The sequence below is a fragment of the Bradyrhizobium iriomotense genome (assembly GCF_018129405.1).
GTDB lineage: Bacteria > Pseudomonadota > Alphaproteobacteria > Rhizobiales > Xanthobacteraceae > Bradyrhizobium > Bradyrhizobium iriomotense_B.
Window position 1 is genome coordinate 173015 of sequence record NZ_JAFCLP010000001.1, and the last position, 57671, is coordinate 230685.

The 57671-nt window shown below is 66.2% G+C and carries 46 protein-coding genes and 3 riboswitches (1 of these 49 cut by a window edge); of the genes, 18 read left to right on the top strand and 28 right to left on the bottom strand.

Features of this window, described 5'->3' with window-relative positions; genetic code table 11:
• Nucleotides 1-8 precede the first annotated feature (8 nt).
• Entirely contained in the window at nt 9-677 is a 669-nt protein-coding gene (locus JQ592_RS00675) for a siderophore-interacting protein (RefSeq protein WP_246820074.1), read from the top strand.
• A gap of 201 nt (nt 678-878) precedes the next feature.
• A complete protein-coding gene (locus JQ592_RS00680; RefSeq protein ID WP_211401006.1) occupies nt 879-1919 on the top strand; it encodes a Bug family tripartite tricarboxylate transporter substrate binding protein in 1041 nt (346 codons plus the stop codon).
• Between the two features lie 27 nt (nt 1920-1946).
• Here JQ592_RS00680 and hydA read toward each other — a convergent pair whose 3' ends face one another.
• From hydA to JQ592_RS00705, 5 genes are read right to left on the bottom strand one after another with little or no spacing between them, the layout of a single operon-like run.
• The gene (hydA, locus tag JQ592_RS00685; RefSeq protein WP_211401007.1) at nt 1947-3407 is read right to left on the bottom strand and encodes a dihydropyrimidinase; all 1461 of its coding nucleotides are present in this window, start codon (nt 3405-3407) and stop codon (nt 1947-1949) included.
• On the bottom strand, nt 3368-4096 hold the full coding sequence (locus JQ592_RS00690) for a maleate cis-trans isomerase family protein (protein ID WP_211401008.1): 729 nt from the start codon (nt 4094-4096) through the stop codon (nt 3368-3370). The genes hydA and JQ592_RS00690 overlap by 40 nt, the downstream gene beginning before the upstream one ends.
• 9 nt (nt 4097-4105) lie before the next feature.
• Nucleotides 4106-4882 (bottom strand): ABC transporter ATP-binding protein, encoded by a 777-nt coding sequence (locus JQ592_RS00695; protein ID WP_211401009.1) that lies wholly within the window; start codon nt 4880-4882, stop codon nt 4106-4108.
• The gene (locus JQ592_RS00700; RefSeq protein WP_211401010.1) at nt 4882-5733 is read right to left on the bottom strand and encodes an ABC transporter permease; all 852 of its coding nucleotides are present in this window, start codon (nt 5731-5733) and stop codon (nt 4882-4884) included. Before JQ592_RS00700 ends, JQ592_RS00695 begins: the two co-directional genes overlap by 1 nt.
• Nucleotides 5717-6721, bottom strand: coding sequence for an ABC transporter substrate-binding protein (locus JQ592_RS00705; protein ID WP_211401011.1), 1005 nt, complete (start codon nt 6719-6721; stop codon nt 5717-5719). Before JQ592_RS00705 ends, JQ592_RS00700 begins: the two co-directional genes overlap by 17 nt.
• 198 nt (nt 6722-6919) lie before the next feature.
• On the opposite strand from JQ592_RS00705, the gene JQ592_RS00710 reads away from it, so the two are divergent.
• On the top strand, nt 6920-7630 hold the full coding sequence (locus JQ592_RS00710) for a GntR family transcriptional regulator (RefSeq protein WP_211401012.1): 711 nt from the start codon (nt 6920-6922) through the stop codon (nt 7628-7630).
• A gap of 2 nt (nt 7631-7632) precedes the next feature.
• Complete coding sequence (locus JQ592_RS00715; protein ID WP_211401013.1) at nt 7633-8382, top strand: aspartate/glutamate racemase family protein; 750 nt, start codon at nt 7633-7635, stop codon at nt 8380-8382.
• Here the strand turns inward: JQ592_RS00715 and JQ592_RS00720 are convergent.
• Complete coding sequence (locus JQ592_RS00720; RefSeq protein WP_211401014.1) at nt 8379-9770, bottom strand: amidase; 1392 nt, start codon at nt 9768-9770, stop codon at nt 8379-8381. The two genes, JQ592_RS00715 and JQ592_RS00720, sit on opposite strands and share 4 nt — an antisense overlap.
• An 88-nt stretch (nt 9771-9858) precedes the next feature.
• Here JQ592_RS00720 and JQ592_RS00725 point away from each other — a divergent pair, with 88 nt between their 5' ends.
• The 4 genes from JQ592_RS00725 to JQ592_RS00740 are packed head-to-tail and all read left to right on the top strand — an operon-like array spanning nt 9859 to nt 13722.
• Nucleotides 9859-10953 (top strand): ABC transporter ATP-binding protein, encoded by a 1095-nt coding sequence (locus JQ592_RS00725; RefSeq protein ID WP_211401015.1) that lies wholly within the window; start codon nt 9859-9861, stop codon nt 10951-10953.
• 24 nt (nt 10954-10977) lie between these two features.
• Nucleotides 10978-12024 (top strand): ABC transporter substrate-binding protein, encoded by a 1047-nt coding sequence (locus JQ592_RS00730; RefSeq protein ID WP_211401016.1) that lies wholly within the window; start codon nt 10978-10980, stop codon nt 12022-12024.
• Between the two features lie 19 nt (nt 12025-12043).
• Nucleotides 12044-12907: an ABC transporter permease gene (locus JQ592_RS00735; RefSeq protein WP_211401017.1), complete on the top strand. Its 864-nt coding sequence runs from the start codon at nt 12044-12046 to the stop codon at nt 12905-12907.
• Nucleotides 12907-13722: an ABC transporter permease gene (locus JQ592_RS00740; protein ID WP_211401018.1), complete on the top strand. Its 816-nt coding sequence runs from the start codon at nt 12907-12909 to the stop codon at nt 13720-13722. Before JQ592_RS00735 ends, JQ592_RS00740 begins: the two co-directional genes overlap by 1 nt.
• A gap of 217 nt (nt 13723-13939) precedes the next feature.
• On the opposite strand, the gene JQ592_RS00745 is transcribed toward JQ592_RS00740, so the two are convergent.
• Complete coding sequence (locus tag JQ592_RS00745) at nt 13940-14275, bottom strand: hydroxyisourate hydrolase (protein WP_211401019.1); 336 nt, start codon at nt 14273-14275, stop codon at nt 13940-13942.
• Nucleotides 14276-14301: 26 nt separating this feature from the next.
• Between JQ592_RS00745 and JQ592_RS00750 the strand changes: the two genes are divergently transcribed.
• From JQ592_RS00750 to JQ592_RS00760, 3 genes are all read left to right on the top strand, one after another.
• Nucleotides 14302-15498, top strand: coding sequence for an MFS transporter (locus JQ592_RS00750; protein WP_211401020.1), 1197 nt, complete (start codon nt 14302-14304; stop codon nt 15496-15498).
• On the top strand, nt 15479-16843 hold the full coding sequence (locus tag JQ592_RS00755; RefSeq protein ID WP_211401021.1) for an amidase: 1365 nt from the start codon (nt 15479-15481) through the stop codon (nt 16841-16843). The genes JQ592_RS00750 and JQ592_RS00755 overlap by 20 nt, the downstream gene beginning before the upstream one ends.
• A 290-nt stretch (nt 16844-17133) precedes the next feature.
• Complete coding sequence (locus tag JQ592_RS00760; RefSeq protein WP_211401022.1) at nt 17134-19158, top strand: GAF domain-containing sensor histidine kinase; 2025 nt, start codon at nt 17134-17136, stop codon at nt 19156-19158.
• A 271-nt stretch (nt 19159-19429) separates the two neighbouring features.
• Here JQ592_RS00760 and JQ592_RS00765 read toward each other — a convergent pair whose 3' ends face one another.
• Nucleotides 19430-20848, bottom strand: a complete 1419-nt coding sequence (locus tag JQ592_RS00765; protein ID WP_211401023.1) for a PepSY domain-containing protein — start codon at nt 20846-20848, stop codon at nt 19430-19432.
• A gap of 12 nt (nt 20849-20860) precedes the next feature.
• Entirely contained in the window at nt 20861-23218 is a 2358-nt protein-coding gene (locus JQ592_RS00770) for a TonB-dependent receptor (protein ID WP_211401024.1), read from the bottom strand.
• 115 nt (nt 23219-23333) lie between these two features.
• A riboswitch (cobalamin riboswitch) is annotated at nt 23334-23535 on the bottom strand.
• Nucleotides 23536-23607: 72 nt separating this feature from the next.
• On the opposite strand from JQ592_RS00770, the gene JQ592_RS00775 reads away from it, so the two are divergent.
• Nucleotides 23608-24180 carry a histidine phosphatase family protein gene (locus JQ592_RS00775; protein ID WP_211401025.1) on the top strand — a complete coding sequence of 191 codons (573 nt, stop codon included), beginning with the start codon at nt 23608-23610 and terminating at the stop codon, nt 24178-24180.
• Here JQ592_RS00775 and cobT read toward each other — a convergent pair.
• From cobT to cbiT, 8 genes are all read right to left on the bottom strand, one after another.
• Nucleotides 24173-25225, bottom strand: coding sequence for a nicotinate-nucleotide--dimethylbenzimidazole phosphoribosyltransferase (cobT, locus tag JQ592_RS00780; protein ID WP_211401026.1), 1053 nt, complete (start codon nt 25223-25225; stop codon nt 24173-24175). The genes JQ592_RS00775 and cobT overlap by 8 nt on opposite strands.
• A 10-nt stretch (nt 25226-25235) precedes the next feature.
• Complete coding sequence (gene cobF / locus JQ592_RS00785; protein WP_211401027.1) at nt 25236-25985, bottom strand: precorrin-6A synthase (deacetylating); 750 nt, start codon at nt 25983-25985, stop codon at nt 25236-25238.
• 39 nt (nt 25986-26024) lie between these two features.
• Complete coding sequence (locus tag JQ592_RS00790; RefSeq protein ID WP_211401028.1) at nt 26025-26702, bottom strand: energy-coupling factor ABC transporter permease; 678 nt, start codon at nt 26700-26702, stop codon at nt 26025-26027.
• A 37-nt stretch (nt 26703-26739) separates the two neighbouring features.
• Nucleotides 26740-26959, bottom strand: a riboswitch (cobalamin riboswitch).
• A gap of 45 nt (nt 26960-27004) precedes the next feature.
• Complete coding sequence (cobA, locus tag JQ592_RS00795) at nt 27005-27736, bottom strand: uroporphyrinogen-III C-methyltransferase (protein ID WP_211401029.1); 732 nt, start codon at nt 27734-27736, stop codon at nt 27005-27007.
• Entirely contained in the window at nt 27733-29043 is a 1311-nt protein-coding gene (locus tag JQ592_RS00800; RefSeq protein ID WP_211401030.1) for a cobyrinate a,c-diamide synthase, read from the bottom strand. Before JQ592_RS00800 ends, cobA begins: the two co-directional genes overlap by 4 nt.
• Nucleotides 29043-29825 (bottom strand): precorrin-4 C(11)-methyltransferase, encoded by a 783-nt coding sequence (cobM, locus tag JQ592_RS00805; protein WP_211401031.1) that lies wholly within the window; start codon nt 29823-29825, stop codon nt 29043-29045. The genes JQ592_RS00800 and cobM overlap by 1 nt, the downstream gene beginning before the upstream one ends.
• Entirely contained in the window at nt 29822-30190 is a 369-nt protein-coding gene (locus JQ592_RS00810; RefSeq protein ID WP_211401032.1) for a cobalamin biosynthesis protein, read from the bottom strand. Before JQ592_RS00810 ends, cobM begins: the two co-directional genes overlap by 4 nt.
• On the bottom strand, nt 30187-31368 hold the full coding sequence (cbiT, locus tag JQ592_RS00815; RefSeq protein WP_211401730.1) for a precorrin-6Y C5,15-methyltransferase (decarboxylating) subunit CbiT: 1182 nt from the start codon (nt 31366-31368) through the stop codon (nt 30187-30189). The genes JQ592_RS00810 and cbiT overlap by 4 nt, the downstream gene beginning before the upstream one ends.
• Nucleotides 31369-31378: 10 nt before the next feature.
• Here cbiT and JQ592_RS00820 point away from each other — a divergent pair, with 10 nt between their 5' ends.
• The gene (locus JQ592_RS00820) at nt 31379-32125 is read left to right on the top strand and encodes a cobalt-precorrin-6A reductase (protein WP_211401033.1); all 747 of its coding nucleotides are present in this window, start codon (nt 31379-31381) and stop codon (nt 32123-32125) included.
• Here JQ592_RS00820 and cobJ read toward each other — a convergent pair.
• The 7 genes from cobJ to JQ592_RS00855 are packed head-to-tail and all read right to left on the bottom strand — an operon-like array spanning nt 32101 to nt 40008.
• The gene (gene cobJ, locus JQ592_RS00825) at nt 32101-32835 is read right to left on the bottom strand and encodes a precorrin-3B C(17)-methyltransferase (protein ID WP_211401034.1); all 735 of its coding nucleotides are present in this window, start codon (nt 32833-32835) and stop codon (nt 32101-32103) included. The genes JQ592_RS00820 and cobJ overlap by 25 nt on opposite strands.
• Nucleotides 32832-33563, bottom strand: a complete 732-nt coding sequence (locus JQ592_RS00830; RefSeq protein WP_211401035.1) for a precorrin-2 C(20)-methyltransferase — start codon at nt 33561-33563, stop codon at nt 32832-32834. The genes cobJ and JQ592_RS00830 overlap by 4 nt, the downstream gene beginning before the upstream one ends.
• A gap of 2 nt (nt 33564-33565) precedes the next feature.
• Nucleotides 33566-34195 carry a precorrin-8X methylmutase gene (locus JQ592_RS00835; RefSeq protein ID WP_211401036.1) on the bottom strand — a complete coding sequence of 210 codons (630 nt, stop codon included), beginning with the start codon at nt 34193-34195 and terminating at the stop codon, nt 33566-33568.
• Complete coding sequence (gene cobG, locus JQ592_RS00840) at nt 34195-35358, bottom strand: precorrin-3B synthase (RefSeq protein WP_211401037.1); 1164 nt, start codon at nt 35356-35358, stop codon at nt 34195-34197. The genes JQ592_RS00835 and cobG overlap by 1 nt, the downstream gene beginning before the upstream one ends.
• Entirely contained in the window at nt 35355-38603 is a 3249-nt protein-coding gene (gene cobN, locus JQ592_RS00845; protein WP_211401038.1) for a cobaltochelatase subunit CobN, read from the bottom strand. Before cobN ends, cobG begins: the two co-directional genes overlap by 4 nt.
• Complete coding sequence (gene cobW, locus JQ592_RS00850; protein ID WP_211401039.1) at nt 38603-39637, bottom strand: cobalamin biosynthesis protein CobW; 1035 nt, start codon at nt 39635-39637, stop codon at nt 38603-38605. Before cobW ends, cobN begins: the two co-directional genes overlap by 1 nt.
• Nucleotides 39634-40008, bottom strand: a complete 375-nt coding sequence (locus tag JQ592_RS00855; RefSeq protein ID WP_211401040.1) for a DUF1636 family protein — start codon at nt 40006-40008, stop codon at nt 39634-39636. Before JQ592_RS00855 ends, cobW begins: the two co-directional genes overlap by 4 nt.
• A 96-nt stretch (nt 40009-40104) precedes the next feature.
• A riboswitch (cobalamin riboswitch) is annotated at nt 40105-40323 on the bottom strand.
• A gap of 39 nt (nt 40324-40362) precedes the next feature.
• Between JQ592_RS00855 and cobO the strand changes: the two genes are divergently transcribed.
• Both cobO and JQ592_RS00865 read left to right on the top strand, forming a co-directional pair.
• Nucleotides 40363-40998: a cob(I)yrinic acid a,c-diamide adenosyltransferase gene (cobO, locus tag JQ592_RS00860; RefSeq protein WP_211401041.1), complete on the top strand. Its 636-nt coding sequence runs from the start codon at nt 40363-40365 to the stop codon at nt 40996-40998.
• Between the two features lie 5 nt (nt 40999-41003).
• Nucleotides 41004-42452 (top strand): cobyric acid synthase, encoded by a 1449-nt coding sequence (locus JQ592_RS00865; protein ID WP_211401042.1) that lies wholly within the window; start codon nt 41004-41006, stop codon nt 42450-42452.
• On the opposite strand, the gene cobD is transcribed toward JQ592_RS00865, so the two are convergent.
• A complete protein-coding gene (gene cobD, locus JQ592_RS00870; protein ID WP_211401043.1) occupies nt 42441-43406 on the bottom strand; it encodes a threonine-phosphate decarboxylase CobD in 966 nt (321 codons plus the stop codon). The two genes, JQ592_RS00865 and cobD, sit on opposite strands and share 12 nt — an antisense overlap.
• A gap of 11 nt (nt 43407-43417) precedes the next feature.
• Nucleotides 43418-44359 carry an adenosylcobinamide-phosphate synthase CbiB gene (cbiB, locus tag JQ592_RS00875; protein ID WP_349630432.1) on the bottom strand — a complete coding sequence of 314 codons (942 nt, stop codon included), beginning with the start codon at nt 44357-44359 and terminating at the stop codon, nt 43418-43420.
• Between the two features lie 121 nt (nt 44360-44480).
• On the opposite strand from cbiB, the gene cobU reads away from it, so the two are divergent.
• Genes cobU through bluB form a run of 3 tightly spaced genes read left to right on the top strand, consistent with a single transcriptional unit; the run spans nt 44481 to nt 46400 of the window.
• Nucleotides 44481-44984 (top strand): bifunctional adenosylcobinamide kinase/adenosylcobinamide-phosphate guanylyltransferase, encoded by a 504-nt coding sequence (cobU, locus tag JQ592_RS00880; RefSeq protein WP_211401044.1) that lies wholly within the window; start codon nt 44481-44483, stop codon nt 44982-44984.
• A complete protein-coding gene (gene cobS, locus JQ592_RS00885; protein ID WP_211401045.1) occupies nt 44981-45763 on the top strand; it encodes an adenosylcobinamide-GDP ribazoletransferase in 783 nt (260 codons plus the stop codon). Before cobU ends, cobS begins: the two co-directional genes overlap by 4 nt.
• A gap of 4 nt (nt 45764-45767) precedes the next feature.
• The gene (gene bluB / locus JQ592_RS00890) at nt 45768-46400 is read left to right on the top strand and encodes a 5,6-dimethylbenzimidazole synthase (RefSeq protein WP_211401046.1); all 633 of its coding nucleotides are present in this window, start codon (nt 45768-45770) and stop codon (nt 46398-46400) included.
• 17 nt (nt 46401-46417) lie between these two features.
• Here the strand turns inward: bluB and JQ592_RS00895 are convergent, their stop codons facing one another.
• Nucleotides 46418-48103, bottom strand: a complete 1686-nt coding sequence (locus JQ592_RS00895) for a ShlB/FhaC/HecB family hemolysin secretion/activation protein (protein ID WP_211401047.1) — start codon at nt 48101-48103, stop codon at nt 46418-46420.
• A gap of 4 nt (nt 48104-48107) precedes the next feature.
• On the bottom strand, nt 48108-57671 hold the 3' portion of the coding sequence (locus JQ592_RS00900) for a leukotoxin LktA family filamentous adhesin (RefSeq protein WP_246820077.1). The gene runs 7791 nt beyond the window's last position; the window shows 9564 of its 17355 coding nt (coding positions 7792-17355); its start codon lies off the right edge, out of view; it ends in the stop codon at nt 48108-48110.

Sequence of the window (57671 nt, forward strand, 5' to 3'; positions counted from 1 at the left end):
GATGGCTGATGCGCCCTGCGCACGTCGTGAGCGTCGAGACGCTGTCCCCGCACTTTCGGCTCGTCGAGCTCGAGGGCGAGGCCCTCAGGGACGTCGCCTGGACCGCCGGGCAGAAAATCCAGGTCGCGATGGGCGCCGGCCTAAGTGCGCGCACCTATACGCCGATGTCGTGGGACACAGGCCGCGGTAGGACACGGCTCCTTGCTTTTGCGCATGGCGAGGGTCCCGGCGCCCGATGGGCGAGCGGCTTGCGCCAAGGCGATACCTGCCAGTTCTTCGGGCCGCGCCGCTCGCTCGATCTCGCCGACCTTGAGGCGCCTGTTGTGCTGTTCGGCGACGAGACCTCGTTTGGCCTGGCGTCGGCGCTGCGCGACAATCTGCAGGCCGGTGGTGCACTCCACATGTTCGAGGTCACTGATGTCTTGGAATCGCAGCAGGTGCTGGAGGCCATCAGCCTCGGCCAGGCGCGATCGATCGCGCGCAGCGCCGGCGAGGAGCATCTCGCAACCGTCGAGGCGGAAATGCTGCGCCTCGCTGCAAACGGAGCGCAGTTCGTCCTGACCGGCAAGGCATCCTCGATCCAGCGCATCAGCCGCGCTCTGAAAGCTGCGGGTGTCGCGTCGTCGCGGATCAAGGTCAAAGCGTACTGGGCACCTGATAAGACCGGGCTGGATTAAGCCTCGTCTCACTCGGACAAGATGTCGCGCCCGCCGCAGAATGAGACGGGTTGGTAAGTTTTGAGACGAGCAGGCATGACGGCCGCGGCGGCCGGCTAGCTACGTTCCAGGCGCAGAAAACGCGGCCTGGCTTCATCCCGACTCCCGTCCCGGACGATCCCAGGGCTCGCATAAAGAGACAGTCGGGAGATTCAGTCCGAGATGGCACGGTTCGGTCGCAGCAAGATCACGGACATCGTTCAGCAGCAAAGCGAGAGCTTCCAACCCGATCGCCGGACGTTGCTGTCGTTCGGCGCAGGCGCGGCGCTCGCCGCCGCAGGTCTGCGTCCTGCACACGCACAGAACTATCCCGCCCGGCCAGTCCAGGTGCTCGTGCCCTTTGCCGGCGGCAGCGCCAGCGATGTCATCACACGCATCCTGCTCAACCGCATGTCCACCTCACTCGGGCAGGCCTTCGTCGTCGACAACCGTCCCGGCGCCGGCGGCAATATCGGCACCGCGGCCGCGGCGCATGCGGCTCCCGACGGCTACACGCTGCTGATGAGCACCTCCGGCCCACTGGCTGCGAACAAATCGCTCTACAAGGAGCTTCCTTACGATCCGCTCAGGGATCTCGCCCCGATCGGCCTGTTCGCGACGCTGCCCAATGTCATCGTCATCAATTCGAAGCTGCCGCCGAAATCGCTGGCCGAGCTGATCGATTACGCCAAGGGGCATCCGCGCGAGCTGAACTACGGCACGGTCGGCGTCGGCTCCTCGCAGCATTTGTCGGCCGCCTATTTCGAGCAACTCACGGGCACCGAGCTCACGCACGTTCCCTACCGCAACATCGCCGCCTACACGCCGGATTTCATCGCAGGCCAGGTGCCGCTCGGCTTCCAGCTGTTGCCGAACGTCCTCGGCCTGATCAGAAGCGGCGATGCGCGCCCACTCGCGGTGGCCAGCGACAAGCGCATGACGGCGCTGCCGGATGTGCCGACCGCGGCCGAGGCCGGCCTGAAGAACTACGAGAGCGCGGCCTGGCTCGCGCTGCTTGCGCCGGCAAATACCGACAAGGCCGTCATCGAAAAGCTCTACAAGGCGATGGTCGAGGCCGTGAATGATCCGAAGGTGCGCGCCCTCTTCGTCGAGCAGGGCGCCGAGCCGCTGGTGATGGACCCCAAAGGCCTGACGGATTACATGACCACGGAGACCACGAAATGGGCCGGGATCATCAAGAAGATCGGCATCGAGCCGATGTAGTCAGTCACATCGCGCTGATGTGACCTATCACACCAGGCTCGACTTGCCGCGGCTCAGCACCTCGCCCGCGCCCTTGTCGCCGACGATCTTGCCGCGTTCGTAGACGACGCGGCCGCGCGCGATCGTAGTGACGGGCCAGCCGTTGACATCAAAGCCTTCCCAGGGCGTGTAGTCCGCGCCGTGGTGCAGATCGGCCTGCTGAATCTTCTTCTTCAGCTTCGGATCCCACAGCACGACATCGGCATCGAAGCCGACGCCGATCGAGCCCTTGCGCGGATAGAGGCCGTAGATGCGGGCGTGGTTGGTCGCGGTCAGCTCGACGAACTTTTGTAAGCTGATGCGCCCCTTCGAGACGCCTTCGGAGAACAGGATCGGCAGCCGCGTCTCGACGCCGGGAATGCCGTTCGGCACCCAGCGAAACGAGGTGCGGGCGTTCGGCGTCAGCTTGCCCTTGGGATCGTCGTAGCGGAACGGGCAGTGATCGGACGAGAAAGTCTGGAACACGCCCGTCGTGATACCTTCCCAGATCGCCTGCTGGCTCTCGGCATCGCGCGGCGGCGGCGAACAGACATACTTCGCGCCCGTGATGTCCATGTTCAGGCCCTTCATGTCGTCGGCCGTCAGCGTGATGTATTGCGGGCAGGTCTCGGCATGAACAGGCAGGCCGCGCTGCTGGGCCCAGCGCACCTGCTCCATCGCCTCGCGGCCGGAGACGTGCACGATCATGATGGGAACGCCGATCACCTCGGCATGGCTGATGGCGCGATGCGTGGCCTCGCGCTCGACGGCCTGCGGCCGCGAGGTGCCGTGATAATAGGGCGCGATATGGCCCTCGCGCTCCAGCTTGCTGGTGAGGAAGCGAATGGCGTCGTAGCCCTCGCAATGGACCATCACCAGTGCTTCCTCGCGGCGCGCGACTTCGAACACCTCGAGCAGCTGCTTGTCGCTCAGCACGAGGTCGTCGTAGGTCATGAACACCTTGAACGAGGTGTAACCGTCCTTGACGAGGGCCGGCAGCTCCTGCCCGAGCACGACCGCGGTCGGATCGGAGATGATGAGGTGGAACGCAGCGTCGATATAGCACTCGCCCTCGGCGAGCTTGCGGTAGTTCTCGACGCAGGTCCGCAGGGACGTGCCCTTCTCCTGCAGCGCGAAGGGCAGCACCATGGTGTTGCCGCCGGCAGCCGCCGCGCGCGTCGCCGAGGCGAAGTCGTCGGCCATCACGACGTCGGGGCCAGAGGCTTGCGAGATGTGGACGTGGCTGTCGATCCCGCCCGGCAGCGCCAGCAGGCCCGTCGCGTCGATCTCGCGCGCCGCGCCCTCGATGCGCTCGGCGATGCTGACGATGCGGCCGTCGCGAATGCCGATATCGGCGCGAAACTCGTCGCTGGCCGTCACGATGGTGCCGCCGCGAATGGCAAGATCGAGCTGCGTCACTGATGTCTCCGTCACTTGATGACCGCTGATGTCTGGAAGATCCGGCCCCATTGCGCAAGGGCCCTGATGTCGCCGCCGGCAAGGCCCAGGGATCGCCACAGCGTGACCGCGACCGAATCGAGCACGGCGATGTCCAATTCGCGTTCGAGCGTGGCCGCAAGCGCCGCACCATCGAGATTGGTGCAGAGGATCACGACGGCGTCCGCGCCCTCCGCTGCCACATCGCGGATCATGTCCGCAATCGTCGCAGGCGCGACCTCGCCGAAGGAGAAATTGTCGCGCAAGCCGAGGTGCCGCTCGGCGTGCGGGGCAACGCCCTCCTCGGCCCAGACGTCGGCGATGCGCCGCTGCACATCGTCCGTATAGGGCGAGACCAGGCCGACACGCTTGGCGCCGAGCGCGCTGGCGGCATCGATGCAAGCGAGCGTGGACGTCGTCGCCGGCACGCCGGTGCGCGCCGTGATCGCCTCGCACAGGCTCCGGTCGCGACTGATGCCGAGCCAGCTTGCCGAGGTGCCATTCCAGGCGATCGCGTCGACCTTGGCATCGGCCAGCAGATCCGCGGCCGGAAGCATCGCTGATGCATCGAACTGGCTCAAGGCGGCGGCGTCGAGCGCGATCTCGGTGACGCGGAAGCGCGAGAAATGCGCGGTGACGCCGGCTCCGGCCAGCATCGCGCTGGTGACGGGCTCGAGCACCGAGTTGGAGGACGGCGTGATCATGCCGAGACGCTTGCGCATGGCGATACCTTACGACGCCTGCGCAAGGCGCGTCGACTCCTCCCGGATCAAAGCCAGGATGTGACGCTTGGCATCGTTGAACTCCGGGCTGGTGATGTCGCGCGGGCGCGGCAGGTCGAAATTGACGGCCTCGCGGATCCGTCCCGGCCGCCTCGTCATCACCACGATCTTGTTGCCGAGCACCAGCGCCTCGTCGACGCTGTGAGTGACGAACACGATCGTGCAGCGGCGTTTCTGCCAGATCGCGACCAGCTCCTCCTGCATTTCGAGCTTGGTCTGGGCGTCCAGCGCCGCGAACGGCTCGTCCATCAGGATCACGCTCGGGTTCATCAGCAGCGCGCGGGCGATCCCGACGCGCTGGTTCATGCCGCCGGACATCTCGGAGGGATGGTGATGCTCGAAACCGCGCAGGCCGACGAGATCGATGAACTCCATCGCCTTGTCGTAGCGCTCGGCCTTCGCCACGCCCTTGAGCTTGAGATGGAAGGCGATGTTGTCGATCGCCGTCAGCCACGGCATCAGCGTCGGCTGCTGGAACACGACGCCGCGGTCCGAGCCGGGCCGCTCCACCTGCTTGCCGTCGACCAGCGTGCGGCCGGAGGTTGCCTGCTCGAAGCCGGCGATGATGTTCAGGAGTGTCGACTTGCCGCAGCCGGACGGGCCGAGCAGGCAGACGAAGTCGTTGGCCTCGATGTCGAGGTTGATGTTGTCCAGCGTCAGGAGGTCACGCCCGCGCCGCTTGTCGGAGAACACCTTGACGATGTTGCGAAGCTCGATTGCCGCCATCAGCCCGCCCTGCCCTGCACGGTGGTCGTCTGCTGCCAGCGCAGCGTGCGCGCCATGATCGCCTTGAGGCCGAGGTCGGAGAGATAACCGAGCAGCCCGATCGAGATCATCGCCGCCAGCACGATGTCGTAGCGCAGGAAGTAGTAGGAATCCCACAAGACGTAACCGAGGCCGCTCTTCACCGCGACCATCTCGGCCGTGACCGTCAGCATCCAGGCCGATCCGACCGCGATGCGAAGCCCTGCGAAGATCGAGGGCAGCGCCGCCGGCAGCACGATGTCGGTCAGCATCTGCCGGCCGTTCGCCCCCATCATCGCGCCGGCGCGGACGAGATTGTGGTCCACGGTTTTCACGCCGTGAATGCTGTTCATCAGCACGGGAAAGAAGGCGCCGAGGAAGACGAGGAAAATCGCCGGCTTGTCGGCGATGCCGAACCAGATGATCGCGAGCGGAATCCAGGACACCGGCGGGATCGGCCGCAGCATCTGCAGCGTCGGCTCCAGCGTCTTCTCGAACAGGCGCGACCAGCCGATCGCGACCCCCGCGAGGATGCCGAGCAGGCTTGCCAGCGCAAAGCCGCCGAAGACGCGAAGCGCGCTGGCGAGCGCGTCGCGCAGCCAGTGCCCGGAATAGGTCTGCGTGGTCTCGTCGAAGCCGAACACCCAGTCGCCGAGCGCATGCAGCACCGCGCTCGGCGCCGGAAGCAGCGCGGGTGGAAGCATGCCGCTGCGGGCAAAGGCCTCCCAGCCCGCGATCAGCAGCGCGGGCACGACGAGGCGTTCGAGCCCGTGGAACGCCCGCGTCAGCCGAAACGCACCCCTTGCGGGCGAGACGTCAGTAACCGAGGTCATTCTTGGCCTTTCCGGTGGCCTGCTCCAGGAACGAATAGTCCATGTTCTTCTCCGCTTCCGCGGAGACGTCCTTCGAGATGTATTTGAGGTCGCGCATCATCGCGGCGATCGCCAGCGTCTGCGACCGGTGGATCGCAGGATCCGGCGAGGCATTCTTCAGCGCCTCGGTCGCGACCGTCTTGTCGAGGCCGGTGAGCTTGTTGATGACCTCGATCCACGGGCCCTTGTCGGCGATCAGCTTGTTGTCGAGCTCGACCACGGCGCTGACGACGCCCTGGACGCCGGCGCGCTGGCTCGCGATCACGTCGGAACGCGTGACGATCAGATTGGTCAGATTGCCCGCGGCCTGCTCATACGGCAGCACAAAATGCTTGCCGGCGCCGGCGAGGCGGATCTGCGAGGCAAACGGCTCGACCGAGCAGATCATGTCGACCTCGCCGCGCTGCAGCGCTGCGAGATGGTCGGATGGATTGGGAATGTTGATGAACTGGATGTCCTTGTTGGGGTCGACACCCTGCTTGAGGAACGCGCCGCGCATGTGGATGTCCTGCGCATTGCCGCGAGACGCCGCGACCTTGAGCGGCTGACCGTCGCTCTTCGCCTTCGCAACGGTCGTCTTGAATGTGGCCCAGTCCTCAGGGGGAAGGCTCAGCTTCGCGGAGGAGAGACATTCCGACCCGCCGTTGATCTGTCCGGACACGGCGACGACGTCAAAACCTTTGTCGAGCGCGGTGATGTAGTGGAGATAGGTGACCTGCGCGACGTCGATGCTCTTCGACACCAGCGCAGTGAGCACGTCATTGCCCGAGTTGAAGCCGGTGGCCTCGACCTCGACGTTCTTGGCCAACCCGGGGACCAGCGACATCGGCAGGCAGTGCGCGCATTTGGCGTAGCCGAGCTTGATCTTCGGGACTTGCGCCGAGGCGATCCCGCTTCCGCCAAGCACCGCCGCCATCACCACGAGGCCCAGTCGCAAACTCGTCCGCATCGCTTACTCCGTTTCGAAGGCGCAGGATCTCGCGCGTCGGACACGATCATCCGCCGCCCTTCAGCGCAGCGCAATCCGGTTTTTGCATGCTGCATACAATTTGATCGCTATGCCATTGTTTTCAGCGAGATACGTCGGTATTTTGGGCAGGCCAAAGGGCCGGAAACGGCTAAGATCAAGGTCAGAAGTGAGGCACGCGTGCAGCCAAAATCGGAAGCGCCGAAGGGACGAAAGTCGCCCAAACTCAAGCGGATGGGCCTGCATGAGCGTGCGGCTGCGCGGATGCGGACGATGATCATTCGCGGCGAGCTGCCGCCGGGATCGCAGACCCAGGAAACAAAACTGTCGAAGGAGCTCGGCGTGTCGCGCACCCCCTTGCGCGAAGCGATGAAGGTGCTCGCGGCGGAAGGGTTGATCGAGCTTCGCCCCAACCGCAGCCCGCGCATTGCCGATATCGCGGTCGAGGGCATCTCTGAGCTGTTCGAGGCCCTCGCCGGCATCGAGCGGCTCGCCGCAGAGCTTGCCGCAGAGCGCGCCACCGAGCGCGATCTCGCGCGCCTGCGCACGCTTCAGACCCGGATGGAAGGTCATCACCGCAACGGCAAGCTCGACGATTATTTCGCCATCAACGGCGAGATCCACAACACCATCGTCCGCATGGCCCGCAACACACCGCTGCGCGAGGCCCACGAGACGCTGATCTCCCGCGCCGAACGCGCGCGCTATCTCGCGCTCGGCGCAGACAAGCGCTGGAGCAATTCGGTCGACGAGCACGCCGATATTCTGGCTGCCCTCGAAGCGCGCAACGGCGAAGCGGCCGGCCGCCTGCTCGGCGCCCATGTCGCGCGCACCGGCACGGCGCTGCTCGAAGTCCTCGCCACCTCTCAAGCCAAGCGGACGGCGGCGTAATCATGAAGCTGCTGCTGCTCAACCCGAACACCAGCAAAGAGGTCACGCAGCTGATGCTGGGTGTCGGGCGGCGCGCGGCCTCATCAGGCACCGAGTTGATCCCCTGCACTGCGACCCGCGGCGTGCCCTATATCGCGACGCGCACCGAGGCGCAGATCGGCGGCGCCATCGCCCTGGAGATGCTGGCCGAGCAGCACAAAAAGGTCGACGCCGCGATCATCGCGGCCTTCGGCGATCCCGGCCTGTTCGCCGCGCGCGAGACCTTCGACATTCCCGTGGTCGGCATGGCGGAAGCCGCGATGCTGACCGCCTGCATGGCTGGACGCCGCTTTGCCATCGTCACCTTCGCTCAAGCCTTGGGCCCCTGGTACGAGGAGTGCGTCCGCGCCCATGGACTGTGGGAGCGCTGCGCCGGCATCCGCATGCTCGATACGCCGTTTCAGGCGATCTCCGAGGTCGGCACCGAGAAGGAGGACGTGCTGGTCGAGCTCGCGCAGCGCGCCATCGTCGAGGACGAGGCCGATGTGCTGATTTTTGCCGGCGCCCCGCTCTCCGGCCTTGCCGAGCGTGTTGCCGACCGGATCCCCGTCCCCGTGGTCGATCAGGTCATAGCTTCGGTGAAGCAAGCCGAGGCGCTTCATGCCCTGCGCCTGCGCAAGGCAACGGCAGGCACGTTCCGCCGGCCCGCTGCGAAACCGACCACCGGTCTTGCCGAGGCGCTTGCCGCCCGGCTCGAGCATCGCGACAGCTAGGGGAGCTGCGGCCGGCGATGCGAAAACCCCAGTTCGTTCTCGAGGATGCGGCCGAAGGCAAACAAGCGGGATTCGCACCCCGGCGGCGCGATGATCTGGATGCCGAAGGGCAGCTCATTCTCCCCTCGCGGCACCGGCAAAGTCAGGACCGGAAAACCGACCAGCGACACGATGAAGGTGACGGCGAGATAATCGATCGGCGTCTCCAGCGCGGCCTCATCGATGGCGGTGACGTCGCTGATCTCGTTCGGCCAGGGGAACACCGATGCAGCCGGCGCGACCAGGAAATCGGCACGGCTGAACAGCTCGCGAAAGCTGCGGTAGATGGCGGTGCGGCGCCGTTCGGCGTTCAAATAGTCCTGTGCGGAGAGGTTGGCGCCGGCCTCGATATTCCAGATCACTGTCGGGGTGAGCTCGGCGCGGCGCGTCCGCAGCAGCTCGCCATAGCTGCTCGCGATGTGCGCGGCGCGCAGCGTGCGAAAAGTTTCGATCGCTCCGCCGCAATCGGGCGAGGACGGCACGACATCGGCAACGCGCGCGAGCGCCTCGTAAGCCGCACCGAATCGCGCACGAACCTCGCGCGCAACCGGCGCCACGCCGAAATCGGGCGTGACAGCAATCCGGGGACGTTCGGCGATGGATCGGTCATCACCGGCGCTGCCGAGCGAGAGCGGATCGTTCGCCTCGCCTCCGGCGCAAACCGACAACGCGAGTTCGAGATCATCGACACCGCGAGCGAGAAAGCCGTGCGTCGCCAGCATGTCCCAGCCGAGCGGCCGGCGCGGCGATGGAATGCGGCCGGGCGTCGGCCGGATCGAAGCGACATCGCAGAAGCTCGCGGGTGTGCGCACCGAGCCGCCGAAATCGGTGCCGTGCGCCAGGGGCACCATGCCGGCCGCGACCGCGACGGCAGAGCCGCCGGACGATCCGCCGGAGGTCAGCGCGCGATCGAACGGGTTGCGGGTCGGCCCACGCAATCTGTTGGTGCAGACCGCACCGAAGCCGAACTCCGGCGTGTTGGTCTTGCCGAGAATGATCGCGCCGGCGCGCCGCAGCCGCGCCACGACGAGATCATCCTCGTGCGGGACATGATCGCGGAACAGCACCGAGCCGTAAGTCGTCGCAAGTCCCGCAGTGTCGGTGAGATCCTTGATCCCAATGGGCACGCCATGCAGCGGGCCGATCGGCGCAGAGGCCGCATCGCAAATCTGCGCGGCGCGGCGGGCGCCGTCCGCATCGACCGTGACGAATGCCGCCAATTGGGTGTCGTGGTCTGCAATCCGCGCCAGATGCGCTTCAACGGCCTCACGGGAGGATACTTCGCCCCGCGCAATGGCGCGCGCAAGCCCCATAGCCGTGAGGTCGCATATCGATCGATCCGATGTCATCGGGCCACCATGCCTGAGCACGCACCGAAAAGCGACAGGCGCGGGCACGAGACTTGCTTTCTCCTCTGGGGCAACGGGAGGCAATACCATGGCTGAAACGCAAGGCGGCCGATCGCTCGTCGTCGACGCGGTCACCCACCGGTATCCGAGTGGCGCGCTTGCGGTCGAGAACATCAATCTCGACATCAAGGGCGGCGAGATCATCGCTCTGCTCGGCCCGTCCGGCTGCGGCAAGACAACACTGTTGCGCATCATCGCCGGCTTCATCGCGCAGACGCAAGGGCGGATCATCATCGGCGACGACATCGTCGATGCGCTGCCGCCGAACAAGCGCGCTGTCGGCATCGTGTTCCAGAACTACGCGCTGTTTCCGCATCTTTCGATCAGCGAGAACGTCGCCTACGGCCTCGCCGCCCGCGGCATCGACAAGGCCGCGCGCCAGCGCGAGGCGCAGCGCCTCCTGGAGCTGGTGCAGCTGCCGACCATGGCCGAACGGCTGCCGCGGCAGCTTTCCGGCGGCCAGCAGCAGCGCGTGGCGCTCGCCCGCGCGCTGGCGATCAAGCCGTCGATCCTGCTGCTCGACGAGCCCTTCGCCGCGCTCGACAAGAATTTGCGGCTGGACATGCAGATCGAGGTCAAGCGGCTGCAGCGCGTCTCCGGCATCACCACGCTGATCGTGACGCACGACCAGGAAGAAGCGCTGTCGATGGCCGATCGTGTCGCCGTGCTGAGCCATGGCAAGCTCGAGCAGTTCGGCTCGCCGTCCGACGTCTACGACCGCCCGCAGACGCTGTTCGTCAACACTTTCGTCGGCTCCACCAACCGCATGTCCGGTGTCGTGGTTTCGGCGGATCGCACGGCGGCAAAGGTGCGCCTCGATGCCGGCGCCGAGATCATCGCACGTCCCGCGGGCGGTACGCTCAGCGAAGGCGGCCGCGTCACGGTCTGCATCCGTCCCGAGCACCTGCAATTCGTCGGCGACGAGACCGGCTTTGCCGGCGTCGTCGGCATGTCGCTGCCGCTGGGAGCCACCGTCGTCCACGAGGTCACCACCGCCGATGGCTCCGGCGTCAAGGTCTCGCAGGCACGCATCGGCGAGACGCGCGCGCTGGAGAACGGCGCAGCCGTGCGTCTCGCGCCGCTCGCCCCGTCGCTCGCCAACGCCTTTCCCGCAACGCTTTAGATCCAGTCCAGAGGGGAGTTCGACATGATCATGAACCGCAGAAGCCTGCTGACCACGGCGCTCACACTCGGGGCCATGAAAGCGTTTCCAGGCCTGAGCTACGCCCAGGCCCGCCCGCTGGTGTTTGCGACCTTCACCGGAAGCTGGGAGGAAGCGCACAAGGCCGTGCTGGTGCCGGCGTTCCGGAAGGCCAACGCGGACGCCGCGATGGTGCTCGACCCCATGCTCTCGGTCGACCAGATCGCGAAGGTGAATGCCGCCAAGGCCAATCCGCCGATCGACGTCATGCTGCACGATCCCGGTCCCGCCCTCGTCGCCATCGGCCAGGACCTGGTCGAGCCCTATCCCGTCGAGAAGAGCGCCTATTACAAGGACCTGATCGCCGAGGCGCAGGAGCCAATGGGTCCTGCCCCGTTCTTCCAGGTCGTCGGACTCACCTACAATCCGGAAGCCGTCAAGACACCGCCGACCTCCTGGGCCGATCTCTGGAAGCCGGAGTTCAAGGGCCGCGTCGGCATCACCAATCTCAACTCGACGCTCGGTACCGGCTGGCTGGTCGAGATCGCCAAGATGCGCGGCGGCTCGGAGGCCAATGTCGATCCCGGCTTCAAGGCGCTTGAGGAGCTCAAGCCCAATCTCGCCGCGGTCGCCGCCAATCCCGGCGCGCTCGCGACCCTGTTCCAGCAGGGCCAGATCGACATCTCGCCGGGCAATTTCAACGCCATCCAGATCCTGAAAGCGCGCGGCGTGCCGGTCGAGTTCGTGGCGCCGAAGGAAGGCGCCATCGCCTTCAAGACCACGATCCACATCGTCAAGAACTCGCCGAACCGCGAACTTGCCTTCAAGCTGATCGAGGCGGCGCTGACGCCGGAGGTGCAGACCACGCTGATGAACCCGCCCTATCTGATCGTGCCGACCAATTCCAAGGTGACGATGGGCGGCGAGATCGCGCGCGTGCTGGCCAAGGACACGGCCGAGCTGAAGAAGAAATTCGTGTTCCAGGACTGGAAGAAGATCAACGAGCAGCGCTCGGCCTGGATCGAGCGCTTCAACCGCGAGATCAAGATCTGAGACCTTGAAGGCTTAAGTCATGGGCGCAGCACCGGCATCACGGGACGTCACGTCCTACGGAATGGGATTGGCAGCGCCGCTGGCGTTGTTCTTCCTGCTGTTCTTCGTGGCGCCGCTGCTGCAATTGCTCTGGCTCTCGCTGCACAATGACACGGCCGGGCTCCATTGGGGGCTCGGCCAGTACCTGCACTTCCTCACCGATCCCTTCAGCCTCGGCGTGCTCGGCTCGACGCTTCTGCTGGGCGCCGAGGTGACGGCCGTCTGTCTCGTGCTCGGCTTTCCCATCGCCTGGCTCTATCAGCGGGTCGGGCCAAAGCTTCAGACCATCATCATCCTGATCGTGCTGCTGCCGCTTCTGACCAGCGTCGTGGTGCGCACCTTCGCCTGGATCGTCATCCTCGGACGCCAGGGCATCATCAACGCGACACTGCAATCGCTCGGCATCATCGATACCCCGCTGAAACTGCTTTACACCCAGTTCGGCGTGGTGATCGCGCTGGCGCAGGTGCAGATGCCGCTGATGACATTGCCGCTGATCACCGCGCTCGGCCGCATCGATCCCAATCTCGACGATGCCTCCTGCTCGCTCGGCGCCGGAAGCTGGCGCACCTTCTTCCGGATCGTGCTGCCGCTGTCGCTGCCAGGCGTGATCGCCGGCTGCACGCTGACCTATGCCGCCGCGATCACCGCCTTCATCACCCAGTCGCTGATCGGCGGTGGGCAGATGCTGTTCATGCCGATGTATCTCTACCAGCAGGCCTCGACGCTGCAGAACTGGCCGTTTGCATCCGCGATCTCGATCATCTTCCTGCTCGCCGTGCTCGCGGTCGTCTCGGTCTTCACCACGCTCGGCCGCATGTCGCGCGGCTATGGAGGCGCATGATGAGCGGCCGCAAGCGCACTCTAGAGGCGATCAGCTTCGAGCTCGTCATGACCGTGATCGCGGTGATCGCGCTTGTCATCATCATCGCGCCGTCGCTGGTGGTGCTGATCGTCTCCTTCACCAGCGGCTTCTCGCTGCGCTTCCCGCCGCCGGGCTATTCGCTGCGCTGGTACGCCGAGCTGTGGAATGCCTGGCAGCTGCATTTCGCGGCCAAGAACAGCCTGATCGTGGCGCTGTGGGCGACCGGCCTGTCCGTCGCCCTCGGCGTCGCCGCAGCGCTCGCGATCTCGCGGTCGCAGGCCTTATCGGCGCGGCTGCTCGATTCCCTCTTCATGTCGCCGCTGGTATTGCCGGCGCTCGCCTTCGGCCTCGCCGCCCTGATGCTGTTCTCGCTGGTCGGCCTGCCGGTATCGCCGCTGACGCTGGTGATCGGCCACACCGTGGTCTGCGTGCCCTATGTCGTGCGCAACACGGTCGCAGCCCTCGCCCAGCTCGAGCCGACCCTGCTCGAAAGCTCGGCGGTGCTGGGCGCGAGCCGCCTCTACACATTCCGCAGGATCGTGCTGCCACTGATCCGGCCGGGCATCATCGCGGGCGCCTTCATCGCCTTCATGTCGTCGTTCGACAACGTGCCGGTGTCGCTGTTCCTGCGCGATGCCGCGACCGACATGCTGCCGATCCGGATGTGGCAGGACCTCGAGGGCAAGCTCGATGTCACCATCGCCGCACTGTCGGGCGTGCTGATCATCGCCACCGTCGCCCTGGTCGCGGTCATGGAGCGCGTCACCGGCCTGTCGCGGCGGCTGACCAACTAAAACGCGATGCGATTTGATTGAATCGATACGAGCCGAGAATTCCGAACACCTCTCCCGTAGGGAGAGGTCGGATCGCATCGAAAGATGCGATCCGGGTGAGGGGTTACGATGTCACTGAATGCTGCGGCCCCTCACCCGGATTGCTCCGCAATCCGACCTCTCCCCGCTGGGGAGAGGTGCCCCCTGGGCAGCCGATCGAAGCTAACTGCATCATGCTTTAGGCACCGCGGAACAGCGAATAGCCCCAACGCGTGAACTTCAGCGGCAGATGAAAATGCTCGTCAACGTTCTTGATGCGGAAGCGGAACGGCGTCACGGTCAGGAAGCCGTCGCGCTCGCCAAAGAACTCGCCGAGATGAAACAGCACCTCATACTCACCTGTCGTCACACCGGCACCTTGCGCAACGGCATGATCGAGCACGCCGTTGGCACCGAGCCGCCCGTCGGCGATGCGCAGCGAATCCGGATCGATCCGCCAGATCTCGACGCGCAGCCCCTGCGCCGGGCGCCCGCTCGCCACATCGACCGCGTGAATGGATATGCCGCCTGCCACAATGTCCCTCCCGTGAGCACGCCGCCATGGTAGACGGAAACACGGTCGGTCGGCCAGCACCGGCATTGCTGCCGGCCCTGGGGGCGATGACCGCGCTTCAGGCCCTCGTCGCGCTGGCCTTGTTCGCACCCGGCGTGGTCGCGCCCCGCGCCCATATCGAGGTCTGGCAGCTCTCGATGTTCTCCTGCGCGGTGTTCGCGGTCGGCATCCCCGCCTCGTTCTGGGGCGGCGGCTTCATCACGCGGGTCGGGTCGCTACGGATCGCGAGCCTGTGCGCGGCGGCCATCGTCGTCGGCATGGCGTTGGCCTCGCTCGGATCGAGCGCCGCCCTGCTGGCCGCGGGCCTCTGCCTCGGCCTTGCCATGGGGCCCGAGACGCCCGCGAGCGCCGCGCTGCTGTCGCGGCTAGTCACCGCCGAGCGGCGCGCCTTCGTCTTCTCGGTGCGCCAGACCGGCAACCAGATCGGCGCGGTCTGCGGCTCGCTGGCCCTGCCCGCGATCGCCATCGCGTTCGGGCCGGCCTGGTGCTATGCGGCCGTGGGCCTCTGCGCGCTGCTGGCGATCGCGCTGTTCGAATGGTTGCGGCCGGCCTACGCCGGCAAGGTCATCCCGCCCTCAAAGCTCGACCTCCGCGCGCGGCTGGCGCTGATGACGGCGGACCGGCGCATCGCGATGCTGGCGCTGGCCTCGATGCCGTTCAGCGCGATGCAGGTGTCGCTCAACACCGTCTTCGTCACGCTCGGCACGCGTGAGCTCGGCCTCAGCCATATCGAGGCCGGCATGGCGCTCGCCTGCGCGCAGGCCGGCGGCCTCGTCGGCCGGCTCGGCTGGGGCTACGTCGCCATGCGCCTCGATGCCTCGCGGATGGTTCTCATCGTCATCGGCATCGGCATGGCCTTCTGTGCCGCGCTGCTTGGCCTCGACGGCGGATCGCTCAGCCGCTCCTGGCAGTTTGCCGTCGCGGCGCTGTTCGGCCTGACGGCGTCGGGTTGGAACGGCGTCTTCATCGCCGAGATCGCCCGCCTCGCCCCGCAGGACCGGATCGGCGAGACCACCGGCGCAGTGCTGACCGCGTCTTATGCCGGCCTGCTGGCGGCGCCGGCCGTGGTGTCGATCCTGGATGGCGTGGCCAGCCTCGGCATGGCCTTCTTCGCCCTGGCGTGTCTCGCCCTCTGTGGCACATTGGCGCTGATCTGGGGAGGCCATGGCAAAGCCAGCACGTAGTGCCCGCGAGATCGCGGCCGATGTCGCGGCTGGACGGACGAGCGCCGTCGAGACCGCAAAGGCCGCGCTGGCGCGGATCGAGGCGGCCAAGGCCTTGAACGCGGTCGTCACGATCGATCCCGAACGCACGCTCGCCGATGCCGCCGCGGTCGATGCTCGCCTGCGCGCCGGCGAGACCATGCCGCTCGCCGGCGTCCCCGTCATCGTCAAGGACAACATCTGGGTCGGCGGCTGGCGCGTGACACAGGGCTCGCGCCTGTTTTGCGATTTCATCGCGCCGCGCGACGCGATCGCGGTCGAGCGGCTGCGCAAGGCCGGAGCAGTCGTCGTCGGCATCGGCGCGACATCCGAGTTCGCCAGCAAGGGTGTCACCACCTCGCAGCTGTTCGGCCCAACGCGGCATCCGCTCGATCCCAGGCTGACGCCCGGCGGCTCATCAGGCGGACCGGCCGCGGCCGTTGCCGCCGGTCTCGTGCCGCTCGCGATCGGCACCGATGCCGGCGGCTCCAGCCGCAGGCCGCCGGCCCATGTCGGCGTCGCCGGCTTCAAGCCGTCCTATGGCGCGATCCCCTATGGGCCCGGCTTCGCCGAGCCGTTCTTCGGCCTTTCCGTCATCGCACCGATCGCAACCGATGTCGCCGACATCGCGCTGGCGTTCGAGACCATGGCCGGAACCGATCCGCGCGATCCGGATTCCGCCGGCATCGCGCGTGAGGCCGCTGATCTTGCTGGCCTGCGCATCGCCTTCTCACCACGCCTCGGGCTCGACGTCGCCGTCGATGATGTCGTCGCCAACGGGCTGGTGTCCGCCATCGCGCGCCTCTCCGCCGCCGGCCTCGGCATCACGCAGCGCGATCCCGTCTGGCCGGCCGGCGCGACCGAAGAGGCCATCATGCCGCTCCAGCATGCCGGCCTCGCCGCGCTCTATGGCGACACCTTCCGCAAGGATCCGACTATCTTCGATCCTGATATCGCCAAGCAGATCGAGCGAGGGCTGTCCTGGTCAGGCACCGATGTTGCCGGCGCGCTGATCGCGAGCGCCGCGATCGCCAGCGCCTTCGCGGCGTTCTTCACCGAGGTCGATCTGTTGCTCACGCCGACCGTCCCCTGTGTCGCCTGGCCGTTCACGCAACTCGGGCCCGACACGATCGGCGGCCGCGCGGCAAGCCCACGTGCGCATGCCGTGTTCACGCCGTTCGTCAATCACGCCCGCCTGCCGGCGATCTCGATTCCGTGCGGGGCGGATGCGAACGGCCTTCCCTTCGGCCTCCAGATCATCGCTCGGCGCGGCCAGGACCGCACGCTGCTGCGTGCGGCCCGGCAGATCGAGGCGCAGTTGGCTTGATGGCAATCCATTCATCATCGGCGAGTTCGTGGCGCACGATTCAAGCCCCCAGTTTGGAAGCTTGAATCACACGGGTCTGGCCAGACGCAACGCTTCCGGGCAGGCCCCGGTTGGACGCTTACGAGGTAGAAGCGGATATCGGCCGGCCGACGATCTACGCTGAAACCGTCGAAAATGACCCTTCTCGGACATCAGCCCGGCCCGGTGACATGCGATTCAGGCTATCCCGGCCCTTCCTGAATGATGGTTTGGACCGATAAGATACCCTTCTTGACCCTTTGGGGGCGGATATGGCGCGGCCATCAAGAACGGGCGGCAAGACGAGCCAGGCGAAGACCCGCAAGGGCCGCAAGACCACCAAGAGCAAGCGCCGCATTGCGCCAGCGGCCAGCCGAGCGAATCGTCGTTCGGTCGCCGGTCCGAGCAAAGACCTGAAGGAGGCCCGCGAGCAGCAGGCGGCGACGGCCCAAATATTGAAGGTCATCGCAAGTTCGCCTGACGATGTGCAGCCGGTATTCGAGGCGATTGCGATCAGCGCCAACAGGCTGATTGGCGGTTTCTCTACGGCAGTGTTTCGCTATATCGACGGCATGCAACACCTAGAGGCGTTCACGCCGACCAATCCGGTCGCTGACGAAGCATTGCGAGCTTCGTTCCCGCGGCATCTCACAACGTCTTCGGCGCCCTTCGAGTTGCTGCGTGATGGCAAACCAATGCAGATTGTCGATACCGAATCCTCGCCAAACATACTGGCCAGTGATTTGGCGCGATTGCGCGGCTTTCGCAGCATGTTGTTCACGCCGTTGATGAGCAATGGGGTGCCTATCGGCTTGATCACCGTGACGCGAGTCGAGACCGGTTCATTCGCCGACCATCACGTGCAATTGCTACAGATCTTCGCCGACCAGGCGGTGATTGCGATCGAGAACGCGCGATTGTTCAATGAAACGAGGGAAGCGCTGGAGCGGCAAACCGCGACGTCGGAAGTGCTACAAATCATATCCAGTTCGCCTGGCGGACTTGGGCCGGTGTTCGAGGCCATGCTGGAAAATGCCGTGCGCATCTGTCGTGCCAGTTTTGGGACGCTGCTCCTATACGAAGGCGACAGGTTGCGGCGGGTGGCGCGAATGGCCGCGCAAAACGTGCCGCAATTGTACGCGCCCGACCAGGAAACGCCGCCACACTTCATCGCGCCGTTTGATGGGGCGCCTTCGCTGGGGCGCCTCGTCGAGACCAAGGCGCTGGTTCACATTGCCGATATCGCCACAGAGCATCCCGACGATCTGATCTACAAGGTCGCCGCAGCCCGCACCGTTCTGATTGTGCCGATGCTCAAGGAGAGCGAGCTTGTCGGTGGCTTTGCTGTCTACCGCAAGGAAGTGCAAGAGTTCAGCGACAAGCAGGTCGAGTTGCTGGAACATTTTGCGGCACAAGCGGTGATCGCCATCGAAAACACACGACTGCTCAAGGAGCTGCGGCAGCGAACCGACGATCTCTCGCAATCCCTCGACGACCTCCGCACCGCACAGGACCGCCTGGTGCAGACCGAAAAGCTTGCCTCGCTCGGCCAGCTCACCGCGGGCATTGCGCACGAGATCAAGAACCCGCTCAACTTCGTCAATAATTTCGCAGCCCTTTCAGCGGAGTTGACCGAGGAGTTGAACGAGGCCCTCAAGCCCGCCGAACTCGCCGACAAGATCCGCACCGAAGTCGATGAGCTGACGGCGCTTTTGAAGAGCAACCTCGAAAAGGTCGTGCAGCACGGCAAGCGGGCCGATTCCATCGTCAAGAACATGCTGCTGCACTCACGCGAGGGACCGGGCGAGCGCCGCCTCGCCGACATCAATGCCCTGGTCCAGGAGAGTCTTAATCTAGCCTACCATGGCGCGCGCGCAGAGAAGTCCGACTTCAACATCACGCTCACGCAGGACCTCGACCCCGACGCGGGCGAAATCGAGGTATATCCGCAGGAGATCACGCGCGCGCTGCTCAACGTGATCTCCAACGGCTTCTATGCCGCGACCAGGCGCAAGTCCGAGGCGGGAGACGAGACCTTTGAGCCTGTGCTGAGTGCGACCACGAACAACCTTGACGACAAGGTCGAAATTCGCATCCGCGACAACGGCACCGGGATTCCGGTCGAGGTGAAGGAAAAAATGTTCAATCCCTTCTTTACTACCAAGCCAGCTGGCGAAGGCACGGGGCTCGGTCTGTCGATGACCCATGACATCATTGTCAAACAACACGGCGGAACCCTCGATGTCGAGAGCGAGCTGGGTGTGTTTACCGAGCTCATTATCACGCTGCCGCGATGACCTCTTTTGGCCCATCGTGACATACTGCGCTGCCTCACGAACTTGGTCGCTATTGGAGCAATGCGGACGTAGTCACCAGTTACGTGGTGCCGCCGGGCTCATAGGTAGACAGCCTAGCTTTCGGCAACGCGACAATTTCGGAATAATAGCAATATACCCCTGTTTTGCCCGACGGGTCAAACCGCAGCAATGCCTGCGTAAGCCGTTGATTCCATTACGGCCGGCTACTGTGCATGGGGTTGTTTTCGCACTTTTTGTTTGATCGGGCGTCCTAGCCGGCGAAAGACCGACGCAACCGCCGCCAGCCGATGACGATTCCAGTGATCGAGAACACCAGCCCGAGCGAGCAGAGGCCGACGATCAGGACATCGCGCCAGCGCGGATGCGCCATGAGGATTGGAAAGTCGAGCGTGTGGAGCGCGCTGTAGACCCAGCGATAGGCTCGCCGCGACGCATCCAGCCTTTGCAGCATACGGCCATCGGCGCCGTCGATGTCGAACCAGACATCGCCGCATCGGGAGCGGTAGACGGACGCCCCGGGCACGGTGGATTGCGCGGGATAGTCGTCATTGTCGGCAAGAACGAGCGGCGTACCGCAGCCCGTCGCAAGCCGTGTCGTCGCGCTCGCGATTTCCTGTGCGCTGAGGCCCGGCGACTGCTCACCGCCCGGCCGCACCAGAACCTGCCTGTCGAGACCGGTCCGCTCACGTCGATAGAGCTTGCCGTCGAAAGCGAACCATTCGACTTCGCGGGCCAAGGACGAGATAGGATTCCGATCGAGTGGTGAAGCCATTCTCCAATCCGGCGCGGCGTACACCACACCCGCTTCGGCCGAGGTCAACTGCCCGCGCGAGAACAGCCGGCCGTGATCCATCGAAAGCCAGCCGCTGAAGATCCAGGTCAGCACGAAGACCGTCGCGACGAGGCCGACGACGTGATGCAGAGCATGCCAGCCCCGATAAGGCGTCGCGATCCGGCGCCCCTGCATCTTGACCCGCACAATCCCGAGCACCGCGCCCAGCAGGGCTGCGATCAGCGCCAGCAGCGACAGCGTCCAGACCACGCGATCCCACAGCGCCCAATTGCTCCGGAGCACCGTCGGATAGATCCAGTGCAAGACGCTGCCCACGAGATTCCAGCCGCGCTCGCTTCGCGTCGTATCGAGGACGACTTCGCCGGTGCGCGATGAAATGTAGACGTCCGTTCCGGCCACATCGCCGAGGGCGACACGAAACAGAGGCCGGTGACGGTCAAAGCCGTTCGGCACGTTCCATTGATCATAGTCAGCGTATGCAACGACAGCTGCATGCGCGGCATCGAGTGCGCGTTGACGCGCATGGGCCCGCGCGATGGCGAGTGCGATCTCGGGTGAGCTCACCGATGCATCTTGCCCGTTACTGGCGCGAACCGCGCGCAGGTGCGAGGGCCCCGACACGACATAGACCGCTCCGTCGCCGCGCTGGATCAGGCGAACGCGCGCAGCATCGATGATGCCGCTCGCAGCCACCGCATCGGCAACGCTGATCCGTACCTCACCGCGATCCACCAGCGCCAGCCCTGCAAACCGTTCCGCTTCCGTCAGCGACGGAAACAGAACGAAGTGCATCACGATTCCGCTCGCGAACCACATCGCGAACAGCAGGCAGAACGCGATCCCGAGCCAGCGGTGCAGCAGGACGATCGCGCCCATGCGCTCAGCGCCCTACCATTTGAACGCCGCTGAGATCTCGTAGGTGCGCGGCGCGCCCAAGAGGATCTGGTCGGGGTAGAACGGATCGCCCCAGATCGCGTAGCGCTTGTCGGTGAAGTTGCGCACCCGGAAGGTCAGGCGGGCCTGGTCGACGGCATTGAAGACGGTCTTCGGGATATCGACGAAGGCGTAGACGTCGCCGACCGTGTAGGCGTTCATCGTCACCGTGTTGGCATCGGTGTTGTAGCGATCGCCGACGTGCCGGCCGACGATGCCGAGCTCCACCGGCCAAGGCGTGAAGAAGCGATACGACGCGCCGGCATTGGCGACGATGCGCGGCACGTTCGGCGGCGTGTTGCCCGAGAACGATCCGCCGGCGAAATTGTAGTCGGCATAGCGCGCATCGACGTAGGCAATGTTGCCCCACAGGCGCAAAGGCTCGATCGGCCGCACCGCGACGGCGAGCTCGACGCCCTTCGATTCCTCTCGCCCGGCGATGTTGAGCGCCTGCCCGCCGGCCGCCGCATAGACATTCTTGCGCAGGATGTCGTAGGCCGAGAACGACCACTCCGCCCGGTTGTCCCAGAACAGATGCTTGACGCCCGTCTCGTAGATGCGCGACGTCGTCAGGTCGAGCGGCTGGGTCGGCAACAGCAGGAAGATGTTGTTGGCGGAAACGTCGGCGCCGGTGGCGTACTGGCTGAAGAAGGTCAGGCCGGGCACGGCCTCCCAGGTGTAGCCGATGCGTCCCGTCACCGGCGCCCAGTCCTTGGTGAACGGAAAGCCCGCGTTCACCAGGCCGTTGACGTCGGTCGAGTTGCGGTCGAGCCCGATATGCTCGACACGCAGGCCGCCGATCAGCGCGAAGGTCCGCGTCAGCTTGAGCCGGTCCTCGAACGACAGCGCCTCGTTGTCGATGCGCGCGGTCTGCTGCTTGGTCGTGAGCAGGCCGTAGAAACCGCGGTCAGGATTGACCAGCGACACGGAGTCGCCCGGAAAATTCGCTGCACCCGGCCGGACGAAATCGAGGTAGCTCGACGACAGCGTCGTGACCATCCGGTTGTCGAAGCCGGCGATGTCAGTGTCCCAGATCAGATCGGTGATGTTGCCGACCAGCCGCTGGCTGTGCGCGACATAGAAGCGCTCGCGATCGACCAGGTTCGTGCCGGAGTTGAACGCCTCGATCTCGTTGTTGAACCACGTCCGCTCGGCACCATAACCATAGGCCTGGCTCTTCAGCGTCAGGTCCGGCGCCAGCTTCAGCTCGAAACCGCCGCGCAGCCAGACCTCCTGCGCCACGTTGCGGTTGTCGAGGACGTTGTAGTTGGTGTTGAAGGTGCGGTCGTCGATGGTGACCGCACCGAGATTAGTTTTATTGTAGTTCGAGACGTAATTGCCGGAGACAATCCCCGTCGTCGCGTGCGAGCCGCTGAAGGCGACCGGCACCAGCGGCGCGCCCCAATAGGCCTTTCCGCGATCCTCGCGGTACTCGACCGCGCCCCAAACCTTGAGACTGTCGGAGACGCGGTAGTTCAGCTGGCCCGAGATATCGAGCGTCTTGGTGTTGGTGTCGTCGACAAAACCGTTCAGCGACGAGCGGCTGATGTCGAAGCGGTAGTCGAGGCCTTGAACGTTGGTGCTGCCGCCCGAGCCGTAATGCGCGCGGAACGAATTCAGGGAGTCGTAAGAGAAGTCCGCTTCGCTCCGGATCGCTCCGGTGTGCGGCTGCTTGGTGACCAAGTTGATCGCGCCGCCGGCGGCGCCCTCGCCCGAGATCAGCGAGGCCGGGCCTTTCAGGAATTCCACCGCCTCCAGATTGGCCGTGTCCGTGATCCGCGAGGTCATGTTCTGCGGACCGATCTTGATGCCGTTGTAGAGCGTGTTGATCTGGCTGTTGGTGAAGCCGCGCATCGAGAAGCCCGCCGGCTCCCCCGGTGCGTCGCCGGAGGTGACGCCGACCGCGCCTTGCGCCACCTCGGACACGGTGCGATAGCCCTGCTCGCGCATGGTCTCGGCCGAGATCACCTCGACGGTCGCCGGTATCTCCCGCACGGTCAAACCGAGCCGCGAAGCGCTTTCGGCCACGACATTGGTGTTGAGCGGCGTCTCCGCCGTCGCAGCCGTCACGGCGGGTTTTGGCGCCGCTGATGCGGCCGCCGGCCTGCGCGCTGCCGCGCGGCGCGCGCTCTGGGCTTCCCGGGCAGCCGGCTTGGCCGGCTTGCGGGATTGGGCGGGCGACACCTCGACCCGCGGCAGCGGTTCGCGGGCCTGCTGCGCCAACGCAGCGGGCAGATCAACAACGACAAGAGTCGAGAGAGCGGCAGAGGCGAGCAGGACGCTGCGCGGTCGTACGATACGGATGGAAGACACGGGTCTAGACCTCGGTATGACGTCAGTGGCACGTCACAGCGAACGAGGTCTCACCCCGGGCTTGTCAGCCCTCCGATGAAGCCGAATGTCTGTACTCCCCGACCGACATCTTCGCGTGTGACCACGGCTGACGGCAGGTCTCCTGGCTCGCGGGTCACGACCGCTTCGTCGCCTTCCCGGGACCGAGGGCCCAGTGGCTTCTGACGAAGGATTATCCGCTCACAGTTGCGGGGGCAGCCACGGCATTGGGGACAACGTCCCCGCACCGCATTCCCTTTTCATCCCCTCTCGGGGAAACCGTCACGAGCATCTAGGATTACCAACAAGACAGAGTCAATGTACCAGTTGCGGCGTTATTGCCACAGCGACCAACTTCCCTGGAGATAAGTATGGAAGGCGCGACCTTCCTCTGGCTGATCCGACATGCACCCGTCGACGGCGTCAAAGGGACGATCCATGCCGCCGATGCACCGGCGGATCTGACCGACCGCGCGCAGCTGCAAGCGCTGCGGCCGCGCTTGCCGTGGGATGCTGCGAGCTATGCGAGTCCTTCCCGGCGCACCGTCGAGACGGCGCGCGCGCTGGGGCTCGAACCGGAACTGGTGCGCGAGTTCGGCGAGCAGGATTTCGGCAAATGGACCGGCCGGCGTCATGACGAGCTCGCAGCGAGCGGCGGCGATGCCTACGCACAATTCTGGAGCGATCCTGCGCACCTGAGACCACCGGGAGGCGAGAGCTTTGAGGATCAGGTCGCGCGCGTCCGGCTGGGTCTGTCGCGGATCGGAGCCGGATCGGCAACGCTCGTCGTGCATTCCGGCACGATCCGCGCTGCGCTGTGCATCGCGCTCGATCTCACACCGGAAGCTGCGTTGCGCTTCGTGATCGATCCGCTGTCGCTGACCCGGATCGACCGGCTCGCGACCGGCTGGCGGGTGGTCTCTGTCAATCAGCGGATCAGCTAGGCCGATCCGGCACATTGGCCTGGGCAAACGTCGCCATGCCGTTGTGGAGCGCGCATGCGAAGCGCACCAGCGGCAGCGCAATGGCGGCGCCCGATCCCTCGCCGAGCCTGAGATCGAGGCTGATCAGCGGCTGCACGTTCAGCACGCGCAGCACCAGCCGATGTCCCTGCTCCGCCGATTGATGCGAGGGCAGCAGGAACGGCTGGCACGACGGATTGAGCCGCACGGCCGCCAGCGCCGCGACCGACACGATGAAGCCGTCGATCAGCACCGGGATGCGGCGCTGCGCGGCCGCAATGATGGCGCCTGAAATCGCCGCGATCTCGAGGCCGCCGACGGCACACAGGATCTTTTCGGGCGATGCGCCCGCAACACCATGACGCGCAATCGCAGCATCGATCACGCGCGCCTTGTGCGCCCGGCCGGCCGCATCGACGCCGGTGCCGCTGCCCGCGATCTCCTCGGCGCTGATGCCGAGCAGGCTCGCGGCGATCGCCGCGGAGGTCGTGGTATTGCCGATGCCCATCTCGCCGAAGATCAGGACATCAGGCTGGCTGGATTCCGCGCGCGCAACCGCGCGCTGGCCGGCTTCGAAAGCAAAGGCGAGCTCCGCAGGCGCGAGCGCAGCCTCGACGCTGAAATCGCGGGTGCCATTGCGCGGCTTGTCGGTGATGATTCCTGGCATCGCCTCCTGGGCCAGCGTGCCGGCGTCAACGACTTCCAGGCGCGAGCCGAGCTCGCGCGCCAGCACCGAGATCGCGGCGCCACCGGAGGCAAAATTCGCCATCATCGCGATGGTGACCGCTTGCGGATAGGCCGACACGCCCTGCGCGACGATGCCGTGATCGCCGGCGAAGATGATGATGGGCACGCGCGCGGCACGCGGCTGTTCAGTCGCCTGCAGGCCGGCGAGCTCGATCGCGAGCTGCTCCAGCCGGCCGAGCGAGCCGGTCGGTTTTGTCAGTTGCGCCTGCCGTGCGATCGCCGCGTCACGATGGGCCGCGGAAATCTCGGGGCATTTCTGGGTGACCCAGTCGGGGAGCATGTTGCCTCGCTTACGGCCTGCGCTTGAGAATGTAGCTGTCCATGATCCAGCCATGCCGCTCGCGCGCCTCTTGCCGTAGGGCGACGATGCGAGGGCCGACCTCGGCCAGCGGGCCGGACATGATGATCTGATCTTGCATGCCGAGATAGGCACCCCACCAGATCTGAAGCCCTTCCGGATCGAGCGACTGGAATGCCGTGCCGCCGTCGAGCATCACGACCACCGTGTCAACGCCCTGCGGCCAGCCGGCCTCTCGCAAGCGACGGCCTGTCGTGACCAGAAAGGGCTCGCCGATATCGTTGAGCGGCAGCGCATGCGCCGCGCACAACGCCTGGATCGAGGTGATGCCTGGCACGACCTCGATGTCAGGCAAGGGATTGAGCCGCCGCGCAATACGCAGCGAGGAGTCATAGAGCGAGGGATCGCCCCAGATCAGCAGCGCGACCTTGCCCTTACCGCCGAGATGGCTTGCGATGGTCTGCGACCACACGGCGGCAACGGCGTCGTGCCAATCATCCACGCCTTTGCGGTAGTCCGCCTCGGCTGCATCACGCACGGGAAGGTCGAACTCGGCAATGCGCGTCGTCTTGTTGGTCAGCACGTCAGTGCAGATCGTGCGCCTGAGATCGGCGAGATCGGACTTGGCGCTCCCCTTGCGCGGGATCAGGACGAGATCGGCCGCGTTGATGGCGCGGATCGCGGCGCGCGTGAGCTGCTCGGGATCACCGCAACCGATGCCGATCAGGGAGAGCGTGAGCATCGGGCGTACGGGGCGGCCATGAAAGCCGCCCCTTGTCTCTTAAGCCGCGTTGTGCAGGCGCGGAGTGACGAAGCCCGGCGCGGTGACGCCGCGCAACGACTTCGCCAGCGCCAGCACGGCGAGATCGGCGAGCGGCTCGATCACGATGACGAGCGCGTAGGACGCCGCGAACATCGCGATGTTGGCAAGGTTGCTCATCGCAAAGCCGGAGCCATAGAGCGCCCAGAACGCCACCCAGGCAATGACGCCGGCCTGATAGGTCGTCGAGAGCGCCAGCGCCTGGCGATACCTGAGGTCGACATAGGCGGTGTTGCGCGAAATGATCCGCGTGGCGATGGCCTGGATGCCGAACAGAGGCACCAGGAGCGTGGTGACGTTCATGCCATATTGCGGGATGTCAGCAGGCTCGAAGAACACGCCCTGGAGCAGCAGGCCGAATGCGAGGCCGAAGGCCGCGGGCGCCGCGCCGAACAGCAGGAACAGGGTCGAGCCGAGGATGAAGTGCACCTCGGACACGCCGACCGGGAAGTGCGGCAGGATCTCGAAGAAGGTGAAGACGAGGCCGGTGGTGGCGAGCGTCCGCGCCGCGAACGACGTGATGCCCTGCTCGCGCACGGTCTCGGCCGCGAGCTTCAAGGCAACGCCGCCTGCGGCGATGCCGGTTGCGTAACTCAACACGAGCTTGGCGCCCGTCACGACGCCGGGTTCGATATGCATGGCTCAGTTCCTTCCTGCCGTCACACCCGACGGCCTTGGCCTCAAAACATGCACGGCCGGTCTCCTGGCTCGCGGTTCACTGGGGTTCTCCGGCCTTCCCGGACCTTGCGGCCCAGTGGCTGATCGGAGCCCCTCACCGCTTACAGTCGCGGGGGCGGCTGGGGTTTTGGGCGCCGCAACTGGGTCCGCCCACCCCCATTCCCGATTATGCTCCGGCGCTTTGCGCCGCGTCGAGCACCATGCCCCTCTTGTGTGCCCCTTTCGCATTGCAGGCGTCAAGGGGCGAACGGCTGCGGGAGCCGTCATGACGGATATTCCCCTGCCAGCGCACCGAACAGGATCACGGCGGCCGTCGAGGCCGCCCCGCCCCGTGCAAGCTGCTCGGCAAGCTCGGCAATCGTGGTGCGAACCAGCCGCTCGTCGGGTCGCCCGAGGGATTCGGCGAACAGCGCCGGGGTGGTTGGAGCGAGGCCGTGCGCGATCAATTTTGCGGCAAGCGCCGGAAAAGTGCGCCGGCCCATATAGACCACGGTGGTCGCTTCAGGATCGGCCAGCGCCGCCCAGTTCAGGTTTGGCGGCAGCTCGCCGGTGACATCGGCCCCGGTGACGAACTGCACCCGGCGCGAGGTATGCCGTCGGGTCAGCGGGATTCCCGCCTGCGCCGCGGCCACACAGGCCGAGGTAACGCCGGGAATGATCTCGTAGCCGATGCCGGCCTCGCGCAGCGTCTCGATCTCCTCCTCGAGCCGGCCGAAAATGCCGGCGTCGCCGGACTTCAAGCGAACGACGCGCACGCCGGTTGCGGCGTAATCGACCAAGAGGCGGTTGACATGGTGCTGCTTGGTCGAAGGACGCCCTGCCCGCTTTCCCACCGCGACGAGATTGGCTCCGGGCCGGGCGAGATCGAGGATCGCGCCGGAGGCAAGGTCGTCATAAAGCACAACGTCGGCCTCACGCAGCCGCGTGGCGCCCTTCACGGTGAGGAGCTCGGGATCGCCGGGGCCGGCGGAGACGAAGGATACGAAACCGCTCACCGGTCCTCCGCGATCAGATGGAAGAATGTACCGGTGGCACGGCCGCGCTGCGAGCCAGTCTCGGCGATGACCGCGCCCGTTGCATCATGCACGACCGCCAGCGGCGTGTCGGGCTGGGCAAGGATGGTCGAATAGTGAAACTCGTGGCCGCGCAGGCGCGCGCCCGCGTGATGCCCCGGCATCGACACTGCAAGCGTGGCGAGACGATAGCCCAGATGCATGCGGCGCTTGGCAAAGCTGGTCTCCAGGCCAAGCAGTCCCGTCATCTCATGACGGACACCGTCGGCATCGGTCAAAGCGGTTCCCAGCACCATATAGCCTCCGCACTCGCCGTGCACCGGCCGCGTCTCGGCGAAGGCGCGCAGGCCGCTACGGAAGCGCGTATTGGCTGCGATCTTTCCCGCGTGAAGCTCGGGATAGCCGCCCGGCAGCCAGCACACATCGGCGTTCACGTCGGGCACTTCATCGGCGAGCGGCGAGAATGTCGTGATCTCGGCGCCTGCCGCGCGCCAGGCCTCCAGCATGTGCGGATAGACGAAGGAAAAAGCGGCGTCGCGGGCCAGCGCAATGCGTTGCCCTGGCGGCGTCACATTCAGCCCGTTCGCAGCAGGTTGCGGCGACCAGCTGGCAGCGAAGCGCAGCACCGCATCGAGATCGACATGCTCGGCGACAAAGCGCGCGGCCTCGTCGATCAGCTTGCCGATCTCGGCCTGCTCCTCCGCCTGCACCAGACCGAGATGCCGCTTCGGCAGGCTGATCTCGGCATGACGCGGCAGCGCGCCGAACACGGCGATGCCGACATCGTCGAGCGCGCGCCGGACGAGATCTTCATGGCGCGGGCTGGCGACGCGATTGAGCACCACGCCGGCAAGCCGCACGCCGGCGCGGTAGTCGCGAAGGCCTGCAGCGATCGCTGCCGCTGTCTGCGCCTGGCCCGATGGATCGATCACCAGCACCACCGGCCAGCCCAGCATCTCCGCGATATCGGCCGAAGCTCCGGTGCCGGAAACACCGCGCGCTGCAACGCCGTCAAACAGGCCCATCGAGCCCTCGGCGAGAACGATATCGGCATCCGTGCCGCGGCTGACGAGATGCGAGATCGTCCCGCGGTCCATCGCCCAGCTATCGACGTTGACGGAGGCGCGTCCCGTGGCGGCAGCATGGAACGCGGGATCGATGTAGTCCGGCCCGCTCTTGAAGCACTGCACGTTGAGGCCGCGATTGCGCCAGGCGCGGGCGAGCGCCAGCGTCAGCGTCGTCTTGCCGACGCCGGAGGCAGGCGCGGAGATGACGAGCCCTGCCGGCATCACGACGCCTCCGGAAAGCGCGGCTCGGCGCCGACCGGCCGATAGCGGCGGTCGTAGTCAGCGGCATAGAGACGACTCTCGTCAAAATCCGCCGAGCCGAGCGTTCTGCCGACCAAAATGAGCGCAGTGCGCTCCATCTCCGTGCCAACAGCCGCATCCAGCGTTGCCAGCGTCGCACGAACGATACACTGCTCCGGCCAGCTCGCGCGCCAGACGATCGCGACCGGGCAATCCGCGCCGTAGTGCGGCGTGAGCTCGGCGACGACCTGGTCGAGCAGGTGGATCGACAAATGGATTGCGAGCACCGCGCCGGTCGCGGCGAACGCAGCGAGCTTCTCGCCTTCAGGCATCGCACTGGCGCGGCCGGGCGTGCGCGTCAGCACCACGGTCTGAGCCAAGCCGGGCAAAGTCAGCTCGGCTTCCAGCGCCGCCGCGGCAGCCGAGAACGAGGGAACGCCGGGCGTCACCGTATAGGGAATGCCGAGCGCGCGCAGGCGGCGGAGTTGCTCGCCCATTGCCGACCAGATCGAGAGATCGCCGGAATGCAGCCGCGCGACATCCTTGCCCTCCGCATGCGCAGCGATAATCTCCGCGATGATCTCGTCGAGCGACAGCGACGCGGTGTTGACGATGCGCGCGCCGGGCGGGCAATGCGCCAAAACGCCTTCGGGCACCAGCGAGCCGGCGTAGAGACAGACCGGACAGACCGCGATCAGGTCGCGGCCCCGCAACGTCAGCAAATCGGGCGCGCCAGGTCCAGCGCCGATGAAATGCACGGTCATGCACCATCTCCCTCGGCGATCGCGGCAGTGGCCGTGCGGTCCTGCGAGACCGCGCGCGTCGCAATCAAGCGCGCGCGAGGGCCAGCCGCGGCGAGCGCCACAGCCTCGGCAACAGATCCCGTGCCGAACTTTTCTGCGACGAGCTTCGATTGCGTGAGCGTGTCGATGCCGGCCAGTGTCTCGGCCGGAACGGCCCTGATCGGCACACCGCACTCACGTGCGAGTTGCTTCAGCGCCTCGGCGTCGGCCTTGTCTCCGACAGTTGCCACCGCAGCGAGCCCTTCGGGGCCGCCGGCGGCCAGGAGCGCTTCGCGCAGCGAGGCCAGCGTGACATCCTTTCTGAAGCCGAGCCCAGCGACCCTCATCGGACCACGCTCCACTGCACCACGGGGCGTGCCGCTTCCCAGGATCGGTAACGGCCGAGCGGCGCAGCATGCGCGATCTCAACCCGCATCAGTTCGCCGCCATGGCGCTGGTGCAATTCGCCGAGCAGCGCTTCCGTCTCCAGCGTCACGGAATGCGTAACCAGGCGAGTCCCCGGCGCCAGCCGCGACCAGATGGCATCAAACGTCGCGCGGTCGAGGCCGCCGCCGATGAAGACCGCATCCGGCGCGTCCAGCGCAGCGAGAGCTTCAGGCGCGGCTCCCGTGATCACGGTGATCCTGTGCGCCAGTCCGAACGCAGCAGCATTCTCGCGGATATTCGCGGCGCGATCCTCGCGCGCCTCGATGGCGATCGCCGTCCCACCGCATAGTGCCCATTCCACCGAGATCGAACCCGAGCCGGCGCCGATGTCCCACAGTCGCTCGCCGGGTCGCGGCGCAAGCGCCGAGAGCGCCAGCGCGCGCACGGGCCGCTTGGTGATCTGGCCGTCATGGACGAAGAGATCGTCCGATAATCCCGAGTTGCGGGGAATGCCCTGGCCTCCCCACGCCTGCACCGCCACCGCAACCAGATTGCCGGCAATATCCCCAGCAAAGAGATCGGCGCGATGCTGGTCGATGCTTTCGCGTGGGCCGCCGAGCGCAGCCAAAGTCCACACGAGTGAATCGCCCCATCCGCGTTGCGTCAGCCACTTCGTGAGATCGCCGACCGCCGTTGCGTCGCGCACGAGGCATATGATGCGTGCACCTCGCGCCAGATGCGGCACGAGACGTTCGAACGGCGCGGCGTGGAGACCGAGACAGGCGGTTGCTTCGAGGCGCCAGCCCAGCCGCGCGGCGGCAAGCGAGAACGTCGACGGAGCGGAGTGCGCAATCCACTCGCTCGCGTCGAGCTTCTCGGCAAGGCTCGCGCCGGCGCCGTACCAGAACGGATCGCCGGAGGCGAGCACGGCCGTCGGCCGACCGCGGCAGCCCAACACGATATCTGCGTCGAACGGCACAGGCCACGCACGGCCGCGGCTTCCCACATCCGCAAGCGCGAGGTGGCGCTCACCGCCAAAGACGGTTTCTGCTTTGGCAAGCGCGTTTCGGCTTGCGTCGGACAGTCCGGCAAGGCCATCTTCGCCGATACCGATGATGGTCAGCCAGGGATCAGCCAAGGAATCAGCCATGACGCGCGCCCTCATTCTGGGCGGAACGGCCGATGCGAGCTTGCTCGCTGCGGAGATCGCGCGTGCGCGCATGGATGCCGTCTACTCCTATGGCGGCCGCACCCGCGCGCCTGCCGATCAGCCACTGCCGACCCGCATCGGCGGTTTTGGCGGCGTGAGCGGGCTTGCCGACTATATCCGCCGCGAAGGCATCACGCACGTGATCGACGCGACGCATCCGTTCGCTGCCGAGATGAGCCGCAACGCTGTTCAGGCGTGCGCGGAAACCGGCACCTCGCTGATTGCACTCGAACGCGCCCCTTGGGCCAAGGCGCCCGGCGACAACTGGATCGAGGTCGCGGACGTCAACGCGGCGGTCGCCGCGCTGCCCGAGGCCCCGGCAAACGTCTTTCTCGCCATCGGCCGCCAGCATATCGCACCGTTCGCGGCCAGGCCGCAGCACGCCTATACGCTGCGATTCGTCGATCCGCCCGAAGCGCCCCTGCCCTTCTCCGCGGACGTGATCGTATCGCGCGGGCCGTTCACGCTTCAAGGTGAGCTCGAGATGATGCGAACGCGCGGCATCGCATGGATCGTCGCCCGCAACTCCGGCGGCGACGGCGCGCGCGCCAAGATCGACGCGGCGCGTGCGCTCGGCCTGCCCGTGATCATGATCTCGCAACCAAAACTGCCCGAGCGTCCGCGGGTCGAAAGCGTCACTGAAGTGATGCAGTGGCTCGGTCATTCTACCCGCCTCGGTGCATAGACCCAGCGGCCGACGCGGCGTGTCTGCGAATTGCCGACGATCACCAGCGTGCGCATGTCGGCCATCTCGGGCCGCGCTTCGTTCAGCGTGACAGTCTTGATCTTCTCGTCAGCGGCGCTGACCGCGCGCGCAAAGATCACGAGGCGCTCGCCGCAACCGGACTCCTTCAGCACTGCGAGCGCGCGGGCAAAGCCCTCCGGCCGGCTCGCCGAGCGCGGATTGTACATCGCGATCGCAAAATCGGCTTCCGCCGCGAGCCGCAGCCGCTTCTCGATCACAGCCCACGGCTTCAGATTGTCGGAAAGGTTGATCGCGCAGAAATCATGGCCGAGCGGCGCGCCGGCGCGTGCAGCCGCCGCCAGCATCGCCGTGATACCAGGCAGCACGCGGATCGGCAGCGCCTGCCAGTGCGGCGCCTGTTCGAGCGCCTCGAACACGGCGGACGCCATGGCAAAGACGCCAGGATCGCCCGAGGAGACGACGACGACCTGACCGCCTTCGGCGGCCAGACGCAAGGCCTCGCGCGCGCGTTGCAGCTCTTCGCGATTGTCGGAGGGATGCAGCTTGAGCCCGGGCCGCGGCGGCACACGCGCGACATAAGGTGCATAGCCAAGAATATCGGTCGCCGCTGCGAGCGCGGCGGAAACCTCAGGCGTCACCAGCGCCTCGCTGCCGGGGCCGAGGCCCGCGATGGTCAGCGTGCCCGTCATTCGGCGGCGTCCAGATGCCGTCCCTTGCCGTGCACGAGCACGATCGCAAAGTAAGGACAGTCGGCCGCATCGACTTCGGCAAGCCGCACCACGCGCTCGCTGGGCATGGTGCCGCGCTCGACCAGCCAGGCATCGCCCAGCCGGCCGGCGGATTCGAGCGCGCGGCGCACCTTCGCAAGATTGCGGCCGGTCTTCATGACGACCAGCGCATCGGAATCACGCATGCGGCGTTCGAGTTCGTCTTCGGGAAGCGTCCCCATCAGCACCGTCGTCACGTCGTCGCCGAGCGCGATCGGCTGTCCGACGCCATTCCAGCAACCGACCATGCCGGGAATGCCTGCAATCACCTCGATCTCGACGCGCCGCTGCAGGCGCGTGTGCAGGTGCATGAAGGAGCCGTAGAAGTAGGGATCGCCCTCGCAGAGCACGACGACATCGACCGCGCGCGCCAGCCGCGCCAGGCGCTCGGCCCATTCGTCGTAGAAGCCGGCGAGCAGCTTGACGTAGTCCGGGCTGTCGAAGGCGATCTCGGTCGTCACGGGATATTCCATGGGATATTCGGTGACGTCGGCAGCCAGCATGCCCTCGACGATGCGCCGCGCCTGGCCGGGCCGGCCCTTCTTGCGGAAATAGGCGACATGCTGCGCGGCGCGCACGGTGCGGTCGGCGCGCACGCTCATCAGATCGGGATCACCGGGGCCGAGACCGCAGCAGATGATGCGTCCCATCGCTATTCGCTCCGGCTCGCCAGCGCGTTCACGGCGGCGACTGTGATCGCGGAACCGCCGAGGCGACCCTCGACGGTCAGTGCTGCGACCTTCGGATCGGCCATCAGCGCGGCCTTGGATTCGGCGGCACCGACGAAGCCGACGGGACAGCCGATGATCGCCGCCGGCCGCGGACAGTTTTGGTCCTCCAGCATGTTGAGGAGATGGAACAGCGCGGTCGGTGCGTTGCCGATCGCAACGATCGCGCCTTCGAGATGCGGCCGCCACAGCTCCAGCGCCGCGGCCGAGCGGGTGTTGCGCATGGATTGCGCCAGCGCTGGTACGGCGGGGTCACCGAGCGTGCAGATGACGGCATTGTCGGCCGGCAGTCTCGCGCGCGTAATCCCCTCGGAGACCATGCGCGCATCGCACAGGATCGGCGCGCCTTTCTGTAGCGCTGCGCGCGCGGCGGTCGCCATGCCTGGCGTGAAGCGGATATGCGCTTCGAGGCCCACCATGCCGGCGGCATGGATCATCCGCACGACGACCTGCTCTTCATCGGGTGTGAAGCGGGCAAGCTCGGCTTCTGCGCGAATGGTCGCAAAGGACTGCCGGTAGATCGCCGCGCCATCGGTCTCGTAAACGTGCGACATCAATGTCCTCCCATCAGGATGGACGGATTGCCGACGATGTCCTCGCGCTTCAGCCCACGCAGGACAGGCTCGTCGCGCGTCGAGCCGCTGCGCACGAGATCGAAGCCGGCGCCGGTCGCGACCAGTGTGATCGCAGCTGCGCCGGAATGCGCGCACCCCTTGGCGCAGCCGGAGACATGAAGCCGCGCGGCCGCGCCGATGTTCGGCGCAAGCGCGGCTGCCAGCGCCCGGGTGTCGGCGTGGGCCTCGCGGCAGCGCGGCGCACCGCTGCAGGCGATGACACGCAGCGCCGGGTCGTGGGCCTCGGTGATGAGGCCGGCTGCGGTGGGCATGGTCCGCTTGCCCTCGCTCAAGACCATCCGCCACGGCGTCATGCGCAGCGCATGGCCGCAACCGGCGAACTGGTTGAGCGTCGCATGCGGCATCTGCCCGAAAGCGACGCCGACCATCGCGCCCTGCGGATAAAGGCCGGGACGCGCCGCAGCCATAATCGGTGCCGGCTCGGCCTCGCCGCGCAGCGCCTCGGGCAATCCCGCGCCAGCTGCGAGATGCGTGGCCATGCGCCCTCGCCCGCCCCTGGCACCGCCTGATGACACGAACCAATTCGCGAGCGCGAGCGCGGCGGTCACGGCCTCGCCACGCGCGACAGACCGGCCGAACTCGGCGCCATTGGCCCGCACCAGCAGCCCTCCGGCCCGATCGCGCTCGATCCGCACATCTGCGGAATCGCCGGCAAGCACGCGCGAGGTGCCGTCATCGACGGCGAAGCCGAATTTGGTCGGAAGCGTGAGCGCGCACTCCTCGAGTGCCTCTTCGAGCTCGGCGGCGAGCGCCTGGGTCTCATCACCCGCGCACCAGAATGGCGTGACAAGGATGTTGCGCCGGGATTCGGTGTCGGCATCCGGGTCGAGCAGCATCAGTTGTGCAAGACCGTCAAGCAGCAACCGATGACTGGTTTCAGTCACGCCCCTGATCTGGAGATTGGCGCGACTGGTGACGTCGATCAGGCCGTTGCCATGGCGCTCGGCCAGATGCGCAAGGCCGGAGACCTGCGCCGCATCGAGCCGTCCGCCGAACGGCCGCACGCGGACGACCAGCCCGTCGCCCGATTGCATCGGCCGCAGCGCGCCGGGGCACCAGCCCTTGACCATGGCTGCGCTCATGATGCCTCCTTGAGCGCCGCCGCGATCGAATTGCGGCGCGTCCGCCAGAGTGAGGCCTCGTGTAAGCGGGTAAAACAAGCCTCCATCGCGGCAAGTGCCGCTGGATTCTCACGGGCCATGAAGGCGCTGACGTCCTCGTTACCCAGCGTCGCGTCGTAGTAGAGATCGAACAGATGCGGTGGCACGGCGCCCGCCAGATGGGCGAAGGCTGCCATGTGCTCGAGCGTCGCGGTGATCTCGGCGGCGCCACGAAAACCATGGCGCATCATGCCGGCGATCCAGGCCGGATTGGCCGCGCGCGCGCGGACCACGCGGGAGATTTCTTCGGTCAGCGTGCGTGCATGCGGCTGGTCGGGGCGCGTTGCGTCGAGATGATAGAGCGATGGCGCGGTTCCGCCGAGCCGTGCTGCGGCTGCCGCAATCCCCGCTTCATGCGCGGCGTAGTCGGCGGCGAGCAGGAGATCGGTTTCCGGCAAGTCCTGGACGTGGACGAAAGCATCGGCCGTTGCGAGCCGCTGTTCGATGCCGGCGCGATCGGCCTTGATCTCGCCGTCGGCGGAGAACGCCCAGGCGGACGCCGACAACCAGGCCTCGCCGGCCGCTTCGCGCGTTTCGGACGTGAAGGCATCCGGGATCGCCGACAGGCCGACGCCGTATTGTCCGGGGCGCGGCGCGAACACGCGGGAGGTGCGGTGGCGATAGGGATTTTCGTCGCCCTCGTCCTCGCGGCTTGCGAGCGCCTCGCTTGCTGCTTCGAACAATTGCGCAAGGCCTGCGAAGACATCGCGGAACAGGCCTGATACCCGCAGCGTGACGTCGATGCGGGGACGGCCGAGCTCGGCCGGCGCGATGATGTCGTAACCGGTGACGCGGCCCGAGGCATGATCCCAGCGCGGCGCGAGGCCGGCCAGATGCAGTGCCATCGCAAACTCCTCGCCGGCGGTGCGCATCGTCGCCGAGCCCCAGAGATCGACGACGAGGCCCTTCGGCCAGTCGCCGTCGTCCTGCAGATGGCGCCGCAGCAGCTCTTCGGCGAGTTTCACCCCCTGCGCATGCGCGGAAGGCGTCGGCACCGCGCGTGGATCGACGGCGAATAGATTCCGCCCCGTGGGCAGGACGTCCTGACGGCCGCGATAAGGCGAGCCCGACGGTCCCGGCGCAACGCGCTGGCCTGCGAGCGCCGCACGCAGCGCCTCCCGCTCGGCTTCGCCACAGGCGCCGCGGCCGAACACGTGCAGGCCGTCGCCGAACTGACTTTCCTTGAGATCGCAGACGAAACGGTCAATCCGCGGGATCGCTTCGGCCGGTGCGGCCGATGCATCCAGACCGAGATCGTCCTCCAGTCCTGCGGCGCGCGCTTCGTCCCGGATTGCCGCGATCAAGCGCTGGCGACGGGCGGGATCGAGACCATCGGCGGTCGAATATTCGTCAAGCAGCCGCTCGAGCCGGCGCAGGCCTTCCGGCACAGCGGATGTTTCCAGCGGCGGCGGCAGATGGCCGATCGTCACGGCGCCGATGCGCCGCTTGGCCTGTGCGGCCTCGCCGGGATCGTTGACGATGAAGGGATAGATGACGGGGAGATCGCCGATCAAGGCTTCCGGCCAGCAGGCTGGCGACACTGCCACCGATTTTCCGGGCAGCCATTCCAGCGTGCCATGTGCGCCCATGTGCACGACGGCGTCGATGGCCTGCCCGCGGAGCCAGAGATAGAAGGCGACATAGCCGTGGCGCGGCGTGCGGCCGAGATCGTGATAGTCGGAATCGCGCGTGATCGCATCGCCGCGTTCCGGTTGAACCGCTATGATCGATCGGCCGCAAGCGATACCCGCGAAGTGAAACGCGCCGTCGCGGCAACTCGGATCATTCTCCGGCGCGCCCCAGGCTTGCGCGAGATCATCCTGCAAGGCTTGCGGCAGGCGCGCGAGCGCGGCGCGGTAGTCGGCGACGCTCCAGGTCAATTGCTGCTCGAGCAACGTCTCACCGAGGGCATGGACCGGCGAGACATCGAAGCCGGCTTCCGCGAGATCGGTTACCAGGGCTTCGACCGACGCCAGCGCATCGAGACCAACCGCATGCGCGATCTGATGCGGCCGACCCGGATAGTTCGAGAGCACCATCGCCACGCGCTTCTCGGCGGCAGGCTTCTCCGCGAGCCGCCGCCAGGCCGCGACACGCGCGGCAACAGCTTTCACGCGCTCCTCGTCGGCCCTGTGCGCCAGATGCGAAAACTGCAGATCCGGATCACGCTCCGCAGCGGACTTGAAACTCACCACGCCCGAGAAAACGCGGCCGTCGACCTCGGGCAGCACCACATGCATCGCGAGATCGCCGGGCGAGAGGCCGCGCAGCGATTCCGCCCAGTCCTCACGCCGCGCGGTGGAGAGCGCGACCTGGAACACCGGGCACGGCGCGGCATCGAACGGCGTGGTGCCGTCGTCGCCAACCGCGGAAAACGCCGTTGCATTGACGATCGCAGCCGCTGGATTTTGCGCGAGATACGTGCGCAACCAATCGGCAACGCCCGCGGCCTTTAGCGACGTGACGAACACGCCATGCGCGTCGAACCCCTCTTCGCGCAATGCCGCGATGAGTGCATCAACCGGGCCGGTGTCGGCAGCAGTGAGATAGGAGCGATAGAACGTCACCAGCGCGTGCGGCTTTTCCTCCGCCGCGACCGGCGCCGGGATGGCGCCGCGCGCGGGATCGTAAAAGCCCATCTCGGGAACGGTCATCTCGCCGACGACCGGGCCAGCATAGAGTCCCGAGGCCAGCGCGAGCTGTGCAATCGCCGCTTGCGCCGCGACCGGGCCACCGGTGTCGCAGAGCACCTTGAGCCGGCGCAGCGTGGAAACCGGCAGGGTCGAGTACGCATCGAGCCGGATGTCGTCGCGGCCATCGGCCGGCAGCACAGCCAGCACAATGCCGCGATCCTTCGCGAGCTGCTGCAGGGCCGCGAGCCCGTACGGCCAATAGGATTCACCGCCGATCAGGCGTACCAGAATGCCCCTCGCCTGCGACAGCGTACGCTCGATATAGGTGTCGACCGACAGCGGATGACGCAGTTCCGCGAGATTGGCGAGCCGCAGCGACGGCAGGCTGTCGCGGCCACGCCGCCAGCCGGCCGCAAACGCGGCAAGGTCGGAATCCGAATACGAGAGCACCACGAGATCGGCCGGGTCCTGGCCGATGTCTCTTGGCGTCGCGGTCTCCTCGAGACCGCGGCTCTCGCGGAAGACGACGTGCATCAGATACCAAGTCCTGACCTGATCGCGGCCTCATCGATGTCGCCGTGCTCGCCGATCACGACGAGCTTTGACTGCCTGAGACCTGCGCCCCAGGGCTTGTCGAACTGATGGCGTACGCGCTCACCGACGGCCTGCAGCAACAGGCGCATCGGCTTGCCCGCGACCGCGATGTACCCCTTCGCGCGCAGCACGTTCTGCTCGCGCGCCAACTTCTGGACCGACGCAACCAGCGCATCGATATCGGCAACTTCAGGAAGATCGATCACGACGGACGCGAAATCGTCGTGCTCGTGCTCCTCCTCGCCGTCGTGATGCGAGGGACGCGCGGCGAGATCGTTCTCGGCGGCAGCGCCAAGTCCGAGGATGACGCGCGCATCGATCGCGCCGTCGGTGACGGGCAGCATCGGCACGCGGCGCGGCATCTCGGCGGTGATCGCCGCCTTGGCGGCTTCGATGCCGGCGCTGCCGGCGAGATCGGCCTTGGTCAGCAGCACGATATCGGCGCAGGCGATCTGGTCCTCGAACACTTCCGACAGCGGCGTCTCGTGATCGAGATTCTCATCCGCCGCACGCTGCGCTTCGACAGCAATCGGGTCCGGCGCAAAGCGGCCGGCCGCGACGGCCTCGGCATCGGCGAGTGCGATCACGCCGTCGACCGTGATGCGCGAGCGAATCTCCGGCCAGTCGAACGCCTTCAGCAGCGGCTTCGGCAGCGCCAGGCCCGAGGTCTCGATCAGGATGTGATCGGGCCGCACCGGGCGCGCCAGCAATTGCTCCATGGTCGGAATGAAATCGTCAGCCACGGTGCAGCAGATGCAGCCATTGGCGAGTTCGACGATGTTTTCTTCCGGGCAATTGGCATCGGCGCAAGACTTCAATATTTCGCCATCGACACCCTCGCTGCCGAACTCGTTGACGAGCACGGCGAGCTTCTTGCCGTTGGCATTGCTGAGCAGATGCTGGATAAGCGTCGTCTTGCCGGAACCCAGAAACCCCGTGACCACCGTAACAGGGACTTTTGCGAGCGAGTTCATTCGGCGGCCTCCGGCAACACGGCAATGGGGGGAATGCGGGCAAGCGACTGCTTGCGGAAGATTTCGGGACGGTTGCGCCACGGCACGAGGCCATCGGGGGCCGCCGCATAGGCCGCAGCGCCCGCGATCACGTCGCGCGCGTTGGCATCCGACAGGCGGCCATAGACGTAGGACCAGCGGCCGGGCGCGCTGAGCGCGACCGAGCAGCCCTGGCTACAGGCCGACAGGCATTCGACGGGAACCACATTGACGCCCTCGGGCACGCCGGCGTCGAGGATCGCACCATGCAGGCGCTTACCGGGCGTCGTCTCGCCCTCGCCAAGCGTCTGGCCGGCACGGCAGGTAATGCAGACGTGAAGTGTGACTGTCATCGCCTCTTCCAGGATAAACATCGGGAGGCGATGAGGCACACGGACCATTCTCCTGAAGGCCCGCTTCCCCGTCGCGGAACACCCCGTCCGCCGGTCCGAAATTCGTCCGCGCTGGCAGGTCTCCCGGCTTGCGGAGCAGGGTTTTGCCCTTCGATCCCCGCCTTCCCGATCCCCTGGGAATCAGTGGCTTTGGGCATCTCTCCGGTCACGGTCGCGGGGGCGGCTGCATTTTGGACCCAAATCTTGCCGATTCGGACCCTATCGCATTCCCTCTTCGCCTGTCGTAGGACAGGAACCAACGCCGGGCCACCATTTGCCCCCGGCCGCCTCTTGTCAAGCCGAAGGACCCGTCAGATGACGCCTGAACCGGATACCCAAACGGCCGAGGAAACCGACGCCCGGCACGCTCAGAAAATGGCGAAGAAGAAGGCCGCCCGCGACAGGATCATGGCGACCAAGAGCGGCGAAAAGGGCCTCATCATCGTCCATACCGGCGCGGGCAAGGGCAAGTCCTCTTCCGCCTTCGGCATGATCGTCCGCTGCGTCGCCCACGGCTTTCCCTGCGCGGTCGTACAGTTCATCAAGGGCGCCTGGGATACCGGCGAACGGCGCCTGCTCACCGGCCATTTCGGCGACCTCTGCCAGTTCCACGCCATGGGCGAAGGTTTTACCTGGGAGACGCAGGACCGCGCCCGTGACATCGCGGCCGCGCGCGCCGGCTGGGACAAGGCCAAGGAGCTGATCCAAGATTCCAACCTGCGCATGGTCGTGCTCGATGAGATCAACATCGCGCTGCGCTACGACTATCTCGACATCGCCGAAGTGGTGGAATTCCTGACGACGCAGAAGCCGCCGATGACGCATGTCGTGCTCACCGGGCGCAACGCCAAGGACGAGCTGATCGAGATCGCCGACCTCGTCACCGAGATGATGCTGGTGAAGCATCCGTTCCGCTCCGGCATCAAGGCGCAGGCCGGCGTCGAGTTCTGATTTCGATGGCGCGCGCATTGATGATCCAGGGTGCCGGCTCGGACGTGGGCAAGTCGCTCATCGTCGCCGGCCTCGCGCGGGCGTTCACGCGGCGCGGCCTCCGCGTGCTTCCGTTCAAGCCGCAGAACATGTCGAACAATGCGGCCGTCACCGTCGACGGCGGCGAAATCGGCCGCGCCCAGGCGCTTCAGGCGCTAGCCGCCGGCGTCGAGCCGCACACCGACATGAACCCGGTGCTGCTGAAGCCCGAGACCGACGTCGGCGCACAGGTCGTTGTCCACGGCAAGCGCATTGCGACTGCCCGTGCGCGCGAATATGCGGCGATGAAGCCCTCGCTGATGGGCGCGGTGCTCGAGAGTTTTGAACGGCTCAAGGCGCGCGCTGATCTCGTGCTGGTCGAAGGCGCCGGCAGTCCGGCCGAGGTGAACCTGCGCAAGGCCGACATCGCCAATATGGGCTTTGCCCGCAAGGCCGGCGTGCCCGTCGTGCTGGTCGGCGACATCGACCGCGGCGGCGTCATTGCGCAGCTCGTCGGCATCCGGACGGTGATCGACCCCGACGATGCCGCGATGATTCAGGGTTTTGTCATCAACAAATTCCGCGGCGATCCCACGCTGTTCGACGACGGCTACAAGCTGATCGAGCAGAAGACCGCCTGGCACGGCCTCGGCGTGCTGCCCTGGTTTCCGCGCGCCGGCGAGCTGCCTGCGGAGGACGCGCTGGGCCTGAGCGATGCGCGCAAGCCCGGGCAATTCAAGATCGCCTGCCTCGCGCTATCGCGGATCGCGAATTTCGACGATCTCGATCCGCTCAAGCTCGAGCCCAGAGTGGATCTCGTGATGGTGCGCCCAGGCGAAGCAATCCCGGGTGACGTCAGGCTCGTCATCATCCCCGGCTCCAAATCCACGCGCGGCGATCTTGCTTTCCTGCGTGCGCAGGGCTGGGACATTGATCTGCTTGCGCATCACCGACGCGGCGGCCATGTACTCGGCCTCTGCGGCGGCTATCAGATGCTCGGGCGCAGCGTTTCCGACCCTGAAGGCATCGAAGGCCCTGCGGGCGACACGCCAGGCCTTGGGCTTCTTGATGTCGAGACGGTGATGAGCCCGCAGAAGACGCTGACGCGCGTCGCGGCCGTACACGCCGCGACCGATCGGCCGATCGAGGCTTACGAAATCCATATCGGCCGCACCGACGGGCCCGATCGCGCCCGTCCGTTCGCAAAGCTGAACGGCGAGCCGGAAGGCGCTATCTCGCGCGATGGGCGCGTGCAGGGCAGCTATTTGCACGGCCTGTTCACGTCGGATGATTTCCGCAAGGCGTTTTTGGCGAAGCTCGACATTCCCGCGGGCGAAGAGCCCTATCACATCAGGGTCGAGAGCGCGCTCGATGCGCTCGCCGACCACATCGAAAAGCATCTCGACGTCGAAGGCCTGCTCGCGCTAGCGCGCTAAAACCTCGGCAAAGCGCGACCATTCGGCTTCGCTGCCGGGTAGGCCGAGCCGCAGCCATGTCGGCTCTTGCGCGAAGATGCGCGACCAAATCTGCCCGCGCGCGAGCTTCTCCTGCGCGGCAAGCGCGTCAGGCGTCTGGTAAAGACGAAACAGCGGCGTGCCGCCGACGAGCCGCCATCCCTGCGACTGCGCCATGGCGTCGAGGCGGACACAATCACGGGCGAGCCGCGCGCACGTGGCCTCTGCCCAGGCCTCATCGCGCAACGCGCGGCAACCGATGGCGATCGCGGCGCCCGATATTGGCCATGGGCCTGACGCCGCCGCAAGTTTGGCGATGTCGGTCGAACTGCCGATCGCGAAGCCAAGGCGAAGGCCGGCAAGACCATAGAACTTTCCGAACGAGCGCAGTACGAGCAGTCCCGGCCGATCCGCTTCGGACGCAAGCGACAGCTGCGGAACCGCATCGGCAAAGCTCTCGTCGATGACGAGGCGGCCGACGCGCGGCAGCAATGTTGCTAAGTCCTTCGGCGAATGACGCCCCCCACCGGGATTGTTGGGATTGACGACGATCGCCAGATCCGCGCCCGCCAGCGCATCGAATTCCCCGACCTCCTCGACATCCCAGCCCGCGGCCGACAGCACCCCAGCATATTCATTGTAAGTCGGTGCAAGGATGTGCACGCGACCAGGCGGCGCCAATTGCGGCAGCAATTGAATGGCAGCCTGCGCGCCGCCCATCGCAACGAGCGGTGCGCTCGTGCGGTAGGCGTGCCGCGCTGCCTGATGCAAGGCATCGATCTCGGCACGCGACGGCAGCGCGCTCCAGGCGCGCATGCTCACCTCGCCCACCGGATAAGGCACCCGGTTGATCCCGGTCGACAGATCGATCCAGTCCTCGGCGCGGCCGCCGAACCGCTGCTGGGCCAGATCGAGATTTCCACCGTGCTCGCGCATGCCCCGTTCTTTCACGCCAAGGCGAGGATCGCAAGGAGGCTGGCGAGCAGCAGCATGGCGCGGCGGTAGACGTTCAGTCCTTCGCCGATGTCGGCGGGATGCGGATCACGCGCGCCTTCGTTGAGCCAGGGCTCCTTCGTGACGCTGCCATGATAGATGCGGGGACCGCTGAGCCGCACGCCAAGCGCGCCAGCCATCGCCGCTTCCGGCCAGCCGGCATTGGGCGAGCGGTGGCGACGCGCATCGCGCGTCATGCACGCTAGCGCCTCGGATCGGCGCGGTGCCAGCAGCACGAACAGAAGCCCGGTCAGACGCGCCGGAATGAAGTTGGCGACATCGTCGATGCGTGCCGCGGCCCAGCCGAAGGCCTCGTGCCGTTCGCTGCGATGGCCGATCATGGAATCCAGCGTGTTGATGGCCTTGTAGCCGAGAATACCGGGCAGGCCGAGCAGCGCGCCCCAGAACATCGGCGCCACGATACCGTCGGAAGCGTTCTCGGCGAGGCTCTCGATCGCCGCACGTGCGATGCCGGCCTCATCGAGCGCCGCGGGATCGCGGCCGACGATGCGCGAGACCGCCTCGCGTGCAGCGGCGACGTCGCCGGCCTGCAACGGCTTCGCGACAGCGGCAACGTGATCATGGAGCGAGCGCAGCGCGACCAGGGGCCAAGCGAGCGCGCCGACCATCACGATTTGGACCCAGCCCGAAGCCAGCAGGGACTGAAGCATCCAGCCGAGCGCGACGGAGAACGCAATCACCAAAAGCGCTCCTGCGATACCGGCAGCGCGCCGAAGTGCCGGCGGATCGGAGGAGCGATTCCAGCCGGCATCGATCGCGCCAATAAGCCGGCCCAGCCACGTCACGGGGTGACCGATCCGGGCGAACAGCCACGACGGCCAGCCCAGAAAGGCATCCACCACCATCGCCACCGCCATCGCACCCGCAAAACCCACATATTCCTCCTGTCCCGCCCCTGTTGCGCAAAGCGAGGGGTGAGCGCAAGCCCCCGGCGGGCTGATTTCGGCTTTGTCTTTGCCCGCGTTTGGTGATTAGTGCTGTCGACAGGAGACCTTCATGGCCGTCATTCTCATTACCGGCGGAGCGCGATCGGGCAAAAGCACGCGGGCGGAAGCGCGTGCGCGCGCCTTTCCAGGGCAACCTATCTATCTCGCGACGGCCGAGGCGCTCGACGCTGAAATGGAAGCACGCATCGCGAAGCATCGCGCGCGGCGCGGAACCGACTGGCTCGAGCGCGAGGTGCCGCTCGATCTCGTGCCCGCGCTGCTTGCAACCGATGGCGGCGGCGCAAGGCTGGTGGACTGCCTGACACTCTGGCTTTCCAACCTGATGCATGCGGCGCGAGACTGGGAGCGCGAAGTGAGAGAGCTTGCCGGCGCCCTGCCCCGCCTGAGCAGCCCCGTCGTCTTCGTCACCAACGAAGTCGGCCTCGGCATCGTGCCTGATAATGCACTGGCACGCAGCTTCCGCGACGCCGCCGGGATCATGAACCAGATCATCGCCGCGGTCGCGGACGAGGTCGAGTTCGTGGTCGCCGGCCTGCCGATGAAATTGAAATGATGCCGCGCGCCGAACTTTTCAAAGACGTCATCGCCGATCTCAGGATGGCGGCATCGTTCATCACGATCCTCCCCGTGGCGCCGTCGAAGCCCGCAACTGACGGCACCGTCGCGCGCGCGACCTGGGCGCTGCCGGTCGCGGGGCTGGTGGTCGGCCTTATCGGAGCGTTGGCTTACAAGGTCGCCATCCGCCTCGGGCTGACACCGAACCTTGCCGCCTTGCTTGCGCTCGCGACGACCGCCCTCATCACCGGCGCACTGCACGAGGACGGCCTTGCCGACACCGCCGATGGGCTTGGCGGCGGCCGGACGCGCGAACGCAAGCTGGAGATCATGCGCGACAGCCGGATCGGCACCTATGGCGTCTGCGCGCTGATCCTGTCGTTTGGCCTGCGCTGGAGCGCGCTCGCGGCGATCGCCAATCCCTGGGCCGTCACGTTGGCGCTGTGCGCTGCGCACGCTGCTGCACGCGCGGGCGTGCCGGCCTTCATGTCGCTGGTGCCGCCGGCGCGACCTGACGGACTGTCGGCCAGCGCTGGAGCGCCGCCTGGCCGCAGCGTGGCTATCGCCTTCGCGGTTGGAACGCTCGTGCTCGCCCTGGCGTTGGGGCCGGGCAAGGCGTTGGTCGGCCTGATCCTGCTCTCGCTCGCCGGACTGATGCTGGCGCGGCTTGCCATCCGCCATATCGGCGGGCAGACCGGCGACATTCTCGGCGCGTTCGAGCAGATTGGCGAGATCCTGATCCTGCTGGTTGCCGCGGCCTTTCAGATGGGACGCTGACCTCATGGTCGAGTTCGACGACACCTTCCGCCGGCACCTGCACAAGCTGTTCGTGTGGCGCCGCGACGTGCGCCGCTTTCGCAGCGATCCGCTGCCCGAGGGCGCCATCGATCGCCTGGTCGAGACGGCCTGTCTTTCGCCGTCGGTCGGCCTCAGCCAGCCCTGGCGCTTCGTCATCGTCGACGATGCCGCACGGCGCCGCGCCGTCGTCGACGACTTCAAGGCCTGCAACGCCGATGCGCTCAACTGCTACTCGGGCGACCGCGCGGCGCGCTATGCCACGCTAAAACTGTCGGGCCTCGAACAGGCCCCGGGCCATCTCGCCGTGTTCGCGGACAAGGCCAGCGACATCGGCCACGGCCTCGGCCGCGCCACCATGCCGGAGACGACGGAATATTCCGTGGTCGCCGCGATCACCGCAATGTGGCTCGCCGCGCGCGCGGAAGGCATTGGTCTTGGCTGGGTATCGATCCTGAGCCCGGATCGTATCCACACCATTCTCGACGTGCCTGATACCTGGAAGTTCATCGCCTATCTCTGCATCGGCTTTCCCGAGGCCGAATGCGACCAGCCCGAGCTGGAGCAGGCGAAATGGGAACACCGGCGCGGCGCAGACGAGTTCACGTTGCGGCGTTAGGCGCGTCTGCGCAAACGCTACGACTTGCTCTTCGCCGCAACCGGCGCCACGGGCGCGGCGCTCTCCTTCTGGAACATCAGCAGCGGCCGGAAGATGACGCGGCCATAGGCCTCGTAGTGGTTCTGGGTCGAGACTGCCATCTTCAGCGGCGTCGCATAATTCGCCTCGAAGGTCATGAACGACGCGTAGGTCCAGGAGAAACCGACGCCGACCGAGGCCATTTCGGTGATGCCGGGGAATGTCGAATACACCGCGCCCCAATCGGTGAAGATGTAGGTGTCAAATCCCTTGAGCCATTGCGACCAGTTGTAGTGCAGCTCGGCGTTGAAATAGTAGCCGCTGTCGCCGGACGCCGAATTGGAGGGATAACCGCGCACGGTGGTCGGACCACCGATCGAAAAGATCTGGTCGCCCGGCAGCAGCTTCTCCTGCGTGTACTGCCAGCTCGCCAGCACGTTGGCGCTGAAGTTCTGGGGCCCCGCGGCGCTGGTTGCGAGCAGCGAGCCGGTATAGGTGTTGAACGCGCGGTTGTTGCCGAGCACATGGTCTTGCCACGCAATGTAATTCACTGCCGGTGAGACCGTGATCGAATAGGTGTTGCCGGAATTGGTCACCGAGACGCCGGCCGTGGCCTTGTCGTAGTGGTCGTTGGTGACGTCGACCGTGGCGAAGCGGCTCACCGTCTTGCCTTCGGTCTCGGCCGCGTTGAGCAGCACCAGCCAGTTCTGCGTCACCCAGACCGGCTGGCTGAAATTGATCGCCGCCTGGCTCGAGCGTCCGGTGACATCGAGTGCGACGAACGGTCCCTGGATGATCTTGATCTTGCCTTCGGTGTAGCTGACGCCGACACGGCCGCCCCAGGGATTGACCGGAATGCTGTAGGCGACGTTGCCGTTGAGATTGCCGTCGGAGCGCACGCCGTAGAAGGTCAGGCGGTCGTCGACGCCGAACAGGCCGTGGCGCTTGTAGAAGGCCCCGCCCTCCCAGCGTCCGGTGTTCTCGACACCCTGGTTGTCGGTGAAGAGCTGCAAGGTATCGATCGGCGGCTCGATCACCGCGAACTGCAGATCGGTCAGCCCAAAGCTCGTTCCGGGCTGGAGCAGCGCCTTGATCTGCACGTCGTTGGTGCGATTGAACCAGATCACGTCGCGATTGAGTTTTGGAACGTCGAGGACCTCGCCTTCGGGCTCCCCGACGCGCTGCAGGATGTAGTCGGTGCGGGTCTGCTTGTTGCCCTCGACGGTCGTCTTCTGGAGCCGGCCCTCGGTCAGCTTGATACGGACGACCCCGCCCTTGGCATCCTGATCCGGCAGCGTCGCGATGCCTGTGACGATGCCGCGAGCATGGTAGATGGCGTTGATGTCGGCGACGAGCTGCAACAGCGCGGCGATATCGACATCCTTGCCGACATACTTCCTGGCGATCTCGTCGAGTTCGGCCGGCGTGATGAACTTGGACGTGTCGAACTCGACCTTGCGCAGGCGGAATTTCGGACCGCCCGGCTTCAGCAGCTGAGATTTTTCCCGCTCGCCGCCGATCACCGCGGGACCGGTGAGCTTTGGCGGCGCGCTCTGCTGTTCGAACTGCCGGCGCTGCCGGTCGACGTCGTTCTGGATCACGCCGGGATTGATCGACTGCGCGCGCGCGGGGACGATGCAGGATGCTGCCAGCCCGACCCCCAATGCTGCCCCCAGAATCCGCATCGCGCTACCATGCCTCCGCAAGGCGGCCGATGGCCGGCTTCGCGATCTCGATCGCCGCATCGTTCCAGCCCGGGCGCACCCCACGCTGCCCCTGGCGGCGCAGCTTGCGCATGTCACTCAGGCCCTCGATGTTGACCGCGGGACCGGAGCCGATGGTGTCGACCGGCCGCGGGGTCAGAAGCGCATCGAGCCGCGCCTGTCCGGAAAGACCGAGCTGGTAGAACGTCCCCCCATCCTTCTTCGCAAGCCAGGTTTCGATGCTCTCGCTGCCCTCGCCGTCGACGGAGATGTTGCGCACCATGCTCGCGCCGGTGAAGTCGGCGCAGCAGGTGTGGGTCGGCCCATAATTGGTGACTGTCGCAGAGACGTCGCCGGTGTAGAACACCACATAGGCATTGCTGACATTGGCGTTGCCGACCTGCGTCATCGTGAACACGCCGCCCGGCTGGTAGAGCTGGAGCGTCGGCCAGTTGGACGGCGCCGGCGTGCGGTTGTTGAGCAGCACCTGCTGCGTGGCAGTGGTGAGCATCAGCTGGCCCGGCACGTAGCCGTTGAGGATCGTGACGGCGTGCGCATCCGTCCAGAAATTGGCATCCACCACCCTGAACTGGTTGACGATGATGCTGTCCGGATCGATCGAGATGTTGGCGGACTTCGCGACGCCCCCGTTGTAGCCGGTGACGTTCAGGACCAGCGGGACCGGCGGCGTCGAGCGGATCTGCTCGCCCCTGACGTTGATCGTGTCGGCCGCGAGGTCGAGCTCCCTCACGACGCTGACCCAGTTGATCGTCAGGTCACCCGACGAAGTCATCCTGACGACGTCGCCGCTGATCCGGTCGAGCGAGACCGAGCCGGCCACATCGAAATGCGTGTCGCCGTGCGCCGAGATTGACCCGCCGCGGAGCGAGCCCGTGTCGGACTTGACGTTGAGGTCGCCGGCATCGCCCGGGATACCCGTCGTGGTGAGCTGGCTGAAGACGATGTCGTTGACGGCGTGCAGGGTCTGCGTGCCGCCGCTGATGGCGGTGCCGACGGTGATCCCTCCGGCCGTCGCGGTGACGTCGAGCGTGCCGCCCACGTTGAGATTATCCCAATGAACGACCGTTCCACTCAGGACTGCGTTGCCCGTCGAGGTCGTGAGGTTATGACCGCTGTTGGTGCCCGCCGCGATCAGCCGCGCCGAGCCATGAGCCGAGACCGAACCCAGCGTCGGCACGCCGCCGGCCATCACCGTCTGCGCGAGGATGAAACCGTTGTCGGCGGTGACGTTGACGTTGCCGGCATCGCCGGTGATGCCCGTCGTCGCCAGTGCGTTGAACGTCACGTTATCGCGAGCGTGGATGGTCTGCGTGCCGCCGCTCTGCGCGGTCTGGAACGTGATACTGCCCTGGCTTGCCGTCGCGCCCAGCGTCGTCCCGACATTGAGCGTGTTCCAGTTGATCGGGCCGCTGGCCGTCAGCAGGCCGGAGCCGGTCGTGGCGGCGAGCGTGTTGCCGGTGATAGTCGTGGCAGCCAGCAGCGTCGCCGAACCGTGAGCCGAGACCGAGCCCTGGCTCGTCACGCCGCCCGACGTCACCGTCTGCGCCAGCATGAAGCCGTTGTCCGCGGTGACATTGATGTTGCCGACATCGCCGGTGACCCCCGTCGTCGTCAGCGCATTGAACGTCACGTTTTCGCGGGCGTGGATGGTCTGCGTGCCGCCGCTCTGCGCGGTCTGGAACGTGATGCTGCCCTGGCTTGCCGTCGCGCCCAGCGTCGTGCCGACGTTGAGCGTGTTCCAGTTGATCGGGCCGCTGGCGGTCAGCAGGCCGGAGCCGGTCGTGGCGGCAAGCGTGTTGCCGGTGATAGTCGTGGCAGCCAGCAGCGTCGCCGAACCGTGAGCCGAGACCGAGCCTTGGTTCGTCACGCCGCCCGACGTCACCGTCTGCGCCAGGATGAAGCCGTTGTCCGCGGTGACATTGATGCTGCCGGCATCGCCGGTGATGCCCGTCGTCGCCAGTGCGTTGAACGTCACGTTATCGCGAGCGTGGATGGTCTGCGTGCCGCCGCTCTGCGCGGTCTGGAACGTGATGTTGCCCTGGCTTGCCGTCGCGCCCAGCGTCGTCCCAACATTGAGCGTGTTCCAGTTGATCGGGCCGCTGGCCGTCAGCAGGCCGGAGCCGGTCGTGGTGGCGAGCGTGTTGCCGGTGATAGTCGTGGCAGCCAGCAGCGTCGCCGAACCGTGAGCCGAGACCGAGCCCTGACTCGTCACGCCGCCGGAGGTCACGGTCTGCGCCAGGATGAAGCCGTTGTCGGCGGTGACATTGATGTTGCTGGCATCGCCGCTATTGCCCGTGGTCGCCAGCGACTTGAACGTCACGTTCTGGCCGGCATGGACCGTCTGCGAGCCGCTGCTGTCGGCGGTGCCGATGACGATGCTGCCGTTGTTCGCCACCGCACTGAAGCTACCGCTCGCACCGGTCGCGGTGCCCGCCAGCACCTGATCGAGCGTCAGGCCACCTGTGCCGATGATGTCCACGTTGCCCTTCACCGCGGACAGCAGGCTCGCCTCCGTATCGGTGAGTGCCTTGACGTAGATGTCGCCGGCGCTCGCGCTCGCCGACAACCGCGTGGCGCTGAACGCGAACCGGCTCGTTGCGTTGCCGATGCCGTTCGATGCGCTCAGCGAAACTTCGGCGCCCGCGCCGGAGGCTACGAACTTGGTCTGGCCATCGCCATTGTCGACAATCGCTCCCAGCGAGGCGACGCCGCCGGCGGTGACGATGATCGACGGGGCATTCGAGGCCGCCGCATAAGATTGCGACGAATTCAGCTGGCCGATCTTCGCATCGCCCGTGGTGGTCACCGAGATCAACCCGGCGGCGTTGATGGCCGAATAGGCGCCCATCGACAACGTCGCGGCCACCACGGTCACGCCGCCCGAGCTGCTGGTCGCAACCACCGGCGCCGTGCTGGTGCCGGCCGCGAAATTCATGCCGCGGTTGGCGAGCAGCTGCATCAGGCCAGCGCTGGTGATGCCGGTATTGATGGTGAGCGCGCCGCGCGCAACGTTCAGCGTCAGCGCACCGCCGGCCGTCAAGGCCCCGTAGGCACCGCTCGTGCCGACCGCGAGATCGCCGGTGACGGCGAGGAGGCTGAGGTCGCCGACCGCCGAGCCGGTCACCGCGCCGGAGATGTTCACCTGCAGCGGCTGGAAAGTCGAACCGTTGAAGCCGATGTTGCCGCCGGCGCGCAGGTCGAGGTCGGCGCCCAGAATGTGGATCGCCGTGCGGTCCGTGAAGTCGGCTTCGGCATAGATGCTGCCGATCGCGGCGAGCTGGATCGCGTTGCCGGCGGCGATGTTGCCGAGAATGAGATCGCCGGTGGTCTGCTTCACATAGATGCCCTGCGCCGACGAGACCTGGTCGAGCTGGTCGTTGCCCGGATCGGCGAAGGCGATCTGAAGTGCGTTGGTGTTGGTCGCGGGATTGCTTCCGGCGGCACCGGCGGCACCGACATTGCCGCGCTCGGCGATCAGGGTCAGGTTGGCGATATCGCCTGAGATCACGGCTCCGCCCACATTGGCGGAGATGCTGGTGACGGCGTCGAGCTTGACGTCACCGCGACCGGTCACCTGGATGCCGCTGGCCTGCGCGGCCGCGATCGGGCCGTAATTCGCGGTGACGCCGCCGAGCGCGAGGCTGTTCTTGCTGCCGAGATAGACGTTCGTCAGCGCCTTGGCCGAGATCGCGACCGGGTTGTCGACGACGACGAGGTTCTGCTGCGACAGGCTGACCGTATAGGTCGTGACGTGGGTCGTCGGGTCCGTGACCGCGCCGACGGTAAGCTGGCCGGGCCCTGCCGTGGCGAGCAGTCCCCTCTGCTCCGGCGTCAGCGACGAGGAATCGACGCTGGTGAACGTGAACGTCTGGGGCGCGGCCGAATTGCCGACCGAGCCGCGCGGCGCGTAGAGCATGATCTGGTTGGCGCTGACATTGGCCACGACGTTCTCGTCGATCGGCGGCGGCGCCGCACCGACGGCCGACGACGACACCGTGTAAGCGAGCTGGCTCTGCGTCCACTGCGAGCCCGCGGTGATGATGCTGTAGACCCGCTCGGTCGATGCGAGAGTATAGGTGTAGCTCGAGCTGAAATGGCCCGGCTGCAGGGCGGCCTGGAGCGCGGCGTTGGTCGGCAGGAACTGCTGATTAATTGCCACGCCCTCGAACAGCTTGGTGAACAGGGTCGTCGAGAGCGAGTTGCCGAACAGCGACGCCAGCGGATCCGCGGGTGCGGTTCCGAGCAATGTGGTCAGCGAGCTCTTGAGCTCGGCGGTGCTGATCTGGCCGAGCAGGAACTGGTCTTTCAGGAAGCGCGTCGTGGCCTCGACCTGCATCTGCGTCGTCGTGACATTGGCGGGATCGATGCCGAGCTTGGCAGCCACCTGAGCCCGCAGCACCGTCAGCCCGACCGAGGTCGGATTGTAGGTGCTGCCGTCCGTGAAGGCGATGTTCCTGAGCTGGAAGTAGTCGTTGTAGGCCGACGTCACCATCGACTGATAGCTGTTGACGGCGTTGGTGGCGGCGTTGCCGCTGAGCAGGTCGAGGCTGGCCCAGACGTCCTGCAGATGCTGGCTCTGCGCCTGGGTGAGACCAACCGCCGCGCGTCCGTTCAGGATGTTGGCCTGGTTGCCGTCGGAGCCCGCCGCCTCGAGGAAGACCGGACCACCGGTCGACTGGACCGTGCCGAGGCGCAGATCGCCCTTGGACTGGACGATGTAGGTGCCGGTGGCAGAGGCGCTGTCGAGAACGCCGCCATCGACCGTGCCGTTGGCTTGCGTCGTGCCGGTCGCCTGGATCACCAGCGGGTTGATGTTGGTCAGGGTGGACGTGCCGTTGACGACGGCGCTCGTCGCGCCGATCGCACCGGAGGTGGAGTTGATCTCGATGTTCCTGCCGATCACGACGGGATTGGCGACGTTGTAGGCGGACGCCGAGTTGATGTCGCCGGTCGCCGAGAGGAAGACGCTGCCCTGCGGCGTGGCGCCTGCCGAATTCACCTTCACCTGGTTGATCGACAGCGAGCCGGTCGCGGCGATCGCGATGTCGCGGTCGATCGAGCTCGCGGTCAGGCTGCCGCCATAGAGTTGCACCTGGACGGGAGTCCTGTTGGTGCCGAGCGTGCCGATGCCGCCGTCACCCCGAAGCGTGACGCTCGTCCCCGAGATCACCGGGTTGTTGGCATTGGCGCCGACCGTGATCGTCGAGTTGGTGCCGGTGGCGCTGAGCGTCGTCGCGCCCTGCAGGTTGTTGATCGACCCGTTGATGACGATGCCCGAGGTCGAATTGACCACGACGTCGCTGCTGCCGCCGCCGGTGAACTTGATGTTGATCGGGTTCGACGCCTTGACCGTGTTGGTCAGCGTGAGCGTCAGATGATCGTAGATCTGCTGGTACCAGTTGTACTGGGCATCCGCGCCGCAGCAAGCGTTGGAGTGGGTGTTGAGTCCAACGGGGGTCCCGTCCGGGTTCACGCCTCCCGCCCAGTGATAGCTGCCGGTGGCGGTGGTGACTTTCTGATAGTTGCTGCCCTGCACGCCCGAAACCAGGCTGGTCGAGCGGGTCCAGTTCTCGCCGGTGGCCTGATTGGGCGTGAAGCTCCAGCCGTAGTCGAACTGCGTACTGGTGGGCAGACGATCCAGCGTCGCGGTGTCGACCCACTGATAGAGCATGTTCTCCTTTGTCGCGTACTGGATACCCGCCGTACCGGTCCGGGCTGCAAGCATCGACGGGTCGATCGCGGCCGCAGTGACGCTGTTGGTCTCGTACCGCGACACCTGCTGGCTGCTCGCAGCCTTGGGATCGTAGACCCACCACGTCGTCTTCCCCTTGAGCTGGTCGACGATCTCGACCACGCTCTGGGCAGTGACGCTGGTATTGATGGTGTTGGTGACGAGTTGGAGCCCGCTGGCGTTATTGACCGTGACCGTGCCGGCGCCGCCTTTGATCTCGATGTTGCCCTGGGTCTGGGTGCTGTCGGTCGAGGTCGAGATGATCTTGCCGTTGAGGTAGACGTAGCCGCCGGCGCCCTGCGCCACGCCGTTCAGGATGAGCTGGTCGGTGAGAGCGTTGTACTTCACCCCGATCTTGGCGTCGCCGCTGGCCGACGCCGTCACAGAGCCCGAGACGTCGTAATAGACGCCGTTCCGTGCATTGGCCTGGGCCGCGGCAAAATCCGCGCCATTGTTGCGGTTCTTGAGGCCGTTGCTGCCATAGATGGCATCGTACGCCGCGGCGCCGATGTTGACCGAGTAATTGCTGCTCGAGCCGGCCTGGATGGTGCCGTTGATGTTGATCACCGACGCCGAGATGATGACCGCCTGGCCGCTGATGGTCCGGGTGGCTGTCGCGGTGGCCGGCGTATCCGCGGTCTTCGGCGTGATCGCATCCGGCTGGATGTTGATGACCTGGAAGAAGCCCGTGTCCGAGCAGGCTGTCGCACAATTGAACGGCGTCTTGTACGGACCGCTATCGGTGTAAACGTTCCGGCCGTCATAAGTCGTTTTCTGCCATTGTGCGAGCACGACATTGTTCGAGGTCAACGACTGCCCCTCGATGATCTTGAGGGTATTGACGTCCGGCACGCTGCCGGCATCGGGAGTGCTGGTGTTTCCAGGCGTGCCCCGGCCCATCGGCAGGAAGATGGCCGAATAGAGCGAGAGGCCGTCGTAGTACGTCATCAGCATGCGCGCGGTGAAGATCGTGCTGGCGTCGGCGTTGGCGACCGGTTGATACACGCCGTGGCTGCCGTCGGCACAGCAATAATAGAAATACGGATGATCCGATCCCGAACCGATATGCGGAGCGGTGTAGTAGTCGCCGTAGGCGCCGAGATAGGTCGCCGCAGTCATCACCGCCGTCAGCGCGTCTTCCGGCCGGTTTTCGGTGCTGGCCCATTGCGAGGTGACCGCGCTGCCGCTGTCGTAGAAGCTCCCGATGCCGCCGAGGAAGGTGAACGTGCCCTTGGGCACCACGATCTGGACGGTCGCGGCGCTGAGTGACTGCGATGCGACGACGCTGCCGAGATTGTTGATGATCTTGAGCAGGCCGTTTGGGTTGTTGACGGCGCCGTTGAAATAGATGTCGGGCGTGCGGGTCAGCACGTTGCCGTTCTGGTCGATGCCCTGGCCGGAGTCCGGATCCAGCCGGTTGTAGGTGGCCGAGACGTCGATGACCGGCGTCGCGCTCGGCATCGCGGTGAAGGTCACATTGGAATGCGAATCCGGGTCGACGTGGTCGATCTGGCGGTAGGTAATGTTTCCTCCGGTCACATCGGTGACCGTGAGACTGCCCAGGCTCATGAAGTCGAGGCCCTTGTTCTCGATCTTGATCAAGGGCGAACTGCGCGCGATGACCGCCGGCGCCGCGGGATTCGTGCCGCTGTTGCCGGTGAGCTTCTGAGCCAGGATCGAGACGTTGCCGGCGGACACCATGATGTCGCCGAACGCAAAGGCGTTGCCGGGTGCATCCGAGGTGAACGGCGCCTGCTTGATCAACGTGTCGATCTGGCGCTGGATGTCGCCGGTCGGATCGGTGCCGGACGGCGTCATCGACGCGGGCGCCGTCGGCGTCGCCGCCGCGAGCTGCGAGCGGACCTGAGCCTCGGTCAGGCCGGTCAGCGACGCCAGCTGGTTGACCACCAGCTGGTAGGGATTGAAGTTGCCGACGATGGCGTACTGGACCGTCTGGTGGTTCCAGCTCATCACCGGGCTGAAGTGATTGACGTCGGAGACGGACTCGAGGGTCAGCGCGGAGTACGGGCTCGTCGTGCTCAGGGTCGGCGTGCTCGCACCGAGCTCGATCGTGATCGTCAAATCGTTGTTGATGCCCGCAACCACCAGGCCGTTGAGCGCGACGTCGCCGGTTCCACTGGTGTGGCTGTGGTTGTCGCTGTTCTTGGCGCTGAAGATGTCCAGATACGGATTGTAGTTGCTGCCGTTGCCGGCCGCCGTGACCTGCCCCTGCGTTGCGCCGAGATAGATGTCCCGCGCGCCGAGGATGCTCGAGGTGGGGGCCAGGGTCAGGCTCGTGGTGTCGTCGGCATTGGCCGTGCCGCGGTAGAGCGTGGAAATCGGAATGGCGGTGTTGTTGTAGACGACCGTTGTTGCCGTCGCCTGCACGCTGCTGAAGACGCTGCCGTCACCGGCGAGGCCCGCATAGATGGTGATGTCGCGCCAGGCCACGATCTTCGCATTGTCGCCGACATTGACGGACTGGTTGGCGTGAACCCAGCTGTTGGTGCTGGCGCCGACGCCCGCAATCGCGCCGTAGAGGCTGGCATTGGCGTTGTTCGCCGCCGCCATCTTCGCGGCCGTGCCGATATAGATCTTGCCGGCGCTGAACAGCTCGCGGGCATTGATGTTGACGGCGAGCGTGGCGTTCGCCGTCATTTTGGATTCGGCGCCGCCACCGGCGAAGAAGCTGGCCGTGGCGAGACTCGCGGTATCGTTGGTGTTCAGCGTGTTGTAGGCCTCGATATTGATGAACGCCGCCGACGTCCGCGGATCGTCGTTGAGGCTCAGCACCGTGCCGGCGCCGATATTGGTGTTGACGTGCTGGGTAACGGTCGAGGTGCTGAGAGCGGCTGCTCCCGAGAACGAGCCGCCGGAACCCGATCGCGCGCCGCCGCCGCCCTGGTTGACGATGTCGTTGGCGATGACGACCATGTTGCCGCCCGCCGAATTGATGATCAGATGCGTTCCGATCTCGGCCGTGGTGGTGGAGTCGACGTCGTTCTGCGCCTTGCCAGCCGAAACGCCGGCCGTGGACGCCTGATAGGCATCGCCGCTCGCGGCATAATTCGTGGTGTGGATGGCGTTGATGCGGAGGCCGCCTAAGTAGAGCGTGTCATCCGCCGTGCCGCCGTCGAACCGCGCATTGGTCACGGCGGTCGAGCTGGTGGTGGCGACCGCCGCGGCGCCGGCATAGGTGCCGCCCGCGCCGACCATCGCGCTGGAGACGTTGGTGTCGGTGCCGGTGGCCGTGATCCGGAGGATGCCCGTGTAATTTTCGTGATTGAGATTATCCATATCCGCCGGCGCACCCAGATAGGCATAGGTGTGCGCGCTCGACGACGTCTGCGCGACGGTGGCGCCGAGCGCCAGGAACCCGGTCGAAAGGCCCGTCCCCTCGGCATATTGGGCGCTGTCGTTCTCGGCCGCGATGGTCACGTTGGCGTTGGGCAGCACGATGCCCGTCCCGCCATAGGCGTTCACCGTCGCGTTCTCGGACGCCACGGCCAGGCTGCCCTGCGCGCCGATCAGCGAGCCGCCGCCGCCGGCGAGCGCCTTGGCCCAGGTCGTCGTGCCGCTGGTCGGAACCAGCGCCATGGCGGTCACCGCGAGCGCACCACCCGAGAAGCTGACATTGTCGCCGACATCGGCCGTCACCGTGGCGCCGACCGTGGACTTGGCAATGGCGACACCGACAGCGCCGCCGCCGACCGAGACGCCGATCGCTTTGCTCGAAAGATTGGGCGTAATCGACGCCGACACCAGCGTGCCGACGCCGGTCGCGGACGTCGTGATCGA

Coding starts and splice junctions, on each gene's coding strand:
- cobD (WP_211401043.1), bottom strand. CDS start 43,406: ATGCGCGAGCACGGTGGAAATCTCGATCTGGCCCAGCAGCGGTTCGGC.
- JQ592_RS00705 (WP_211401011.1), bottom strand. CDS start 6,721: ATGCGGACGAGTTTGCGACTGGGCCTCGTGGTGATGGCGGCGGTGCTT.
- JQ592_RS00740 (WP_211401018.1), top strand. CDS start 12,907: ATGAGCGGCCGCAAGCGCACTCTAGAGGCGATCAGCTTCGAGCTCGTC.
- cobT (WP_211401026.1), bottom strand. CDS start 25,225: ATGCTCCCCGACTGGGTCACCCAGAAATGCCCCGAGATTTCCGCGGCC.
- JQ592_RS00895 (WP_211401047.1), bottom strand. CDS start 48,103: ATGCGGATTCTGGGGGCAGCATTGGGGGTCGGGCTGGCAGCATCCTGC.
- JQ592_RS00730 (WP_211401016.1), top strand. CDS start 10,978: ATGATCATGAACCGCAGAAGCCTGCTGACCACGGCGCTCACACTCGGG.
- JQ592_RS00735 (WP_211401017.1), top strand. CDS start 12,044: ATGGGCGCAGCACCGGCATCACGGGACGTCACGTCCTACGGAATGGGA.
- JQ592_RS00680 (WP_211401006.1), top strand. CDS start 879: ATGGCACGGTTCGGTCGCAGCAAGATCACGGACATCGTTCAGCAGCAA.
- JQ592_RS00720 (WP_211401014.1), bottom strand. CDS start 9,770: ATGACATCGGATCGATCGATATGCGACCTCACGGCTATGGGGCTTGCG.
- JQ592_RS00855 (WP_211401040.1), bottom strand. CDS start 40,008: ATGACAGTCACACTTCACGTCTGCATTACCTGCCGTGCCGGCCAGACG.
- hydA (WP_211401007.1), bottom strand. CDS start 3,407: ATGGGGCCGGATCTTCCAGACATCAGCGGTCATCAAGTGACGGAGACA.
- JQ592_RS00790 (WP_211401028.1), bottom strand. CDS start 26,702: ATGCATATCGAACCCGGCGTCGTGACGGGCGCCAAGCTCGTGTTGAGT.
- cobW (WP_211401039.1), bottom strand. CDS start 39,637: ATGAACTCGCTCGCAAAAGTCCCTGTTACGGTGGTCACGGGGTTTCTG.
- JQ592_RS00760 (WP_211401022.1), top strand. CDS start 17,134: ATGGCGCGGCCATCAAGAACGGGCGGCAAGACGAGCCAGGCGAAGACC.
- JQ592_RS00675 (WP_246820074.1), top strand. CDS start 9: ATGCGCCCTGCGCACGTCGTGAGCGTCGAGACGCTGTCCCCGCACTTT.
- JQ592_RS00835 (WP_211401036.1), bottom strand. CDS start 34,195: ATGTCGCACGTTTACGAGACCGATGGCGCGGCGATCTACCGGCAGTCC.
- cobN (WP_211401038.1), bottom strand. CDS start 38,603: ATGCACGTCGTCTTCCGCGAGAGCCGCGGTCTCGAGGAGACCGCGACG.
- JQ592_RS00715 (WP_211401013.1), top strand. CDS start 7,633: ATGAAGCTGCTGCTGCTCAACCCGAACACCAGCAAAGAGGTCACGCAG.
- JQ592_RS00810 (WP_211401032.1), bottom strand. CDS start 30,190: ATGAGGGTCGCTGGGCTCGGCTTCAGAAAGGATGTCACGCTGGCCTCG.
- cobU (WP_211401044.1), top strand. CDS start 44,481: ATGGCCGTCATTCTCATTACCGGCGGAGCGCGATCGGGCAAAAGCACG.
- cobJ (WP_211401034.1), bottom strand. CDS start 32,835: ATGACGGGCACGCTGACCATCGCGGGCCTCGGCCCCGGCAGCGAGGCG.
- JQ592_RS00700 (WP_211401010.1), bottom strand. CDS start 5,733: ATGACCTCGGTTACTGACGTCTCGCCCGCAAGGGGTGCGTTTCGGCTG.
- cobM (WP_211401031.1), bottom strand. CDS start 29,825: ATGACCGTGCATTTCATCGGCGCTGGACCTGGCGCGCCCGATTTGCTG.
- cobS (WP_211401045.1), top strand. CDS start 44,981: ATGATGCCGCGCGCCGAACTTTTCAAAGACGTCATCGCCGATCTCAGG.
- bluB (WP_211401046.1), top strand. CDS start 45,768: ATGGTCGAGTTCGACGACACCTTCCGCCGGCACCTGCACAAGCTGTTC.
- cobG (WP_211401037.1), bottom strand. CDS start 35,358: ATGAGCGCAGCCATGGTCAAGGGCTGGTGCCCCGGCGCGCTGCGGCCG.
- JQ592_RS00725 (WP_211401015.1), top strand. CDS start 9,859: ATGGCTGAAACGCAAGGCGGCCGATCGCTCGTCGTCGACGCGGTCACC.
- JQ592_RS00865 (WP_211401042.1), top strand. CDS start 41,004: ATGGCGCGCGCATTGATGATCCAGGGTGCCGGCTCGGACGTGGGCAAG.
- JQ592_RS00775 (WP_211401025.1), top strand. CDS start 23,608: ATGGAAGGCGCGACCTTCCTCTGGCTGATCCGACATGCACCCGTCGAC.
- cobO (WP_211401041.1), top strand. CDS start 40,363: ATGACGCCTGAACCGGATACCCAAACGGCCGAGGAAACCGACGCCCGG.
- JQ592_RS00830 (WP_211401035.1), bottom strand. CDS start 33,563: ATGGGACGCATCATCTGCTGCGGTCTCGGCCCCGGTGATCCCGATCTG.
- JQ592_RS00750 (WP_211401020.1), top strand. CDS start 14,302: ATGGTAGACGGAAACACGGTCGGTCGGCCAGCACCGGCATTGCTGCCG.
- JQ592_RS00755 (WP_211401021.1), top strand. CDS start 15,479: ATGGCAAAGCCAGCACGTAGTGCCCGCGAGATCGCGGCCGATGTCGCG.
- JQ592_RS00820 (WP_211401033.1), top strand. CDS start 31,379: ATGACGCGCGCCCTCATTCTGGGCGGAACGGCCGATGCGAGCTTGCTC.
- JQ592_RS00690 (WP_211401008.1), bottom strand. CDS start 4,096: ATGCGCAAGCGTCTCGGCATGATCACGCCGTCCTCCAACTCGGTGCTC.
- JQ592_RS00800 (WP_211401030.1), bottom strand. CDS start 29,043: ATGCCGGCAGGGCTCGTCATCTCCGCGCCTGCCTCCGGCGTCGGCAAG.
- JQ592_RS00695 (WP_211401009.1), bottom strand. CDS start 4,882: ATGGCGGCAATCGAGCTTCGCAACATCGTCAAGGTGTTCTCCGACAAG.
- cobF (WP_211401027.1), bottom strand. CDS start 25,985: ATGCTCACGCTCTCCCTGATCGGCATCGGTTGCGGTGATCCCGAGCAG.
- JQ592_RS00765 (WP_211401023.1), bottom strand. CDS start 20,848: ATGGGCGCGATCGTCCTGCTGCACCGCTGGCTCGGGATCGCGTTCTGC.